The organism is Allobosea caraganae (assembly GCF_003351345.1).
Lineage (GTDB): Bacteria > Pseudomonadota > Alphaproteobacteria > Rhizobiales > Beijerinckiaceae > Allobosea > Allobosea caraganae.
Map to the genome: position 1 here is coordinate 56838 of NZ_QQTO01000037.1, position 56805 is coordinate 113642.

The 56805-nt window shown below is 68.3% G+C and carries 47 protein-coding genes (1 of these 47 cut by a window edge); 27 read left to right on the plus strand and 20 right to left on the minus strand.

Annotated features, from left to right (window positions below; genetic code table 11):
• Positions 1 to 775 carry the 3' portion of a transporter substrate-binding domain-containing protein gene (locus DWF00_RS24840; RefSeq protein WP_114831609.1) on the plus strand. The gene continues 62 nt to the left of window position 1, outside the view, so the window shows 775 of its 837 coding nt (coding positions 63–837); its start codon lies off the left edge, out of view; it ends in the stop codon at positions 773 to 775.
• Positions 776 to 1015: 240 nt separating this feature from the next.
• Complete coding sequence (gene oxlT / locus DWF00_RS24845; RefSeq protein WP_114831608.1) at positions 1016 to 2344, plus strand: oxalate/formate MFS antiporter; 1329 nt, start codon at positions 1016 to 1018, stop codon at positions 2342 to 2344.
• Between the two features lie 76 nt (positions 2345 to 2420).
• Here oxlT and DWF00_RS24850 read toward each other — a convergent pair whose 3' ends face one another.
• The 3 genes from DWF00_RS24850 to DWF00_RS24860 form a co-directional block, all read right to left on the minus strand.
• On the minus strand, positions 2421 to 2894 hold the full coding sequence (locus DWF00_RS24850; RefSeq protein ID WP_114831607.1) for a bleomycin resistance protein: 474 nt from the start codon (positions 2892 to 2894) through the stop codon (positions 2421 to 2423).
• A gap of 264 nt (positions 2895 to 3158) precedes the next feature.
• Positions 3159 to 4310, minus strand: coding sequence for a M20 aminoacylase family protein (locus DWF00_RS24855; RefSeq protein WP_114831606.1), 1152 nt, complete (start codon positions 4308 to 4310; stop codon positions 3159 to 3161).
• A complete protein-coding gene (locus DWF00_RS24860) occupies positions 4307 to 5386 on the minus strand; it encodes a pyridoxal-phosphate dependent enzyme (protein ID WP_114831605.1) in 1080 nt (359 codons plus the stop codon). The genes DWF00_RS24855 and DWF00_RS24860 overlap by 4 nt, the downstream gene beginning before the upstream one ends.
• 85 nt (positions 5387 to 5471) lie before the next feature.
• Here DWF00_RS24860 and DWF00_RS24865 point away from each other — a divergent pair, with 85 nt between their 5' ends.
• From DWF00_RS24865 to DWF00_RS24875, 3 genes are all read left to right on the plus strand, one after another.
• Positions 5472 to 5957, plus strand: coding sequence for an Lrp/AsnC family transcriptional regulator (locus DWF00_RS24865; protein WP_114831604.1), 486 nt, complete (start codon positions 5472 to 5474; stop codon positions 5955 to 5957).
• 113 nt (positions 5958 to 6070) lie between these two features.
• Positions 6071 to 7786, plus strand: a complete 1716-nt coding sequence (locus tag DWF00_RS24870; protein ID WP_114831603.1) for a lysine--tRNA ligase — start codon at positions 6071 to 6073, stop codon at positions 7784 to 7786.
• Positions 7783 to 8475: a nitroreductase gene (locus DWF00_RS24875; RefSeq protein WP_114831602.1), complete on the plus strand. Its 693-nt coding sequence runs from the start codon at positions 7783 to 7785 to the stop codon at positions 8473 to 8475. The genes DWF00_RS24870 and DWF00_RS24875 overlap by 4 nt, the downstream gene beginning before the upstream one ends.
• Before the next feature lie 49 nt (positions 8476 to 8524).
• Here the strand turns inward: DWF00_RS24875 and DWF00_RS24880 are convergent, their stop codons facing one another.
• The 4 genes from DWF00_RS24880 to DWF00_RS24895 form a co-directional block, all read right to left on the minus strand.
• A complete protein-coding gene (locus DWF00_RS24880; protein WP_147283795.1) occupies positions 8525 to 8785 on the minus strand; it encodes a hypothetical protein in 261 nt (86 codons plus the stop codon).
• A gap of 150 nt (positions 8786 to 8935) precedes the next feature.
• Positions 8936 to 10054: a DUF808 domain-containing protein gene (locus DWF00_RS24885; RefSeq protein ID WP_114831600.1), complete on the minus strand. Its 1119-nt coding sequence runs from the start codon at positions 10052 to 10054 to the stop codon at positions 8936 to 8938.
• Positions 10055 to 10196: 142 nt separating this feature from the next.
• Positions 10197 to 11384 carry an acetyl-CoA C-acyltransferase gene (locus DWF00_RS24890; RefSeq protein ID WP_114831599.1) on the minus strand — a complete coding sequence of 396 codons (1188 nt, stop codon included), beginning with the start codon at positions 11382 to 11384 and terminating at the stop codon, positions 10197 to 10199.
• An 82-nt stretch (positions 11385 to 11466) separates the two neighbouring features.
• Positions 11467 to 13545, minus strand: coding sequence for a 3-hydroxyacyl-CoA dehydrogenase NAD-binding domain-containing protein (locus DWF00_RS24895; protein ID WP_114831598.1), 2079 nt, complete (start codon positions 13543 to 13545; stop codon positions 11467 to 11469).
• A 244-nt stretch (positions 13546 to 13789) separates the two neighbouring features.
• Between DWF00_RS24895 and DWF00_RS24900 the strand changes: the two genes are divergently transcribed.
• Positions 13790 to 14533 carry an enoyl-CoA hydratase-related protein gene (locus DWF00_RS24900; protein ID WP_114831655.1) on the plus strand — a complete coding sequence of 248 codons (744 nt, stop codon included), beginning with the start codon at positions 13790 to 13792 and terminating at the stop codon, positions 14531 to 14533.
• Between the two features lie 164 nt (positions 14534 to 14697).
• Here DWF00_RS24900 and DWF00_RS24905 read toward each other — a convergent pair whose 3' ends face one another.
• From DWF00_RS24905 to DWF00_RS24920, 4 genes are all read right to left on the minus strand, one after another.
• On the minus strand, positions 14698 to 16200 hold the full coding sequence (locus tag DWF00_RS24905) for a tripartite tricarboxylate transporter permease (RefSeq protein ID WP_114831597.1): 1503 nt from the start codon (positions 16198 to 16200) through the stop codon (positions 14698 to 14700).
• Positions 16201 to 16204: 4 nt separating this feature from the next.
• On the minus strand, positions 16205 to 16699 hold the full coding sequence (locus DWF00_RS24910; RefSeq protein WP_245974289.1) for a tripartite tricarboxylate transporter TctB family protein: 495 nt from the start codon (positions 16697 to 16699) through the stop codon (positions 16205 to 16207).
• Positions 16700 to 16900: 201 nt separating this feature from the next.
• Entirely contained in the window at positions 16901 to 17896 is a 996-nt protein-coding gene (locus DWF00_RS24915) for a tripartite tricarboxylate transporter substrate binding protein (protein WP_114831596.1), read from the minus strand.
• A 128-nt stretch (positions 17897 to 18024) separates the two neighbouring features.
• Entirely contained in the window at positions 18025 to 19488 is a 1464-nt protein-coding gene (locus tag DWF00_RS24920; RefSeq protein WP_114831595.1) for a S1 family peptidase, read from the minus strand.
• A gap of 237 nt (positions 19489 to 19725) precedes the next feature.
• Between DWF00_RS24920 and DWF00_RS24925 the strand changes: the two genes are divergently transcribed.
• Both DWF00_RS24925 and pbpC read left to right on the plus strand, forming a co-directional pair.
• Positions 19726 to 24993, plus strand: a complete 5268-nt coding sequence (locus tag DWF00_RS24925) for an alpha-2-macroglobulin family protein (RefSeq protein WP_114831594.1) — start codon at positions 19726 to 19728, stop codon at positions 24991 to 24993.
• A 236-nt stretch (positions 24994 to 25229) separates the two neighbouring features.
• Positions 25230 to 27290, plus strand: a complete 2061-nt coding sequence (gene pbpC / locus DWF00_RS24930) for a penicillin-binding protein 1C (protein WP_425453186.1) — start codon at positions 25230 to 25232, stop codon at positions 27288 to 27290.
• Between the two features lie 384 nt (positions 27291 to 27674).
• On the opposite strand, the gene DWF00_RS24935 is transcribed toward pbpC, so the two are convergent.
• Positions 27675 to 30776 (minus strand): efflux RND transporter permease subunit, encoded by a 3102-nt coding sequence (locus tag DWF00_RS24935; RefSeq protein ID WP_114831592.1) that lies wholly within the window; start codon positions 30774 to 30776, stop codon positions 27675 to 27677.
• On the minus strand, positions 30773 to 31864 hold the full coding sequence (locus DWF00_RS24940) for an efflux RND transporter periplasmic adaptor subunit (RefSeq protein WP_114831591.1): 1092 nt from the start codon (positions 31862 to 31864) through the stop codon (positions 30773 to 30775). The genes DWF00_RS24935 and DWF00_RS24940 overlap by 4 nt, the downstream gene beginning before the upstream one ends.
• Positions 31865 to 32008: 144 nt before the next feature.
• Between DWF00_RS24940 and DWF00_RS24945 the strand changes: the two genes are divergently transcribed.
• Positions 32009 to 32623, plus strand: a complete 615-nt coding sequence (locus DWF00_RS24945) for a TetR/AcrR family transcriptional regulator (protein WP_181832820.1) — start codon at positions 32009 to 32011, stop codon at positions 32621 to 32623.
• A 48-nt stretch (positions 32624 to 32671) separates the two neighbouring features.
• Here DWF00_RS24945 and DWF00_RS24950 read toward each other — a convergent pair whose 3' ends face one another.
• The 3 genes from DWF00_RS24950 to DWF00_RS29920 are packed head-to-tail and all read right to left on the minus strand — an operon-like array spanning position 32672 to position 38281.
• Positions 32672 to 35977 carry an error-prone DNA polymerase gene (locus tag DWF00_RS24950; protein ID WP_114831589.1) on the minus strand — a complete coding sequence of 1102 codons (3306 nt, stop codon included), beginning with the start codon at positions 35975 to 35977 and terminating at the stop codon, positions 32672 to 32674.
• Positions 35974 to 37449: a DNA polymerase Y family protein gene (locus tag DWF00_RS24955; protein ID WP_245974336.1), complete on the minus strand. Its 1476-nt coding sequence runs from the start codon at positions 37447 to 37449 to the stop codon at positions 35974 to 35976. Before DWF00_RS24955 ends, DWF00_RS24950 begins: the two co-directional genes overlap by 4 nt.
• A gap of 16 nt (positions 37450 to 37465) precedes the next feature.
• The gene (locus DWF00_RS29920; protein WP_245974292.1) at positions 37466 to 38281 is read right to left on the minus strand and encodes an ImuA family protein; all 816 of its coding nucleotides are present in this window, start codon (positions 38279 to 38281) and stop codon (positions 37466 to 37468) included.
• 233 nt (positions 38282 to 38514) lie between these two features.
• On the opposite strand from DWF00_RS29920, the gene phnC reads away from it, so the two are divergent.
• From phnC to phnE (DWF00_RS24975), 4 genes are all read left to right on the plus strand, one after another.
• Positions 38515 to 39339, plus strand: a complete 825-nt coding sequence (gene phnC / locus DWF00_RS24960) for a phosphonate ABC transporter ATP-binding protein (RefSeq protein ID WP_114831587.1) — start codon at positions 38515 to 38517, stop codon at positions 39337 to 39339.
• Positions 39340 to 39412: 73 nt separating this feature from the next.
• Positions 39413 to 40330, plus strand: coding sequence for a phosphonate ABC transporter substrate-binding protein (gene phnD, locus DWF00_RS24965; RefSeq protein ID WP_114831586.1), 918 nt, complete (start codon positions 39413 to 39415; stop codon positions 40328 to 40330).
• Positions 40331 to 40488: 158 nt separating this feature from the next.
• Complete coding sequence (phnE, locus tag DWF00_RS24970; protein WP_114831585.1) at positions 40489 to 41370, plus strand: phosphonate ABC transporter, permease protein PhnE; 882 nt, start codon at positions 40489 to 40491, stop codon at positions 41368 to 41370.
• Positions 41367 to 42221 carry a phosphonate ABC transporter, permease protein PhnE gene (gene phnE, locus DWF00_RS24975; RefSeq protein ID WP_114831584.1) on the plus strand — a complete coding sequence of 285 codons (855 nt, stop codon included), beginning with the start codon at positions 41367 to 41369 and terminating at the stop codon, positions 42219 to 42221. Before phnE (DWF00_RS24970) ends, phnE (DWF00_RS24975) begins: the two co-directional genes overlap by 4 nt.
• Positions 42222 to 42352: 131 nt before the next feature.
• Here the strand turns inward: phnE (DWF00_RS24975) and phnF are convergent, their stop codons facing one another.
• Positions 42353 to 43123 carry a phosphonate metabolism transcriptional regulator PhnF gene (phnF, locus tag DWF00_RS24980; protein WP_114831583.1) on the minus strand — a complete coding sequence of 257 codons (771 nt, stop codon included), beginning with the start codon at positions 43121 to 43123 and terminating at the stop codon, positions 42353 to 42355.
• Positions 43124 to 43207: 84 nt separating this feature from the next.
• On the opposite strand from phnF, the gene phnG reads away from it, so the two are divergent.
• The 8 genes from phnG to DWF00_RS25020 all read left to right on the plus strand — a co-directional run bounded on the left by phnG (position 43208) and on the right by DWF00_RS25020 (position 50097).
• On the plus strand, positions 43208 to 43648 hold the full coding sequence (gene phnG / locus DWF00_RS24985) for a phosphonate C-P lyase system protein PhnG (protein ID WP_114831582.1): 441 nt from the start codon (positions 43208 to 43210) through the stop codon (positions 43646 to 43648).
• Complete coding sequence (phnH, locus tag DWF00_RS24990; protein ID WP_114831581.1) at positions 43648 to 44250, plus strand: phosphonate C-P lyase system protein PhnH; 603 nt, start codon at positions 43648 to 43650, stop codon at positions 44248 to 44250. The genes phnG and phnH overlap by 1 nt, the downstream gene beginning before the upstream one ends.
• Positions 44251 to 44272: 22 nt before the next feature.
• Positions 44273 to 45421 (plus strand): carbon-phosphorus lyase complex subunit, encoded by a 1149-nt coding sequence (locus DWF00_RS24995; RefSeq protein WP_114831580.1) that lies wholly within the window; start codon positions 44273 to 44275, stop codon positions 45419 to 45421.
• A complete protein-coding gene (locus tag DWF00_RS25000; protein ID WP_114831579.1) occupies positions 45418 to 46341 on the plus strand; it encodes an alpha-D-ribose 1-methylphosphonate 5-phosphate C-P-lyase PhnJ in 924 nt (307 codons plus the stop codon). The genes DWF00_RS24995 and DWF00_RS25000 overlap by 4 nt, the downstream gene beginning before the upstream one ends.
• Positions 46342 to 46558: 217 nt before the next feature.
• Entirely contained in the window at positions 46559 to 47365 is an 807-nt protein-coding gene (gene phnK, locus DWF00_RS25005; protein WP_114831578.1) for a phosphonate C-P lyase system protein PhnK, read from the plus strand.
• Positions 47366 to 47567: 202 nt separating this feature from the next.
• A complete protein-coding gene (phnL, locus tag DWF00_RS25010; protein ID WP_114831577.1) occupies positions 47568 to 48266 on the plus strand; it encodes a phosphonate C-P lyase system protein PhnL in 699 nt (232 codons plus the stop codon).
• Positions 48266 to 49405, plus strand: a complete 1140-nt coding sequence (locus DWF00_RS25015; RefSeq protein WP_114831576.1) for an alpha-D-ribose 1-methylphosphonate 5-triphosphate diphosphatase — start codon at positions 48266 to 48268, stop codon at positions 49403 to 49405. Before phnL ends, DWF00_RS25015 begins: the two co-directional genes overlap by 1 nt.
• Positions 49402 to 50097: a DUF1045 domain-containing protein gene (locus DWF00_RS25020; RefSeq protein WP_245974294.1), complete on the plus strand. Its 696-nt coding sequence runs from the start codon at positions 49402 to 49404 to the stop codon at positions 50095 to 50097. Before DWF00_RS25015 ends, DWF00_RS25020 begins: the two co-directional genes overlap by 4 nt.
• A gap of 178 nt (positions 50098 to 50275) precedes the next feature.
• Here DWF00_RS25020 and phnN read toward each other — a convergent pair whose 3' ends face one another.
• A complete protein-coding gene (gene phnN / locus DWF00_RS25025; RefSeq protein WP_114831574.1) occupies positions 50276 to 50890 on the minus strand; it encodes a phosphonate metabolism protein/1,5-bisphosphokinase (PRPP-forming) PhnN in 615 nt (204 codons plus the stop codon).
• Between phnN and DWF00_RS25030 the strand changes: the two genes are divergently transcribed.
• The gene (locus DWF00_RS25030) at positions 50889 to 51512 is read left to right on the plus strand and encodes an LbetaH domain-containing protein (RefSeq protein ID WP_114831573.1); all 624 of its coding nucleotides are present in this window, start codon (positions 50889 to 50891) and stop codon (positions 51510 to 51512) included. The two genes, phnN and DWF00_RS25030, sit on opposite strands and share 2 nt — an antisense overlap.
• Before the next feature lie 151 nt (positions 51513 to 51663).
• The gene (locus DWF00_RS25035) at positions 51664 to 53187 is read left to right on the plus strand and encodes a globin-coupled sensor protein (protein ID WP_114831572.1); all 1524 of its coding nucleotides are present in this window, start codon (positions 51664 to 51666) and stop codon (positions 53185 to 53187) included.
• A gap of 167 nt (positions 53188 to 53354) precedes the next feature.
• On the opposite strand, the gene DWF00_RS25040 is transcribed toward DWF00_RS25035, so the two are convergent.
• Positions 53355 to 54311 (minus strand): homocysteine S-methyltransferase family protein, encoded by a 957-nt coding sequence (locus DWF00_RS25040; RefSeq protein ID WP_114831571.1) that lies wholly within the window; start codon positions 54309 to 54311, stop codon positions 53355 to 53357.
• 226 nt (positions 54312 to 54537) lie between these two features.
• Between DWF00_RS25040 and DWF00_RS29200 the strand changes: the two genes are divergently transcribed.
• Positions 54538 to 54927, plus strand: coding sequence for a hypothetical protein (locus DWF00_RS29200; protein WP_147283794.1), 390 nt, complete (start codon positions 54538 to 54540; stop codon positions 54925 to 54927).
• Positions 54928 to 54977: 50 nt separating this feature from the next.
• Here DWF00_RS29200 and DWF00_RS25050 read toward each other — a convergent pair whose 3' ends face one another.
• Positions 54978 to 55241, minus strand: a complete 264-nt coding sequence (locus DWF00_RS25050; protein WP_114831569.1) for a hypothetical protein — start codon at positions 55239 to 55241, stop codon at positions 54978 to 54980.
• A gap of 120 nt (positions 55242 to 55361) precedes the next feature.
• Between DWF00_RS25050 and DWF00_RS25055 the strand changes: the two genes are divergently transcribed.
• From DWF00_RS25055 to DWF00_RS25065, 3 genes are all read left to right on the plus strand, one after another.
• Positions 55362 to 55751, plus strand: a complete 390-nt coding sequence (locus DWF00_RS25055; RefSeq protein ID WP_114831568.1) for a DUF4280 domain-containing protein — start codon at positions 55362 to 55364, stop codon at positions 55749 to 55751.
• Positions 55752 to 55873: 122 nt separating this feature from the next.
• A complete protein-coding gene (locus DWF00_RS25060; RefSeq protein ID WP_114831567.1) occupies positions 55874 to 56122 on the plus strand; it encodes a hypothetical protein in 249 nt (82 codons plus the stop codon).
• A gap of 221 nt (positions 56123 to 56343) precedes the next feature.
• Positions 56344 to 56604 (plus strand): hypothetical protein, encoded by a 261-nt coding sequence (locus DWF00_RS25065; protein WP_147283793.1) that lies wholly within the window; start codon positions 56344 to 56346, stop codon positions 56602 to 56604.
• Positions 56605 to 56805: the final 201 nt, after the last annotated feature.

Consider the following 56805-nt stretch of genomic DNA (forward strand, 5'->3'; position numbering starts at 1 on the left):
CGCGGCCCAATCCTCCGTCGCCGTCCCGAATTTCTGGGACCCGCGCATCCGGCTCGACAAGCCGGAAGCCGGCCCGCCGCGCGTCGTGCGCTTCCTCACCGATGACGACTACCCGCCGCTGCACTTCGCCGGACCCGACGGCACGCTGACCGGGTTTTCGGTCGAGTTGGCGCGGGCGGTCTGCGAGAAGCTGATGTGGACCTGCACGGTCCAGGCCCGCCGCTTCGACACGCTGCTCGATTCGCTCGCCGAGGCGCGCGGCGACGTGCTGGCGGCCGCGATGAGCGTGTCGCCGCAGATCCGCACCCGCTTCGCCGCCAGCCATCTCTATTTCCGCTCGCCCGCCCGCTTCGTCACCACGCGCGGCAATGCCCGCGCCGATCTGGACGGCGCCGCCCTGCGCGGCAAGCGCGTCGCGGTGGTCGGCAGCAGCGCGCATCAGGCCTTCCTCGAGCGGCTGATGCCCTTCGTGCAGCGCCGCGAAGTGCCGGACCTCAACGCGGCCGTCGCGGCCCTGCGCAGCGGCGACGCGGAATATGTCTTCGGCGACGGCGTCGCGCTGTCGCTGCTGCTCGCCGGCCGCAGCGGCAATGAACTCGCCTTCAGCGGCGGTCCCTATCTCGAAAGCCGCTATTTCGGCGAGGGCGTCAGCTTCCTGATGCGCAAGGACGACGCCGCGCTGGTGCGCTCGATCGACTACGCCCTCCAGACCCTCTGGGACGACGGCACCTATGCGCGGCTCTACCTGCGCTTCTTCCCGGTGAGCCCGTTCTAACGCGCTTCCGGTCCCATGCTGAGAGCGGCGCTTCGACGTCTGCGGCGATGGATCGAAAGTCGTAAGACGCTGCCACACTGGCAACCGCAGGTTGGCGGAACGAACACTATTACGTGATTGTTGCGCTAGAAAACGTGTTGAAATTATTGGCTTTTCTGCGTTGTCAACTGGCATAACATATACCAACATGGACTTAAGCGGGGCGACTAAAAACCGCGATAGAACGTGTAGGGATAGGAAATGACCACAGCGCTCGAGGCCGGGGAACCCGGCCAACGCGTCAGCGATGCCTATCGTTGGACGCAATTGCTCGTCGGCGTCATCTGCATGGTGATGATCGCCAACCTCCAGTACGGCTGGACCTTCTTCGTCCCCGACATCCAGCAGAAGTTCGGCTGGGACCGCGCCGCGATCCAATGGGCCTTCACGCTGTTCGTCCTGTTCGAGACCTGGCTGGTCCCGATCGAGGGCTGGTTCGTCGATCAGTACGGCCCCCGGCTGGTGGTGATCTTCGGCGGCCTGCTCTGCGGCGCCGGCTGGCTGCTCAACGGCTACGCCAGATCGCTCAACATGCTCTATGTCGGCCAGATCATCGCCGGCATCGGCGCCGGCGCGGTCTACGGCACCTGCGTCGCCAACGCGCTGAAATGGTTCCCCGACAAGCGCGGCCTCGCCGCCGGCATCACCGCGGCGGGCTTCGGCGCAGGCTCTGCGCTCACCGTCGCCCCGATCCAGTCGATGATCGCAAACTCGGGCTATCAGGCTGCCTTCATCAATTTCGGCATCGGCCAGGCCGTGATCATCTGCGCCATGGCGGTGTTCCTGCTTGCGCCGAAGCGCGGTCAGGTCCCTCCGCCCGCCAGCAGCACCGCCAACGTGCAGAGCCGGCGCGACTATGCTCCGGGCGAGGTGCTGCGCCAGCCGATCTTCTGGCTGATGTACGCCATGTTCGTCGCCGTCGGCGCCGGCGGCCTGATGATCACCGCCAACCTCAAGCCGATCGCCACCGACCTCCACATCGACACCATCAGCGTCACCATGGTCGGCCTCACGATGACCACCGTGACCTTCGCCGCGACCCTCGACCGCATCCTGAACGGCCTGACCCGCCCCTTCTTCGGCTGGGTCTCCGACAAGATCGGCCGCGAGCACACGATGTTCATCGCCTTCGGCCTCGAAGGCCTCGGCATCTTCCTGCTCTACCTCTGGGGCTCCGATCCGTTCTGGTTCGTGCTGCTCTCGGGCTGCGTCTTCTTCGCCTGGGGCGAGATCTACTCGCTCTTCCCGGCGACCTGCACCGACACCTTCGGCTCCAAGTTCGCCGCGACCAATGCCGGCCTGCTCTACACCGCCAAGGGCACGGCCGCGCTGCTGGTGCCGCTGGCGAACTACCTGCAGGAAGCCGAGCATTCCTGGGACGGCGTCTTCCTGATCGCGGCCGGCGCCAATATCGCCGCCTCGCTCCTCGCCATCCTCGTGCTCAAGCCCTGGCGCCGCAGCGTCGTCGCAAGAGCCCAGCGCGAGACGCAAGTCGTCGCGCCGAGCCACCACGGCGTTCCCGCCGAATAAGGCGCGCCCACGGACAACCCTCTGCCTGCCGCCTACCTCGCGCCTCCGACGCCAACGCGCCGGAGGCGCTTGTCATTCAGGCGCCGACATCGCGCTCGCCAATGTCCTCGGCGAAGCGCAGCAGATAGCCATCCGGGTCCTGCACCAGGAATTCGCGCGAGCCGCCTTCGCGATCCGCCCCGGTCCGGTACCAGGCCTCATAGGGCTCGCGGTAGAGTGGCCAGCCGATCTCGGCCAGCGCCGCGAGGATCGGTTGAAGGCTCGTCGCCTTGAACTGGAAGTTGATGCCGCGCCCGAAGGGTCGCTCCAGCGGCGCGACCTCCCAATGGCCGTTGATCTGGCAGAGCATGACCTGCGCCCGCTCGCGCTGGAGATAGGCGAATTTCGCCGCCGGCCGGTCATAGGCGATCTCGAAGCCGAGCCGCTCGCACCAGAAGGCGACGCTCGCGTCGATATCGGTGACGTCCAGCTCTGGCACCAGCGCATTGAAGCCGCCTTCCGGCAGCGAGCCGCGGCTGGAGGAGCTGTTTCTCTCGGCGGAGGTCGACATGGCATGGCTCCCGACATTGGACCTGCCTGATAGGGGCTCACGCGCCGACCGCCTAGGGCGGCGCAGCCACAGCTAACCCAAACTCCCGGCGAAACGGAGGGCTGGGTTCCGTCTAAGAGCACCGCCCCACTCCGTCATGCTCGCCCTTGTGGCGAGCATCCACATCTTGAACGGCTGTCATCAGCGAAGACGTGGATGGGTCGGGACAAGCCCGACCATGACGGGAGAGGCCAGACTTGGCGGGACGACGCGACCGGGGCGTCGCTAACCGGCCGGCAGCCGCTCGCGCACGATCGCTGCATGGAAGCCCATGCCATGCGGCAGGGCCGCGTCGTTGAAGTCGAAGCTGGAATTGTGCAGCGGCATCGAATGCTCGCCATTGCCGATATAGACGAAGCAGCCCGGCACATGGTCGAGGAAGCGAGCGAAGTCCTCCGACGCCGTCACCGGCTCACGCTCGGCCCGGATCGCCTCGGGCGGAAACACCTTGGCCGCGGCCGCGAGCGCATGGCGCGTCAGCTCGGCATCGTTCACCAGCGGCACGAATTCGCGCGTGTAGGTCACCTCGGCCGCGCACTGATAGCTCAGCGCCACGCCCTCGGCGATGAGCCGCATCTGCCGCTCGATCTCGGCGCTGACCTCGGCCTTGAAGCTGCGGCAATCGCCCAGCACCCGCGCCATGCCCGGCAGGGCGTTGCGCGTGCCGTCGGTGAGCAGCTCCGTCACCGAGACCACGGCGATGTCTGTCGGGCTGATCCGCCGGGCCACGATGGTCTGCAGGTCCATCACCAGCGCGCAGGCCGCGACCAGCACCTCGCGCGTCGCCTGCGGTCGTGCGGCATGGCCGCCGAGGCCCTGCAGCGCGATCTCGAAATTATCCTCCGCCGACATGAACTGGCCCGGCGCGGTCTCGAAATGCCCGACCGGCACGCCCGGCATGTTGTGCAGGCCATAGATCTCGTCGAAGGGAAAGCGCTGCATCAGCCCATCATCCAACATCGCGAGCGCGCCCCGGCCCCATTCCTCGGCCGGCTGGAACAGGAAGCGCACGGTGCCGTCGAAGCCACCCTCCTCAGCGAGCAGTCTGGCCGCGCCGAGCAGCATCGCGGTATGGCCGTCATGACCGCAGGCATGCATCACGCCGGGGTTGCGCGAGCGATAGGGCAGCTCGCCCTGCTCGGCGATGCGCAGCGCATCCATGTCGGCCCGCAGCGCGATGGCGCGGTTGCTGCTGCCGCGCTTCAACGTGCCGACAACGCCGGTGCTGCCAACGCCCTCCGCCACCTCCAGCCCGAATTCGCGCAGCTTCGCCGCGACGAAGGCTGCGGTCTCTTTCTCCTCGAAGCCGAATTCGGGGTTGGCGTGGAGATGCCGGCGCCACTGGCGCATTTCTTCGTGCAGGGCGTCGAGATTCATTGGCTTCCTCCAGTCTCCAGCGCCGTCTCGCTCACGATGATCAGGACGCGGCTCTCAGATGTCAGCCCGAGCCGCTGCCGAAGCTCGGGCGAACAGGCGGCAATCATCAGCCCTGCAAGGCCGGTTGCACCGGACGTCGTTGTCGCCGGGCCTCCGGCCATGGCGAGTTGCGCGACGGCTTCGGCAAGCGCAACCTCCGAAACATCGATCGCCTCTGCCCCAACCGCCTGAAGCTGCCGCAGGGCCGGCGCACTCGCCTCGCCGCAAGCCAGCATCCCGGCCGAGGTATCGAGCTTTCCGGCAATCCTGACGACAGCGCCTTCCGCAAACGCCGCCGCGACGCAGGGCGCTTCGGTAGGCTCGACCACCACGATTTTCGCCGGCGCCGCCAGCCAGTCCGAGAGCCCGGCAGCCATCGCCGCGGCAAGGCCGCCCACACCCGCCTGAATGAACAGATGCGTCGGCCGCAGGGAGCCACCAGCCTCGACCTGCCGCCGGATTTCGGCAGCCATCACGCCATAGCCCGCCACGATATCGGCAACCGGCTGGTCATCGGGATCGGCGGAGGTATCCGCGACCAGAATGCCCTCGCCGGCCCTCGCCGCGGCGGCAGCTTGGTCAACCGCATCGTCATAGGTACCCTCGACCCAGACGATCTCGGCACCCTCAGCCTCGATGCGCCGGACCCTCGCCTTCGGCACGCCGGGATAGAGATAGATCCGCGCCGGCCCACCGGCGAATTTCGCCGCCGCAGCGACCGCAAGGCCGTGATTGCCGGCGCTGGCGGTGATCAGCGCCGACAGCGCCCGGCCCCGCTGTGTCGGATCGAGCAAGTCGTCGACGCTCACGCCGGTCGCGCGCGCCAGCGCCATCAAACCGGCATAGGTGCCGCCGAGCGACTTGAAGCTGCCGAGCGCCCGCTGCGCCTCGTTCTTGACCAGCACCTGCGCAACGCCGAACTCGCTCGCGAGCTTAGGCAATTCGAGCAGCGGCGTCTGCGCGTAGAGCGGCGACAGCCGCAGCAGCAGCGCGGCGATCCGCTCGGGAGAATCATTGGGTTGGGAGACCATCGACATGAGGCAAAGCGTGCCTCAGATCGCCTGCCGGTTGACGCCTATTTCGATCGCCTGCCCGCTTGTTTCCGTCATATGATCGCAAACGATGACGAAAACCGCCGCACTCGATCGCTTCGACCACGCCCTGCTCGCGCTGGTCCAGCAGGACAACCAGACGCCGGCCCGGCTGCTGGCCGAGCAGGTCGGCCTCTCCGAGAGCGCCGTGCTGCGGCGCCTGCGCCGGCTGCGCGCTGAGGGCGTGATTATCGCCGACAAGGCGGTGGTGCGCCCCGCCGCGCTCGGCCTGCCGCTGACCTTGCACGTGCTGGTCTCGCTGGAGCGCGAAAGCGCCGCCGAGCTCGACGCCTTCATCCGCAAGACCCGCTCGCGTCCCGAGGTCCGGCAGGCCTGGTACGTCACCGGAGAAACCGATTTCGTCCTGCTGCTGCAGCTGCCGGACATGGAGGCCTATGACCGCTTCGCCCGCGAGGTTTTTCACGACGATCCTAACGTGAAGGCCTTTCGCACCATCGTGGCGATGCGCGAGATCGTCGGCCCGGCCGATGCCAGGCCGCTGGCGGCGATGGCGTGATGCTGCTCCCAACGCAATCCTGCCTCATCCCTCGCCAAGATTGACGCAGGTAGTGCCGATCTGCGAAAGCCGATCCTCCAATTCTTGCGTAACCCCCGAGGACCTGTAGTCAAATGCCCGCTTTCGATCCCGCGCTCGTGGACGCCGCCCAGCGTTCGGCCGCCTGGCCGTTCGAGGAAGCACGCAAGCTCGTGGCCCGGATCGAGAAATCGGGAAAGAAGGAGGTCCTGTTCGAGACCGGCTACGGCCCCTCCGGCTTGCCGCATATCGGCACCTTCGGCGAGGTCGCGCGCACCTCGATGGTCCGCCACGCGTTTCGCGTGCTGACCGGCGACGCCATCCCGACCCGGCTGATCGCCTTCTCGGACGATCTCGACGGGCTGCGCAAGGTGCCCGACAACGTCCCGAACAAGGCGCTGCTGCAAAAGCACCTTGGCCAGCCGCTGACCGAGGTGCCGGACCCGTTCGGCACGCATGACTCGTTCGGCCGGCATAATAACGCCCGCCTGCGCGCCTTCCTCGACCAGTTCGGCTTCGACTACGAGTTCAAGTCCTCGACCGACAGCTACCGCGCCGGCGAGTTCGACGCGACCCTGCTCAAGGTCCTCGCCCGCTACGATGCGGTGATGAAGATCATGCTGCCGACGCTGCGCGAGGAGCGGGCCGCGACCTATTCGCCCTTCCTGCCGATCCACCCCAGAACGCGCATCGTCATGCAGGTGCCGCTCGAGGGGCGCGACGTCGAGAAGGGCACGATCACCTGGAGCGATCCCGACACTGGCGAGCGCTTCGAGACGCCGGTCACCGGCGGCAACGTCAAGCTGCAATGGAAGCCCGACTGGGCGATGCGCTGGGTCGCGCTCGGCATCGACTACGAGATGGCCGGCAAGGACCTGATCGACTCCGTCAAGGTCTCCTCGGCGATCGCGCGCGCGCTCGATGCCCAGCCGCCGGAGGGCTTCAACTACGAGCTCTTCCTCGACGAGCAGGGCCAGAAGATCTCGAAGTCGAAGGGCAACGGCCTGACCATCGAGGACTGGCTGTCCTACGGCCCGCCGGAGAGCCTGGCGCTCTACATGTTCTCGCGGCCGCGCGAGGCCAAGAAGCTGCATTTCGACGTCATCCCGCGCGCCATCGACGAGTACCTGCAATTCCTCGGCGGCTACGAGCGCCAGGACTGGAAGAACCGCCTCGGCAACCCGGTCTGGCACATTCATGACGGCGAGCCGCCGCAGCCGGAGGTGATCGCCACCGGCGAGGGCGACAACGCCGCCAGGACACAAGTTACCTTCGGCCTGCTGATGAACCTCGTCGCCGTGGCGAATTCCGAGGACAAGTCCGTGCTCTGGGGCTTCCTGCAGCGCTACGCGCCCGGCATCTCGCCGGCGACCCATCCGCGCCTCGACGCGCTGGTCGGCTACGCCATCGCCTATTTCCGCGACTTCGTGAAGCCGGCCAAGACCTACCGCGCGCCCGACGAGGTCGAGCGCGCCGCCTTCGCCGCCCTCGACGCTGCGCTTGCCGCGTTGCCGGCCGGCGCGACGCCCGAGATGGTTCAGGACACGGCGCTCGACGTCGCCCGTGCCATTCCGCGCTACCAGAACCTGACGGCGAAGAACGCGACGCCCGAGCGTCCCGGCGTCACCGGCGAGTGGTGGAAGGCGATCTACCAGGTCCTGTTCGGCGAGGACCAAGGCCCGCGCTTCGGCTCCTTCGCCGCGATCTACGGCATCGCCAACACCCGCAAGCTGATCGCCAAGGCGCTGGACGGCGAGCTGATCAGCGAGCACGAGGCCTTCCTCGCCGCCCGCGAGCCGGTCGACGCATGAGCGATCAGGCGCCGGCGGCGGAGGCGGTCGAACAGGCCATCCGCAGCCGCCGCGCCGTGCGCGCCTTCCTGCCCGATCCGGTCGATCCGGCGCTGGTCCGGCGCCTGCTGGAGCTTGCCGCCCAGGCGCCAAGCGGCACCAACATGCAGCCCTGGAAGGTGCGCGTGCTGGGACCGCAGAGCCGCGAGCGGCTGGAGAGCGCGCTGATCGAGGCACTCGACGATCCGGAGTTCAAGCCGGAGGAAGAGTACCGCTACTATCCAAAGACCTTCGCCGAGCCTTATCTCTCGCGCCGTCGCAAGGTCGGCTGGGACCTTTACGGCCTGCTCGGCGTCGTGAAGGGCGATCGCGAAGGCGCCAGGCGCCATGTCGCCTATAACCTGCGTTTCTTCGGCGCGCCGGTCGCGCTGATGGTGACGATCGACCGCTCGCTCGAGATCGGCTCCTGGCTCGATCTCGGCATGTTCCTGCAGAACCTGCTGATCGCGGCGCAGGGCCACGGGCTCGACAGCTGCCCGCAGGCGATCTTCGCCCAGTTCCACCCGGTGGTGCGCGAGGTTCTGGCGATTCCGGAGGAAGAGATCGTCGTCTGCGGCATCGCGCTCGGCCATGCCGATTGGAGCGCGCCGGCCAACCGGCTCGTGCCGGAGCGCGAGCCGGTCGAGAGCTTCACGACCTGGCTGGACTAGGTTCTAAACCAACGAATCGATGGGTCGCCAACGGGTCGAAAGCGAACGCTTACTCGCCGTTCTCGAACTCGTCCGATCTTCTTGTGCCACCCAGGAAGTCCGGCCTCAAATCAGGGTGAGCGCGGTAGATCAATTCCAGCACGCCACTATCGAGCTCTGCGCATGCGCGTCCCAGCGCTCGGTCTAATGCTTTGGATTGTTCGCGCTCGATGTGGCCTCTCACTTCGTTCCCTGCGAGAAATAGGTATCGCAGCGCGAGATTAATCCTCTTGTCGAATTCGACGGCCGTTTCTCTGTCGATCGCTGACAAGCTCGCCCCCTTTGCACGCTCATGGGTCAAGATAACTAGATAAGCAGCTTTCGCTACGGAGCGGCAGTAGACAATGCGCTGCCCGGACAATCCACGTCGGGCGCGGAATCCGGGATGACGACGCGTTGTTCTCTCAAGCTGCGGAATACTTCAGAGCAGCAGGCGGACCTGCTGCTCCAATTCGTGCCCGTGCAGCACAGCGCCAATCCCCAGCGCCGCCGGCGCGCTCTTCCTGAACAGCTTCAGCACCGGCGAGACGCCGTAATGCAGCACCAGGATCGTCGCCGCGCCGACCGCGAGCCCAACCACCGCCGAGAGCGCCGCCGTCACCAGCCACTCGACCAGCCCGCTCAGTAGCGACACCGCATGGCCGACCGCGACCGCCCAGTCATGGATCAGGTGGCCGAGCCAGCCGAAGCCATAGCCCTCGAAACCGTGGATGATGATGCCGCCGCCGACCCAGAGCATCGCGGCAGTGCCAACTCCGCTCAGGATGGTGAGGAAGGGCGGCATGCCGGCCACGAGCCCGCGCCCGAACAGCTTGGTCAGCGGGCTGAGCATCCGGTCCAGGCTGCGCGGATCGGCGCCGAGCGCGGCCAGCGCCTTGCTGCGGCCAAGATAGAAGAAGGTCGTCATCGGCCGCTCGTTATTGGCGAGCGCGACGCCGGCATCGTCGGCCTTCACGATCAGCGCGACGATGCCATAGACGAAGGCGGTCATGCCGATGCCGACGATGGCGAGCACCAGGGCCTGCGTCCAGAACGACGAGGCCGAGACGCTGGCGAGCGTGATCGCCATGATCTCGGCCGAGAGGATGAAGTCGGTCTTCACGGCGCCCGAGATCTTCTCCTCCTCCAGCGCCTTCGGATCGTCGGCGAGGCCAGGCGCGTCCTCGTCATGGTGCTCGTGATGCGGCAGGAAGCGCTCCAGCACCTTCTCGGCGCCCTCGTAGCAGAGGTAGACGCCGCCGATCATCAGGAGCGGCGTGATCGCCCAGGGCGCGATCAGGGTCAGGGCGAGCGAGCCCGGCAGCAGGAAGAGCAGCTTGTTCTTGAGCGAGCCGAGCGCGATCCGGCCGATGATCGGCAGTTCCCGCTCCGCCGCGAAGCCGACGGCATAGCGCGGCGTCACCGCGGCATCGTCGATGACGATGCCGGCCGCCTTGGCCCCGGCCTTCGTGGCTTGCGCAGCGGCATCGTCGAGCGAAGCCGCCGCCACCTTGGCGAGGGCCGCAATGTCGTCAAGCAGAGCAAACAGACCGGAACTCACGAACGCACCTCCTGGCTGGGATCGAACCGCCTCAGCAAAGCGGGCGCAGGTTGCCAGCAGATGACAGGCAAAGCCAGCCGGCACCACGCCGCATGATTGCGGCGCGGCAACGGCACGACGTCAGCCGTCGCGAGGCCGGAAACTATCCCTGATTGATCTCGAACAGCCCGGCGCAGCCCATGCCGCCGGCGACGCACATGGTGACGACCGCATAGCGCGCCTTGCGGCGGCGGCCCTCCAGCAGCGCATGGCCGACGAGCCGCGCCCCGCTCATGCCGAACGGATGGCCGATCGCGATCGCGCCGCCATTGACGTTGACCTTCTCGGGGTCGATGCCGAGCGTGTCGCGGCAATAGAGCGACTGCGAGGCAAAGGCCTCGTTCAGCTCCCAGAGGTCGATGTCTGCGACCGTGAGGCCGTTGCGCTGAAGCAGCCGCGGCACGGCGAAGACCGGGCCAATGCCCATCTCGTCCGGCTCGCAGCCCGCCGCCGCGAAGCCGCGGAAGGTGCCGAGCGGCGAAAGGCCGCGCCTGGCCGCCTCGTCCGCCGCCATCACCACGCAGGCCGCAGCGCCGTCCGAGAGCTGGCTGGCATTGCCGGCGGTGATGAACTTGTCCTCGCCGCGTACCGGCTTGAGCTTGAGCAGCGCCTCCAGCGTGGTGTCGGGCCGATTGCCTTCGTCCCTGGCGAGTGTGACCTGCTCCTGCCGCGTCTCGCCGGTCACCTTGTCGGTGACGGCCATGACCGCGCTCATCGGCACGATCTCGTCGTCGAACAGCCGGCGCTGCTGCGCCGAGGCCGTGCGCCGCTGGCTCTCCAGCGAGAATTCGTCCTGCGCCTCGCGCGAGATGCCGTAGCGCTCGGCGACGTTGTCGGCGGTCTCGATCATGCTCGTGTAGATCGACGGCTTGTGCTGCATCAGCCAGTCGTTCTGGGTCAGGTCGCGCCGCACCACCGGCTGCACCAGGCTGATCGACTCGACGCCGCCGCCGACCGCGACCGGCACGCCGTCCATCGCCACGCGCCGCGCCGCGTGCGCGATCGCCTCCAGGCCCGAGGCGCAGAAGCGGCTGACCGTGACGCCGGCGGACCCGACCGGCAGCCCCGCCACCAGCGCCGAATGGCGCGCGACATTGCCGCCCGTCGCCGCCTCCGGATAGCCGCAGCCGAGCACGACCTCCTCGATCTCGGCCGGGTCGAGCTTGATCCGCTCATAGGCCGCCCTGATCGCATGGGCGGCGAGATCGGCGCCGCGCGTCTGGTTGAAGGCGCCGCGATGAGCTTTGCCGATCGGCGTGCGGGCGGTGGAGACGATGACGGCTTCGGTCATGAGCGCTTGTCCCTGCGGCAGCTTATTGAATGTCAGATATCATATATAAACCGGCCCGCCCCGAAGGAACAGGCGATGCCGCTTATGCGGCCCTGGCTTTGAGGTCGGCGAAGCCTTTGCCTTCGGCCGCGAGCCGGCGCAAGAGCGGCGCGGGTTGGAGCGTGGCATCGCCACTCTCGGCCGCCTGCGCCTCCAGCCGTTTCACGATGACGTCGAGCCCGACCGTATCGGCCCAATGCATCGGCCCGCCGCGCCAGGCCGGCCAATTGTAGCCGTTGAGCCAGACCGTATCGATATCGCCCGGCCTGGCCGCGATGCCCTCTTCGAGGATACCAGCACCCTCGTTGACCATCGGGTCCATCAGCCGCGCCACGATCTCGTCCGAGGTGAACGAGCGTCGCGTCACGCCTTTTTCGGCTGAGATGCGCTCGATCAGCGCCTCGACCTCGGGGTCGCGTTGCCCGGTCCGCGCACCTTCGGGATAGAGGTAGTAGCCCTTGCCGGTCTTCTGGCCGAAGCGCCCGGCCTCGCAAAGCGCATCGGCCACGGCGGCCTTGGTGCCGAGCGACTTGCGCGTGCGCCAGCCGATATCGCCGCCGGCGAGGTCGGACATGGCGAAGGGGCCCATCTTGAAGCCGAAGCCGGTCACGGCGGCATCGACCTCATGCGGCAGGGCGCCGGCGATCAGGAGACGCTCGGCGGCGCGGGTGCGCTGCGCCAGCATGCGGTTGCCGACGAAGCCGAAGCAGTTGCCGACCACGACCGGCACCTTGCCGAGCTTGCGCCCGAGCGCGAGCGCGGTCGCGACGACATCACCTGCCGTCCCAGTCGGCCGCACGATCTCCAGCAGCTTCATCACGTTGGCCGGGCTGAAGAAATGCAGGCCGACGACGTCCTGAGGCCGCGCGGTCGCGGCCGCGATCGTTGCGACATCGAGATAGGAGGTGTTGGTCGCCAGGATCGCGCCCGGCTTCATCACCTTGTCGAGCTCGCCAAAGATCTGCCGCTTGACGCCCATCTCCTCGAACGCCGCCTCGACCACGATATCGGCATTGCCCGCCGCCGCGAGCCCCACCGCGGGCGTGATCAGCGCCATGCGCTCGTCGCGCGCAGCCTCGCTCATCGAGCCGCGCTTGACCGAGAAGCCATAGGTGTCGCGGACGCGGGCATGGCCCTTGTCGATCAGCTCCTGCGTCGTCTCGATCAGCGTCACCGGGATCCCGGCATTGGCGAAGCACATGGCAATGCCGCCGCCCATCGTGCCGGCGCCGATCACTGCCGCCTGCGCCAGCGGGCGCGGCTTCACGCCCGCATCGATGCCGGGCACATGCGTCGCCTCGCGCTCCGCGAAGAAGGCATAGCGCAGCGCCTTGGAGCGCTCGTCGGCGAGCAGCCTGACGAACAGCGCCCGTTCCGCCGCGAGGCCCTCGGGAAAGGGCAAGGTGAAGGCGCCGCGCACCGCCTCGATCAGCGCCATCGCATTGGGCATATCGCCGGACTTGGCCGTAGCATCCTTGGCCAGCGCCTCGAACGCCTCGCGATCAGCGTCCGTGAGCTTGTCCGTCCACTCGCTCGTCCGCGCCGGCACGCCCTGGGCCGCAAGCTCCTGCGCCTTGGCGACAGCCGCCTCGATCAGGTCGCCGCTGACGAGCTCGACCAGCCCAAGTGCCGCGCCCTTCTCGGCCGAGATCGGCTCGCCTGTAAGCATCATCGGAAAGGCCTTCGCCGCACCGATCAGCCGCGGCAGGCGCTGCGTGCCGCCGGCGCCGGGAATGATGCCGAGCTTGATTTCGGGCAGGCCGAGCTTGGCCGCAGGCGCAGCCAGCCGAGCATGGCAGGCAAGCGCGACTTCGAGCCCGCCACCCAGCGCCACGCCCTGGATCGCCGCGACGACCGGCTTCGGGCAGGCCTCGATCAGGTTCAGCACCTCCGGCAGCAGCGGCTCGACCGGCGGCTTGCCGAACTCGCTGATATCGGCGCCGGCGATGAAGGCGCGGCCAGCGGCGGCGATGACCAGCGCTTCGACCTTCGGATCAGCCGCGATCGCCTGGACCGTCTCCACCAGCGCGGCGCGGAGCGCGGCGCTCAGCGCGTTCACCGGCGGGTTGTCGATCGTCGCGATCGCGACGGCGCCGCGCTGCGACAGCCGAACGGTCTCCATGGGCATCGTCCTCGATATCAACCAGTGACCGGCTAGGAAGGCCGCAGCCTCCATCCTGTCAAGGCGCTCAGCCGCGAGGGCGTTGCACCCCGCAACCAGAAGCCTTGCCGCGACGGCACAGATGCCGGGCGCGACGCGGCGGGCGCATCCGCGCGAGATGGCAAGCGCGAAGTTCGATCTTGCCTCGGGCCGGTTTCATGATGCTTCTGGCATCAAGAATAGTTCAGCCAAGGACAATCACAGCATGACCACCGTTCTGACCGAGACTGCCGCGCCCGGCGTCACCCAGATCACGATCAACCGGCCGGACCGCCGCAACGCGCTCGATGCCGCGACCTATGCCGGGCTGATCGAGGCGCTGAAGGCTGCCGATGCCGATCCGTCGGTCAAGGCCATCGTGCTGACCGGCGCGGCCGGCTGCTTCTCCAGCGGCGCCGACATCAAGAGCTTCCAGGCCTCGTCCGGCGACGGGCCGAGCATCGCCATCACCTTCCTGAACACGATCTCGACCACGGCCAAGCCGATCGTCGCCGCGGTAGAGGGCTATGCCGTCGGCATCGGCACGACGATGCTGCTGCATTGCGACCTCGCCTATGCCGGGCGCGGCGCGACCTTCCGCGTGCCCTTCGTCGCGCTCGGGCTCTGCCCGGAGGGCGCGTCGAGCTACCTGCTGCCGCTGATCGCCGGCACCAAGCGCGCCGCCGAGTTGCTGATGCTGGGCGAGCCCTTCGGCCCCGAGCAGGCGCTGGAGGCCGGCATCGTCAACGCCGTCACCGAGGAGGGCGGCGCACTCGTCAAGGCGCTGGAGCGGGCGAGCGCGCTGGCCGCCCTGCCGCCGCAGTCGGTGGCGCTGACCAAGATGCTGCTCAAGCGCGGCAATGCCGCGACCGTGGCGGAGACGATCGCAGTCGAGGCCAAGCACTTCGCCGAGCGCCGCCTCTCGGACGAGGCGCAGGCCATCTTCGCCGCCTTCCTCAACAAACGCTGAGATAAGAGCCGCCCCCTTCGCGGAAGATGGAGAGACACGGCGCTCGCCAGCGCTTCCACCGTCATTGCGAGCGTAGCGAAGCAATCCAGGGGGCTCGCTCTACGTCCCCCTGGATTGCTTCGTCGCTGCGCTCCTCGCAATGACGGCCTTGCCGGGAAACTGCCCTACGCCGCCGCCACCCGCTGCCCGCGCAGCTTCTGCATCGTCCAGCTGAACACCGGCCAGAGCAGCGCGGCAAAGGTCATCGCCGCCAGCACCGAGGAGACCGGCCGGCTGAAGAACGGCAGGACCGAGCCGTCCGACTTGATCAGCGAGGTCACGAAGCTCTGCTCCACCATCGTGCCCATGACGATGCCGAGCACCAGCGCCGCGACCGGATAGCCGTTCTTCTCCATCACGAAGCCGAACAGGCCGAACAGCGCGACGCACCAGACCGCGAACAGGTTGTTGCCCGCCGTGGCGAAGGCACCGACCGCGCAGAAGATCATGATCACCGGCATCACCGCCGAGCGCGGCGCGCCGACGACGCGGCTCGCCAGCCGGATCATGACGATGCCGAGCGGGATCATGATGATGTTGCCGAGGATGAAGATGATGTAGAGCGCGTACATGCTCGATGCCTGTTCGCTGAACAGGGTCGGGCCGGGGTTGAGCCCCTTCATGTAGAGCACGCCGATCGCGATCGCAGTGATCGTGTCGCCGGGGATGCCGAAGAGCAGCGCCGGCACCCAGCCCGAGGCGAGCGAGGCATTGTTCGAGGCGCCAGCCTCGATCAGCCCTTCCGGATGGCCGGTGCCGAACTTCTCCGGCGTCTTCGAGAAGCGCTTCGACATCGCGTAGCTGACCCAGGCCGCCATGTCGGCGCCGGCGCCCGGCAGCACGCCGATGATGATGCCGACGATGTTCCCGCGCACCTGCTGCTTCGGATATTGCTTGGTGAGCTCGATCTGGCCCTTGAGGATGCTGCCGAGCCTGCGGTGCTCCAGCTTCGGCGGCTCGCGCTCGGTCAGGGCCCGCATCACCTCGGCCAGCGCGAACACGCCGACGAGAGCCGGGATCGGCTCGATGCCGCCGAGAAGATCGGTCGTGCCGAAGGTGAAGCGTGCCACGCCGCCGGGATTGTCGATGCCGATGCAGGTGATCAGCAGCCCGAGCAGCATCGAGGCGATCGCCTTGATCGGCGAGGAGCGCGCCACCAGCGTCGCGCACATCAGGCCGAGCATGGCCAGCCAGAAGTTCTCATAGGTCGAGAACGAGAGCGCGAACTCGGCCAGGACCGGCGCCAGGATCATCAGCGACAAGGTGCCGGCGATGCCGCCGAGCGCCGAGAACCAGAGGCAGATGCCGAGCGCCGTCTCGGCCTGGCCCTTGCGGGTCATCGCATAGGCTTCGTCGGTATAGGCGGCCGAGGCCGGCGTGCCGGGAATGCGCAGCAGGCAGCCCGGGATGTCGCCGGAGAAGATCGCCATCGCCGACGCCGTGATGATCGTCGCCACAGCCGCGATCGGCGAGAGGTAGAAGGTGACGGGCACGAGCAGCGCGGTGGCCATCGTGGCGGAGAGGCCGGGCAGCGAGCCGACGACGAGGCCGTAGATCGCCGAGGCGAAGATGGCGATGAGGACGTCCGGGGCGAAGACGAGGCCGAAGGCCTGGATGATCGTGTTCATCGGCTCACCACGGGAACGGCAGCAGGCCGTCGGGCAAAGGCACCCGCAGCAGCTTCAGGAAGATCAGGTTGATGACGAAGGGCGCGATGAGCGCGAGCGGCACCGAGAGCTTGGGCTTGGCGCCGAAGGCGGTCGAGGCGACCAGCACCATGATCGCCGCCGTCGGCAGGAAGCCGAGCGGTTCCGAGGCGAGAGCGTAGAACATCAGCAGGGCCGGCGGCAGCAAAGCGAGCCAGGAGCGCCAGGCCGGCAGCGGCGCGAACTCCTCAGGCGCCGAGTGGCTGACCACGTCGGCCTCGGCGACCTCCTCGAAATGGCGGCCGATGCCGAGCACGATCAGCGCGCCGCAAACCAGCAGCCCGGTGCCGACGACCATCGGGAAAGCGGAAGGACCGACCTGCTGGCCAGGCACCGGCGGCAGTTTCGACCCGTAGAAAAATGCTGCGGCCCCGAGCATCGCAATGGCGGAACCGGAGATGCGATCGGCGAGTGGCGTCACGGCAAGCTCTCTTAGTGCATAGAAAACGAAGATGACCCGCTTCCCGTCATCCCGGGCGACCGCAGGTCGGCCCGGGATCCATCGTAGAGCTCCGGAGCTTTATGATGGATCCCGGAGCGGCGCCGCTTCGCGGCTTGTCCGGGATGACCGGGGGCGGGGTGGACAAGGCGGGGTACCTCGCCTTGTCATGGGCGAACCGGATCAGGCCTTGGCGAGGCCGGCGGCCTTCATCGCGGAGGCCATGGCCTTGTCGCCCTCGTCCATGAACTTTCCGAAATCAGCCCGGTCGGCGTATTTCATGCCGAAGCCGCGCGAATTCATGAAGTCCTGGTAGTCTTTCGACTCGAAGGCCTTCTTCAGCGAGCCCGCGAGCTTGGCCTGGATATCGGCCGGCAGGCCCTTCGGGCCGGCGATGCCGCGCCAGGCGCCGACCGAGTAGTGGATGCCGAGCGACTCGTTCAGCGTCGGCACCTCCTTGAACTGCGGGTTGCGCTCCGTCGCCATGATGGCGAGCGACTTCGCCTTGCCCGCGTCGATCATGGCGCGCGCCTCGGGCACCGAGCAGGTGACGATGTCGATGCCGCCGGCCGCGAGGTCCTGCATGCCGGGAGCAGCGCCGTTCGACGGCACCCAGGCGACATGGTCCGGCTTCAGGCCCATGGCGACGAGCCAGCCGACCAGCGCGAGGTGCCAGATGCCGCCCTGGCCGGTGCCGGACGCCTTGAGCTTGCCGGGAGGCGCGGCCTTGATCGCAGCGGCCAGCGCCTTGATGTCCTTGTGCGGGCTCGAAGACGAGACCTGCACGCCCGGCGGGTCCTCGTTCATCAGCGCCAGCGGCACGTAGCTCGCCGGCGTCAGGTCGGTGAGGCCCTGATGATGCATCATCGAGATCTCGACCGTCAGCATGCCGATATTGTAGCCGTCCGGCGCCGCGGTCGCGATGGCCGAGTGGCCGACCACGCCCGAGCCGCCGGTGCGGTTGACGACGTTGACCGGCTGGCCAAGGTCCTTCTCGAGCAGCTGCGCGACGATGCGCGCCGTCGCGTCAGTGCCGCCGCCCGCGCCCCAGGGGCAAACCATGGTCAGGGGGCGGGACGGATATTGCGCCTGGCCGAGGGCCGGCTTGGCGATGAGTCCGGCAGCGCCGGCCGCAGCCGCGCCCTTCAGGACGTTACGTCGGGTGATGATTCCAGACATTCTTGCATACCTCCCGGATAAATCGATTTAGGTACGGGAGCTTCTCCGCTTCTGGCGGGGCGCCCTTGTGGTCCGGCGCTATCTGAACCGATTGTCGTTGCAGAGACAACTGCGCTTTTGGGCTTAGCTCACAGCGTGCATACAATTTGCAGCACGGCCTTGCCGGCCTTGTCGACGACTGCGCCGGTGCTGAGCTCGACGGCAGCCGCGGCCGTCGGCAGCGTCACGCCGGCCTTGCTCAGGAAGGGCCCGATCGCCGCGCCATCGGCGACGGCATAGGCGCGCTGCGGCGCGACGCCCGCGACCAGGAACTTGTCCGAAGGGTCGGCGGTCACCAGCCCGGCGAGCCTGCCCTGCCGGTCGAAGGCCGGGCTGCCGACCTGACCCGGCTGCAGCGGCGCGAACACGGCCGCGCCCGAGCCGACCTTCACGCCCTGCCCCGGCAGCGCCATTGCCGCGCGCTGGCCGCCAGTATTGCCGTAGGCGACGAGCACGAGCCCGGCCTGCTCGCCCAGCGCCTCGCCGCGCAGGCCCGGCGCAGCTCCGGAGATGCCGTCCACATCCAGCAGCGCCAGCCCGCTCGCATCGTCCTTGGCGCGCAGCTTCGCGGCGCGCCCGCCGACCCTGAGCGCCTTGCATGGGTCGATCGCGGCCGTCGCGGTCAGCACCAGCCTGTCGCCGACGATCAGCCCGGCGCCGTAACGCTCGGTCGCACGGGCCACGGGCGGTGGAACAGCGGGTTGAGAACCCGGCGCGGGCGTCGCTCCGGAAGCGCTGGCGACAGCCGGGGCAGCCGCCGGCATCGGGCCGGTCGGGAAGGGCTCGAAGCTCGCGGCGATGGCGATGACCATCGGATCGACCACCGGCGTCAGCGCCTTGTCGTAGCCGATCGAGAAGCCGCGCAGCCCGGCCGGGCCGGAGGAAAGCCGGCGATAGAACTTGCCGGTCGCGGTCTCGCCGGTGATGACGAAGAAATCCGGCCGCAGCAGCTTGTAGGTGATCTTGCGGCCCTGCACCACGGCGCTGGTCGCCCGCTCGAACAGGATGTCGAGGGTGTCGCCACCGGGCGGCGTCGTGCTGGTGTCGAGCGTGACGCGGCCATCCTCGCTCTGCCAGCGCCCGCCATTAGGCGAGACGTCGCGCTTCGGCAAGAGCTTGCTGGGGATGCCGATTCGCGCGCCGGTGCGCTCGTCGGCGATCAGCCGGAAGCCGGCGGCATCGCGCGCCGCCGCGGCGCGCTGCGCCAGGGCCCGGCGCTCGACCGGATTGAGGATGCCGTCCGGCGCACCGCGCGTCGCCGCCTTGATCGTGTTGATGCCGCGGAAGGTGAGCGGCCCGAACGAGCCGCTCACCGCGCCATTGAAGGCCCCGGCCCAGATCAGGTCGGTCTGGATCGCCCGGCGCTCGGCCTCGGGCAGCGCATCGAACGCCGACTGTGCCGCGACCATCTGCGGGTTCGGCGCGGGTGCGGCCGGAGCCGGAGCCTGCGCGGCGGCAGAGAGCAGGCTCGCGACAAGCAGCGGCATGGCCAGTCCAAAGCCGGCAAACCACATCGGCCCGCGGCGCGAACGGAAACTGAGCGCATTCGCCATTTGTCTTCTCCGGCCCGGCAAAAGATCGTCCTAAAACGGGTCGCCGCATTGAGCGTCAACTGCGCCGCCTCTGCAACTGCGCAGACGTAAACAACTGTGATGACGCGCACACAACGTCCGATACCGACCTTTCACCTTGCAGCGGGACACGATAGCCTGCCGGCGAACTCGGGGCGTCATGCAGGCGACGCGCGGCGCTCCGAGAATAGGCTACCTGACTGACCGAAGGGGACCACTATGACCTTTCTCACCCGGATCGCGCTGCTCTTCGGTCTCGCCCTCTCTGCAACGACGCCTGCGCTCGCACAGCCCGCCCTCTCCCAGAAGGCCTATGTCCGCACCGACCTCGCCGCCGACGGCCAGAGGCTGGAAGAGCGGCTGAAGCGCGACGTCTCCACCGGCGCCCGGCCGGCCGCGCTCTCGCTCCGCGACGGCGAGGCAGCCATGGCCCGCGGCGACGCCCGCGCCGCCCTGCCTCAGGCCAACGCCGCCGTCGTCGCCGACCCGAACAATTCAGCCGGCTGGCGCCTGATGGCCCGCGCCGCCAACGCGATCGAGCCCCGCGACTATCGCGAGCGCTGGGACCTGCGCGAGCGCGCCACCACGGCGGCCTACCTCGCCTATCAGCGCTCGGCCAACCGCAACGACGAGGCTGCCTCGCTGGCCGTGCTCGCCCGCACCTTCGAGAAGAACGAGCTCTGGCGCCCGGCGCTCACCACCTATCGCCTCAGCCTCGACCTGCAGGACAACGCCCAGCTCCGCGCCTCCTATGAGAGCCTGCGCGAGAAGCGCGGCTTCCGCCTGCTCTCCAACAAGGTCGATGCCGACGCCGCCTCGCCCCGCGCCTGCTTCGTCTTCTCCGAGCCGCTCGCCCGCGGCCGCGTCGACTTTGCTCCCTACGTCGCCATCTCCGGTGGCAAGGGCGATTTCGCCGTCAGCGCCGAGGAGCGCCAGATCTGCGTCGACGGCCTCAGGCATGGCGAGCGCTACGCTTTCGTCATTCGCCAGGGCGTGCCCTCGGCGATCCCCGACGAGATCCTGCTGAAATCAGCCGATTACGAGGTCTATGTCCGCGACCGCACCCCGTCCGTGCGCTTCACCGGCAAGAACTACGTGCTGCCGCGCACCGGCCAGCAGGGCATCCCGGTCGTCTCGGTCAATTCCGGCAGGCTCGACCTCGAGGTCATGCGCATCGGCGACCGCAACCTGATCAACTCGGTCCATTCCGACGACTTCCTGACCCAGCTCGGCGGCTACAGCGCGGGCCAGATCGCCTCCGACAAGGGTCAGAGCGTCTGGAAAGGCTCGATGGAGGTGAAGTCCGAGCTGAACAAGGACGTCATCACCGCCTTCCCGGTGCTGGAGGCCGTCGGCCAGCTCCAGCCCGGCGTCTACGTGATGTTCGCCAAGCCCTCGGGCGGCCAGGCGACGCAGGCCTCGGACGATGGCGACAGCGACTACGACGGCACCACCCGCGCGACGCAATGGTTCGTCGTCTCCGATCTCGGCCTGACCAGCTTCTCCGGTCCCGACGGCGTGCACGTCCTCGTCCGCTCGCTCGCCAATGCGTCTCCCGTCGCCAATGTCGAGCTGCGCCTCGTCGCCCGCAACAACGAGATTCTCGCCACCGCCCGCTCCGACGCCAACGGCTATGCCCGCTTCGATGCCGGCCTCGCCAAGGGCCAGGGCGGCAATGCGCCCGGCCTCGTCACCGCGCTCGCCGGCGATGATTATGGCTTCCTCGACCTGAAGCAGACGGCCTTCGACCTCTCCGACCGCGGCGTCAAGGGCCGCGTCGCCCCGGACGGCCTCGACGCCTATCTCTATACCGAGCGCGGCGTCTACCGCTCCGGCGAGACCGTCTACCTCACCAGCCTGCTGCGCGACGCCAGGAGCGCCGCCGTGACCGGCCTGCCGCTGACCCTGGTGGTCAAGCGCCCCGACGGCGTCGAATACCGCCGCCGCCAGGTCGAGGACCAGGGCGCCGGCGGCCGCGCCTATTCCATCCCGCTGCTCTCGGGCGCCCAGACCGGCACCTGGCGCGTCCAGGCCTATGCCGATCCGAAGGGCTCGGTCATCGGCGAGACCTCCTTCCTCGTCGAGGATTACGTCCCCGAGCGGCTGGAGCTGACGCTCGCGCCGAAGACGCCGCTGCTCCAGGCCGGCGAGCCGGCCGAGATCGACCTGACCGCGCGCTATCTCTATGGCGCGCCGGGCTCCGAGCTCGACGTCAACGGCTCGACCACGATCCGCGCCGCCGCCCAATCGGCCATTCCCGGCTTCGACGGCTACCAGGTCGGCCTCACCGACGAGGATTTCGAGTCGGTCCAGGCCGATCTGGAGGAGAGCTCGACCACCGACGCCCAGGGCAAGGCGCTGGTCTCAGCCGCCGTCCAGCAGCCCGACGTCAACCGCCCGCTCGAGGTCGAGATCACCTTGCGCGTCGGCGAGCCCGGCGGGCGCGCCATCGCCCGCTCCGTCACCTTGCCGATCGTGCCCAAGGGCGCCGCCATCGGCGTCAAGAAGCTCTTCGACGACGGCATGCTCGGCAATGGCCAGAATGCCAGTTTCGACGTGATCATGGCCAATGGCGACGGCCGCCGCCTCAGTCGCCAGGGCGTCAAGTGGACGCTCTCCAAGGTCACGCGCAACTACCAGTGGTTCTTCAAGGACGGCCGCTGGAACTATGAGGGCGTCAAGACGACCCGCCGCGTCGCCGATGGCGAGATCGCCACCAGCGAGACCGCGGCTGCGAACATCAGCGCGCCCGTGCAATGGGGCAATTACCGGCTCGACGTCGTCTCGACCGGCTCGGACGCGACCGAGACCAGCGTCTCCTTCAGCGTCGGCTATGAGAGCGACAAGACCGCCGAGACGCCCGACGTGCTCGACGTCGCGCTCGACAAGGCCTCCTACGGCATCGGCGAGACCATGCAGGTCCGGCTCTCGCCGCGCTTCGCCGGCAAGGCGACGCTCGCCGTGATCAGCGACCGCGTCGCCGAGATCCGCACCATCGACATCGCCGCCGACGGCACCACGGCTTCGATCCCGGTCAAGGCCGAATGGGGCGCCAGCGCCTATCTCGTCGCGCTCGCCCACCGGCCGATGGACGCTGCCGCCAACCGCCTGCCCGGCCGCGCCATCGGCCTGTCCTGGTTCTCGATCGGCAAGGAGCAGCGCACGCTCGCGATCGACCTCGGCGCGCCCCAGCTCGTGCGACCACTCACGACGCTGTCGCTGCCGGTCAAGGTCACCGGCGCGCGCTCCGGCGAGGAGGCTTTCGTCACCGTCGCCGCCGTCGATATCGGCATCCTCAACCTGACCCGCTACGAGAGCCCGGATCCGAGCAAGTACTTCTTCGGCCAGCGCCAGCTCGGCCACGAGCTGCGCGACCTCTATGGCTACCTGATCGACGGCATGCAGGGCGTCCGCGGCGCCATCCGCTCCGGCGGCGACGGCGCGGCGGCGGTCAAGGGCGAGGCGCCGACGCAGGAGCCGCTGGCGCGCTATTCCGGCGTGGTCAAGGTCGGGCCGGACGGCATGGCCAAGGTCGATTTCGAGCTGCCCGCCTTCAATGGCGCAGTCCGCGTCATGGCCGTCGCCTGGTCGGCCGGCCGCACCGGCCAGGCCAGCGCCGACGTCGTCATCCGCGACCAGATCGTCGCGCAGGCGACGCTGCCGCGCTTCCTCGCCATTGGCGACCAGTCGCGCTTCCACCTCCAGATCGACAATGTCGAAGGGCCTCCCGGCACCTACACCGTCGATCTCGACGTCAAGGGCCCGGTCCTCGTCGCCGCCGACGCGACGCGGCGCTCGTTCAACCTGACGACCGGCGCGAAGACGCAGCTCACCATCCCCGTCACGGCCGCAGGCCTTGGCCGCGCCGAGTTCGACGTCCGCGTCACCGGCCCGAACGGCATCGGCACCGTGCAGAACCTCGCCGTGCGCGTGCAGCCCTCCTCCAACACGATCGCGCGCCGCGTCGTCCGGCCGATCCCCGGCAATGGCGGTGGTCTCACGGTCTCGGCCGACCTGATGGCCGATCTCGTGCCGCGCTCCGGTCAGGTCTCGGTCTCGATCTCGCCCTTCGCCTCGCTCGACGTTCCCGCGATCCTGAAGGCGCTCGACCGCTATCCCTATGGCTGCACCGAGCAAACCGTGAGCCGCGCCCTGCCGCTGCTCCACGTCAACCGGCTGGCGTCGCTGGAGAGCCTGGCGCTGGACGCCAATGCCGACGAGCGCGTCAACGGCGCGATCGAGCGCGTGCTCGCCCGCCAGGGTGGCAACGGCTCCTTCGGCCTCTGGGGCGTCGGCGGCGACGACCTCTGGCTCGACTCCTTCGTCGTCGACTTCCTGACCCGGGCCCGCGAGCGCCAGTTCAACGTCCCCACGGTGGCGTTCAACATGGCGCTCGACCGGCTGCGCAACCAGGTCGTCAACACCTCCGACATCAACAAGGAGGAGGCCTCCGGCATCGCCTATGCGCTCTACGTGCTCGCCCGCAACGGCCGGCCGGTGATGGGCGATTTGCGCTACCTCGCCGACAACAAGCTCTCCGATTTCGCCTCGCCGCTGGCCCGCGCCCAGATCGGCGCGGCGCTCTCGCTGCTGGGTGATCGTGGCCGCGGCCGCGCCGCCTTCACCAGCGCGCTCGCGACCTTGCAGGACACCCGCGACGACGGCCTGTCGCGCGCCGATTACGGCTCGCGCCTGCGCGACAGCACCGGCACGCTGGCGCTGATCGCCGAGGCCAATGGCGAGCGCGCCGACATCACCCGCGCCGCCAGCATCGTCGAGGGCGCCCGCAACGCCTCGCGCTACACCTCGACGCAGGAGAACATGTGGATGGTGCTGGCCGCCCAGGCCATGACCAAGGAGGCCGAGGGCATGACGCTCACGGTCGATGGCGCCGAGCGCAAGGGCGCGCTCTACCGCACGCTCTCGCAGGAGGCGCTGGAGGCCAAGCCGCTCGTCATCGCCAATCCCGGCCCCGCCGCGGCCCAGGCCGTGATCACCGTCTCCGGCATCCCGGCGACGCCGGAGCCGGCGCTGAACCAGGGCTTCGGCCTGGAGCGCACGATCTACTCGATGAAGGGCGAGAAGGTCGATCCCGCCAGCCTGCGCCAGAACGAGCGCTATGTCGTGGCGCTGACCGTGACCGAGATCCCGGCCCGCTACGGCCGCCTGCTGCTGGTCGACCCGCTGCCGGCCGGGCTCGAGATCGAGAACGCCAACCTGACCGAGGGCGCCTCGACTGAAGGGCTGTCCTGGCTGGAGCAGAAGGTCTCGCCGGTCCATACCGAGGCGCGCGACGACCGTTATGTCGCCGCCTTCGAGCGCAGCGGCTCCTCGAACCAGCCGGGCGTCTTCACGATCGGCTACATCGTGCGGGCCGTCTCGCCCGGCCGCTATGTCGCCCCGGCCGCCGCGATCGAGGACATGTACCGGCCCGATCGCTTCGGCCGGACCGCGTTCGGCACGGTCGACATCGCTTCGGCGAGGTAAGGGGATAAGGCACCTCGGACGTGAGCACGCAACCCGACGAGACAGGCGCCGCCGAGCCCCCTCTCCCCCTGCGGGAGAGGGTTGGGGTGAGGGGTCGCGCCGTGCTTGCTCGTTTGCGTCTTGTCTCGCGCTCAGTGCTCGGAAGCGTCGCGCGACCCCTCATCCGTCTCCGCTCCGCGGAGCCACCTTCTCCCGCAAGGGGAGAAGGAAGGCGCGCGCCCTTCCGCAAATGGGCTCTGCGAAGCTTGGGCATCGCGACACTTGGGATCGCAACCACGGCCGGCGCCCTCACCTACTACGCCTCCACCCTCCCGCCGCTCGACATTACCGCCGCGCGCGACCGCTCGACCGTGGTGCTCGACCGCGACGGCAAGCTGCTGCGCCCCTTCCTCACCGCCGACGGGCGCTGGAAGCTCCCGGTCGGCGAGGCGGATGTCGATCCGCGCTATCTCGCCATGCTCAAGGCCTTCGAGGACAAGCGCTTCGACCGCCACTGGGGCATCGACCCCACCGCCATGCTGCGCGCCGCCGGGCAGATGCTGCTGAGCGGCCGCGTCGTCTCCGGCGGCTCGACGCTGACCATGCAGGTCGCCCGCCTGCTCGAACCGCGTGAGGAGCGCTCGCTCGCCGCCAAGCTGCGCCAGGCCGTGCGCGCCGTCGAGATCGAGCGCCGCTTCAGCAAGAGCGAGATCCTCGACCTCTACCTGACGCTCGCGCCCTTCGGCGGCAATCTCGAGGGCGTGCGCGCCGCGAGCTTCGCCTATTTCGGCAAGGAGCCGAAGCGGCTCTCGACTGCCGAGGCGGCCCTGCTCGTCGCGCTGCCGCAGGCGCCGGAGCAGCGTCGCCCCGACCGCTTCACCGAGACCGCGAGCAGGGCGCGCGACCGCGTGCTCGCCCGCGTCGAGGCAGCCGGCCTCGCCACCAGGGGCGAGGTCGCCGCCGCCCGCGAGGAGCCGGTCCCGACCGCGCGCAAGCCCTTCCCATCGCTCGCCCCGCACGTCGCCGAGCAGGTCGTGGCCGAGTCTCCCGCCGCCCGCAGCCATCGCCTCACGCTCGACGCCCGCCTTCAGGCCAATCTCGAACAGCTCGCCCGCGAGCGCAGCCTCGGCCTGGCGCCGCAGGTCTCGATCGCCATCCTCGCCGTCGACAACGACACCGGCGAGATCCGCGCCTCGGTCGGCGGCGTCGATTATTTCGCCGCCGAGCGCGCCGGCGCGCTCGACCTGACGCGGGCGCTACGCTCGCCCGGCTCGGCGCTGAAGCCCTTCATCTACGCGCTCGCCTTCGATAACGGCATCGCCCATCCCGAGACGATGCTGGAGGACCGGCCGGCCCGCTACGGCCTTTACGTTCCCGAGAATTTCGACCTCGGCTTCCAGGGCATGGTCTCGGCCCGCAAGGCGCTGCAGCTCTCGCTCAACGTGCCGACGGTCGAGCTGCTCTCGGCGCTCGGCCCGCAGCGCTTCCTGTCGCGGCTGCGCGATGCCGGCGCCACCATCGCCATGCCGAAGGAGGGCGGCGCGCCCGGCCTCGCGGTCGGCCTCGGCGGCCTGGGCATCACCTTGCAGGACCTGACCCGGCTCTATGTCGGCCTTGCCCGCGGCGGCGAGATGCTGCCGCTGCGGGTCAAGCCCGGCACGAACCCGGCCGGCGAAGCCCCGCGCCTCGTCGATCCCGTCGCCGCCTGGTATGTCGCCGACACCTTGCTCGGCGCGCCGCCGCCGCTCAACGCCATGCCCGGCCGCATCGCCTACAAGACCGGCACCTCCTACGGCTATCGCGATGCCTGGGCGGTGGGCTTCGACCGCAAGCACACGATCGGCGTCTGGGTCGGCCGGGCCGATAATGGCGCGGTGCCGGGGCTGGTCGGCCGCACCGTCGCGGCGCCGATCCTGTTCGACGCCTTCGCCCGGCTCGGCCTCGATCCGCGCCCCTTCCCGCAGCCGCCGAACGCCATCGTCGCCACGACCTCGAACCTGCCGCCGCCGTTGCGCCATCTCCGGCAGGACGTGCCGAAGACGCTCGCCGCGCTGGCGACGCCCGGCCTGAAGCTCGCCTTCCCACCGGAAGGCGCCCGCATCGACCTTGCCGCCTCCGCGCTGGACGGCAAGGCCGAGCTCAACCTCAAGGTCGATGGCGGCGCCCCGCCCTATACCTGGCTGGTCGACGGCACGCCGGTGACCCCGCCGCTGCGCCGGCGCGAGGCCGCCTGGCAGCCCGGCGGCAAGGGCTTTGTGCGGATTTCGGTGATCGACGGCACCGGCGCGAGCGAGAGCGTCTCGGTGCGGCTGCAGTAGAAGAGCGGTAAAGAGCAGTCTCGACTGGGACTGGGCTCCGCCGCCGTCATGCTCGGGCTTGTCCCGAGCACCCACGTCTTTGCGACGTCAAAGCGTGGCAAACGTTTTCCAAAGGGGCACGCACTCCAGAGCGGTTCCCGATCGGATCGCTTCGGCGCTCCCCGTCGTTGCGAGCGTAGCGAAGCAATCCAGAGGGACCGGGTGAGCGAGCCCCCCTTGAGTTGCTTCGCTACGCTCGCAAAGACGGTTCAAGTTGATCGGAAACCGCTCTGGGCAGCCGAGTGATTGACGGCACCGTCGCAAGGCGTGGATGGTCGGCACAAGGCCGACCATGACGGCGAGGGATCAATCGAAGGACGACGCGCTCCGCTTACCGCCGTTGCCTCACTCCGCCGGCGCCGGATGCGATGCAGGCGGGTGGCCATGCCCGTGCGCCTCGTCCTCGCCGTGCACCGGCCTCTCCTTGCGGGCGAGGTAGGTGTAGACCACCGGCACCACGTAGAGCGTCAGCAAGGTGCCGAAGGTCATGCCGCCGACGATGACCCAGCCGATCTGCGAGCGGCTCTCCGCGCCGGCGCCATGCGCCAGCGCCAGCGGCACGGCGCCGAGCACCATCGCGCCGGTCGTCATCAGGATCGGCCGCAGGCGCAGCTCGGCCGCGTTGACCAGCGCGTCGCGCAGCTCCTGGCCCTCTTCACGCAACTGGTTGGTGAATTCGAGGATCAGGATGCCGTGCTTGGTGATCAGGCCGACCAGCGTGATCAGGCCGATCTGGCTGTACACGTTGAGCGTGCCGCCGCTGTAGTAGAGCGCCGCCAGCGCGCCGGTGAGCGAAAGCGGCACCGAGACCATGATCACGATCGGGTCGACGAAGCTCTCGAACTGCGCCGCCAGCACCAGGTAGATGAAGCCGAGCGCCAGCAGGAACACCATGAAGATCGAGGCGCCGGACTGCTTGAACTCGCGGCTCTGGCCGGAATAGTCGATCTGCACCGTCTTCGGCAGCACCTTGGCGGCGGCCTGCTCCAGCACGGTGAGGCAGTCGCCGAGCGAATAGCCGGGCGCCGGCACGGCGGTGATCGTGGCCGAGCGCAGCTGGTTGAAGCGGATCAGCTCCTTCGGCGCCACGTTCTCCTCGACCGAGACGAGGCTGGAGAGCTGCACCACGGCGCCGTTGCGGCCGCGCAGGTAGATCGATTGCAGCGCCTGCGGCGTCGCGCGGTCGGAGCCCGCGACCTGCAGCACGACGTCGTATTGCTCGCCGTTCATGTTGAAGCGGGTGACCTGCCGGCCGCCGAGCAGGGTCTCCATGGTGCGGCCGATGATGTCGACGCCGACGCCGAGGTCGGAGGCGCGCTGCCGGTCGATCGAGACCTTGATCTGCGGCTTGTCGAGGATGAGGTTGGATTCGAGGTTGGTCATCGCCGGCGACTTCGAGGCCTCGGCGATGACCTGGTCGACGTAATCCTTGATCTGCGCGTAGGGCTCCGAGGAGCGCAGCACGAACTCGACCGGCTTGGTGTTGGCGCCGCCGCTTGCGCCCAGCGAAGGCGGATTGGTGGCGAAGAGCCGGATGCCGGGGATCTGCGACAGGCCCTTGTTGATCTCGGCGACGAGGTCCTGCTGCTTGCGGTGGCGCTGCTCCCACGGCTTCAAGCGCGCGAAGGCGATGGCGCGCGTCACGTCGGGAAAGCCGACGATGACGAGGTAGTTCTCCACCTCGGGGATGTTCTTGAAGTAGTTCTCGACCTGCCGCGCATAATCGGCGGTGAAGCTGAGCGTGGCGCCCTCCGGCGAGACGCCGATGCCGTTGATCGTGCCGCGATCCTCTACCGGGGCGAGCTCCGAACGCAGGTTGGTGAACAGGAAATAGCTGGAGCCGGCGACGCAAAGAGCGATCAGGACGATCAGCGGCCGCACCGCCAGCGCGCCGCGCAGCGAGGCGCGATAGCCGCGCGCCAAGCCCTCGAAGCCGCTCTCAAGCAGGTTGTAGACCCAGCTGTGCTTGTCGCTGTGGCGCAGCAGCTTGGCGCACATCATCGGCGTCAGCGTCAGCGCGACGAAGCCGGAGACCAGCACCGCGCCGGCCAGCGTCAGCGCGAACTCGATGAAGAGCTTGCCGGTGCGGCCGGTGGAGAAGGCCATCGGCGCGTAGACCGCGACCAGCGTCAGCGTCATCGCCACGACGGCGAAGGCGATCTCGTTGATGCCCTTGATCGCCGCCTTGTTCGGCTCCATGCCCTCTTCGACATGGCGGTGCACGTTTTCGAGCACGACGATGGCGTCGTCGACGACGAGGCCGATCGCCAGCACCATCGAGAGCAGCGTCAGCGTGTTGACGGTGAAGCCGAGCATGTACATCAGCGCGAAGGCGCCGATCAGCGAGACCGGGATCGTGACCAGCGGGATCAGCGTCGCGCGCACCGAGCGCAGAAAGATGAAGATGATCAGCACGACGAGCACGACCGCCTCGCCGATCGTCGAATAGACCGCCGCGATCGAGCGGTCGATGAAGATCGAGGTGTCGTAGGAGGTCGCGATCGCCATGCCGTCCGGCAGGTCCTCGGTGATCTCCGGCAGGGCGGTGATGATGCCCGCGGAGACGTCGAGCGGATTGGCGGTGGCCTGCTTGACGATGCCGATCGTCACCGAGGGATTGCCCGAGAACCAGGCGGCGTTGCGCTCCTCGCGGGCGCCGAGCTCGACCTTGGCGACGTCGCGCAGCTTCACCGGGAAGTTGTTGACGTCCTTGATGACGATCTGCTGGAACTGCTCCGGCGTGACCAGGCTGGTCTGCGAGAGCACCGTGAACTCGCGGCTGTTGCTCTCGATCCGGCCCGACGGGATCTCGACGTTCTGCGCCTCCAGCGCCGCCTCGATCTCCTGCGTCGTGACGTTGTAGGCGGCCATGCGGGCGCGATCGAGCCAGATGCGCATCGCATATTGGCGCTGGCCGATGATGCGGACCTCCGCCACGCCGGTGACGTTCTGCACGCGGTCGGCGATGAAGCGGTCGGCGAAGTCGGTCAGCTCGAGCGGGCTGTGGCGCGTGCTGGTCAGCGAGAGGTACATCACCGGCTGGGCGTCGGCCTCGACCTTGGCGATGATCGGCTCGTCGATCTCGTCCGGCAGGCGGCCGCGCACGCGGCTGACGCGGTCGCGCACGTCGGAGGCCGCGACGTCCGGGTTGACCGAGGGCCGGAAGCGCACGGAGATGTTGCTGCGCTCCTGGCGGCTGGTCGAGGAGATGATCTCGATGCCTTCGATGCCGGCGATCGAGTTCTCCAGGATCTGCGTCACCTGGGTCTCGATGATCTCGGCGCTGGCGCCGCGATAGGTCGTCTGCACCGAGACGATCGGCTCGTCGATGTTCGGATATTCGCGCACCGTCAGGCGCGTGTACGAGACGAAGCCGATCAGCACGACGAGCAGGCTCAGCACGGTCGAGAGGACCGGCCGGCGGACGAAGAGCGCGAAGAGGCTCATTCCGTGGCGCTCGTCTGCACCGGCGCAGGCCCGTTCTTGACCGCGACCGCGACGCCGTCGCGCAGGCGCATCTGGCCGGTGGTGACGATCTGCATGGCCGGGCTCAGGCCCTTCACGATCTCGACCTTGCCCTGCATCCGCTTGCCGAGTTCGACCGGCATGCGCTTGGCCTTGCCGCCCTCGACCACGTAGATCATCTTGCTCATGCCGTCGGGCACGACGGCGGTCTCGGGCACGATCAGCGCCTTCTCGCGCTGGTCGACGATGATGTTGATGCGGGCGAACAGGCCGGGCTTCAGCACCAGGTTCGCGTTCGGGACGGTGGCGCGCAGCCGGATGGCGCGGCCGTTGATGTCGACGACCGGGTCGATCGCGAAGATCTGGCCGATGAAGCTGCGGTCCGGCACGGCATCGACCTTGACCTCGATCGTCTGACCGACCTTGACGCTGCTCAGGAACAGCTCGGGCACGCGGAAGTCGACCTTGATCGGGTCGATCGCGGTCAGCGTGATCAGCTCCTTGCCAGCCGGGACATAATCGCCGACGCCGACCGAGCGCAGGCCGACCACGCCGGTGAAGGGCGCGGAGATGGCGGTCAGCGCCAGGCGCGACTGCGAGAGCTGCAAGCGGGCCTCGGCGACCGCAAGCTGCGCCGTCGTCTGTTCGAGCGCCACCTGCGTGCCGGAGCCGCGCTGCACCAGCGAGCGGCTGCGCTCATGAGCGTCGCGCGCCAGCCTGAGATCGGCCTCGGCCTGCTTCAGGTCGGCTTCGAGAATGGCCTTGTCGAGCTTGACCAGCTCCTGGCCCTTCTCGACGCGGTCGCCTTCCTTGAAGCCCAGCGCGACGACGCGGCCGGCGATCTCCGGCGCGATCACGACCGATTCATCGGCTGCGAGCGTGCCCAGCGCCTGGACCTCTTCGTTGACGGTCGCAATCTCGATCTTGCCGACCTCGACCGGTATCGCGGGCACCTGCGGATTGGTCGCGGCGCGTGCCGGGGCCGGCTGACCCGCCTTGAAGTTGCGGTAGCCGTAATACCCTCCGCCTGCCAGTCCGGCGATCACGAGAAGAAGGACGAGACGCTTCATAAGACTGGACGCTCCGGTAAGGCGAGACTACCTATATGAACAAGACTGGACGGTCTAGTTTTAATAGATCGCTTCAAAGGCGGAAGCATGACGGAAACGGCCTCGGATCCGCACTCTGAAACGGCCTCTGCCAAGGCAAGATGCATGCCGGCCGAGAAGTCGCGCCCGGACAAGCATCACGCCATCACCCAGGCCGCCTCCGAGATGTTCCTGGCCGAGGGTTTCGAGCGCGCCAGCCTCGACCAGATCGCCCATCGCGCCGGCGTCTCCAAGCAGACGATCTACAGCCACTTTGCCGACAAGGAAGCGTTGTTCAAGGCGATTTGCGTCGAATTGACCGAGAAGCTGACGATTCCGCTGCGTCAGCCGCGCGAGAAGAGCGCCGATCTGCGCAGCGTCCTGATCAAGCTCGGCGACGATGCGCTGGCCATGATGCTGCACCCCGCCTCGCTCGATCTGCACCGCCTGGTCATGAACGCCGCCGCGCGCTTTCCCGAACTGGGACGCGCCGCCTATGAGGCGGGCGCGGCGCGGATGATCGATGATTTGGCAACGTTGCTGACGCAACGATCACAATCGGGTGAGGAATTGCCCAGGCCGCTCTCCGAAGCCGAGGCCCGGGTGCTGGCGGAGCAGTTCATCGGCATGCTGCGCGGCTTCCACCAGATCCGCGGCCTGCTCGGCGTCGCCGCGATCCCGGTCGCCGAGCGCCGGGACTACGTGCACTCATGCGTGGAGTTGCTGCTGCGCGGCGTGTGAGTACCGAGAAGCCGCCAACCCAACGAGGCGGAGCCTGCATTCTCGACTTCAATGAAAGTCGCGGGACCGCGGCAGCACCCTCACGTTACGCGGATGCGTGTGCTGGCGTGGCGGCACGCGCTGGTCTTCCCCCGGCTTGCGCACCTCGTCCGCCCGCGCCAGCGTCCGCTGCAGCAGCCCATCGCTGAGCCGCGTCAGTTCGTGCGTCCGGTCCTCGACCTTTTCTGCGACCATGTGGACGATGCCCTCCGGGCTGCGCTGGAGCCGGCCCTCCAGCAGCACCAGCCGCGCGCCCATCGCCTGCCGGCGGTAGCGCTCGAAGGTTTTTGGCCAGAGCACGGCATTGGCGATGCCGGTCTCGTCCTCCAGCGTCATGAACATCACGCCTTTGGCGCTGCCCGGCCGTTGGCGGACGGTGATGATGCCGGCGAGCCGGCAGCGCTGGCCATCGCGCCCCGTCGCCAACTGCCCGCAGCTCAGCGCCCGCTCGCCAGTGAAGAGCCCGCGCAGGAACTGCATCGGGTGGCCCTTCAGCGACAGGCGCAGATGCTGGTAATCGGCCACGACCTGCTCTGAATCCCGCATCAGCGGCAGCAGGGTCTGCGGCTCCTCACCGAGTTCGTCGCTGTCGCTCTCCGCGAAGAGCGGCAGCGGCTTGTCGTCCGGCAGCCGCCGCACCTGCCAGAGCGCCTCGCGCCGCGACAGCCCGAGCGAGCCGAAAGCATCGGCATCGGCCAGCGCCACCAGCGCCCGCACCGGCAGCTTGGAGCGTCGCGCCAAGGCCTCGACACTGTCATAGCCCTGCCCGCGCGCCGTCATCAGCGCCAGGCCCTGAGCTTTCGAAATGCCCTCGATTTGCCGGAAGCCCAGCCGGATCGCGAGCTCACCGTCCTCGCGCCGCTCCAGCGTATTGTCGCAATCGCTGAGGTTGACGTCAGCCGGGCGAATCTCGACGCCCGCCTCCTGTGCCGAGCGGATGATCTGGGCCGGCGCATAGAAGCCCATCGGCTGCGAATTCAGCAGCGCGGCGTTGAAGGCGGCGGGGTGGAACCATTTCAGCCAGGCCGAGGCATAGACCAGCAGCGCGAAAGAGGCTGCATGGCTTTCCGGAAAGCCATAATCCCCGAAGCCCTTGATCTGGTTGAAACATGCTTTGGCAAAGTCTGGGTCATAGCCGCGCGCGATCATACGCCCGACCATCTTCTCCTCGAACATATGGATCGTGCCGACACTGCGAAAGGTCGCCATGGCGCGCCGCAGGCCATTCGCCTCGTCATCGGTGAACTTCGCCGCCACCATGGCGATGCTCATTGCCTGCTCCTGGAAGAGCGGGACGCCTAGTGTCTTCTCAAGCACCTTTTTGAGTTCGTTCTCGTCACCATGCGTAGGCGAGGGGTAATGGACTGGCTCCCCATTCCGCCGCCGCAAATAGGGATGAACCATGTTGCCCTGGATCGGGCCGGGCCGAACGATCGCCACCTCGATGACGAGATCGTAGAACTTCCTCGGCTTCAGTCGCGGCAGCATGTTCATCTGTGCCCGGCTCTCGACCTGGAAGACGCCGATCGCCTCGGCCCGGCAGAGCATGTCGTAGACAGGCTTTTCACCCTGCGGGATCGTCGCCAGCTCCCAGCTTTTGCCTCCGTGCTTCTCGATCAGATCGAAGGCCTTGCGGATGCAGGTCAGCATGCCCAGCGCCAGCACGTCGACCTTCATCATGCCGAGCGCGTCGATGTCGTCCTTGTCCCATTCGATGAAGCTGCGATCCTTCATCCCGCCCCAGCCGATCGGCACGCACTCGTCGAGCCGGCCGCGCGTCAGCACGAAGCCGCCGACATGCTGCGAGAGATGGCGTGGAAAGCCGATCAGCTCCGTCGCCAGCGCGACGGCGCGTGCGATCATCGGATTGCTCGGGTCGAGCCCGGCCTGCCGGACATGATTTGCCGGCAATCCATCGCCCCAGCTGCCCCAGACCGTATTGGCGAGCGCGGCGGTGACATCCTCGCTGAGACCCAGCGCCTTGCCGACCTCGCGAATGGCGCTGCGTGGTCGGTAGCTGATCACGGTCGCGCAAATGCCGGCGCGCAGCCTTCCATAGCGCTCGAAGACATATTGCATCACCTCCTCGCGCCGCTCGTGCTCGAAATCGACGTCGATATCGGGCGGCTCCTTGCGCTCCTCGGAGAGAAAGCGGGCGAAGAGCAGATCGCTCTCCAAGGGATCGACTGAGGTGACCCAAAGGCAATAGCAGACCGCGGAATTGGCGGCCGAGCCGCGACCCTGGCACAGGATCGGCGGTTCCTGTGCGCGGGCAAAACGCACGATGTCGTGGACGGTGAGGAAATAGCGCGCATAGCCCAGCCGCGCGATCATCGCGAGCTCCTTGCGGATCAAGTCCTGCACCTTGCGGGGAATGCCGCCGGGATAGCGCCGCCAGGCCCCTTCCCAGGTCAGGTAGCCAAGATGCCCCTGCGGCGTGCTGCCCTCCGGCACCGGCTCGTCGGGATACTCGTATCGGAACTCGTCCAGGGAGAAGCGGCAGCGTTCAAAGAAGCGCAGCGTCTCCACCACCATCTCCGGCGCGTGCCGGAACAGCCTGGCCATCTCCGCAGCCGGCTTGAGGTGGCGCTCGGCATGGGCCTCCAGCATGCGCCCGGCCCGCTCGATCGGGACATGCTCGCGGATGCAGCTCACCACATCCTGCAGGGGACGCCGCTCCGGCGCATGGTAGAGCACGTCGTTGACTGCGAGGCAGGGCACGCGCGCCTTGGCGGCGAGCACGGCGAGCCGGTCGGAGCGACGCCGATCGTCACCGTGATGCGGCATGTCGATGCCGAGCCAGAGCCGGCCGCGTGCAAACTCTGCGAGGCAGACAAGCGCCGCCGCGATCTCCGCATCCGGCCTTCGCTCCGGCATCAGGATCAGCAGCAGCCCCTCGGCGAACTCGCGCAGGTCCTCCAGGGTGAGGACGCACTCGCCCTTCTTCTCGACCTTCATCTTGCCCTTGGTGAGCAGCCGGCAGAGCCGGCCATAGGCCGGCTTGTCCTGAGGGTAGGCGAGCAGATCCGGCGTGCCGTCGGCGAAGACCAGCCGGGCGCCGACGGCGAATGTCAGCCCCGTCGCGGCGATGCCGGCCTCGCGCATCTCCGCATGCGCTCGCACCACGCCGGCCAGCGAATTGCGATCGGCGATGCCGATCCCGGCCAGCCCGAGTTCCGCCGCCCGCCTGACCAGTTCCTCGGGATGCGAGGCGCCGCGCAGGAAGGAGAAGTTCGAGGTTACGGCGAGTTCGGCATAGCGCGGCGGCGGCTCCAGCGCGAACCTCACCCGCCCATTGTCGTTGACCGCGCTCATGCGAACAACCCGTGCATGAACCAGGGCGGGTGCTTCACTCCCGGTCCGTAGAGCCCGTCGCGATAGAGCCAGAAGCGCCGCCCGTCCGGCTGCTCGATGCGATAATAGTCGCGCGTCGGCGCCAGGCTCTCGGTCGCCAGCCACCATTCGGCGGCGATCCGCTCCGGCCCCTCCGCCTTGGCGACGTCATGCACGGCGCGGCGCCAGCGGAAGCGCGTCGGCGGGCCGTCCGGAATCTCGGCCAGGACCTCGATCGGCTCCGGCCGCGCCAGCAGGCGCAGAGGCCGCTCCGGCACGGCGCCCGGCTCGGGCCAGGGTGGCGGAGCCCCCAATCGCGCGGTCTCATTATAGTGCAAGGCCGGCACGGCGAGCGCGGCGCGCACCGGATCATGCGTGTCCTGCGCCAGGAAGCGCCTGACACGCTGCGGCCCGAGCCGGGCCGAGAGCGCGTCGGCCACCTCCGCCAGGGCCCGCTCGGCCGCAGCCTCGTCCGGAACATCATCGTCATAGCCGGTCGCAAGCGCAGCCTGATCGACCGCCAGCCGCTCGGTCGCCCCGGCCGAGAGGCGGATCAGGTCGAAGCCGAAGCCGGGATCGAGCGGGTCGGCCAGCGCCTCGAGCTTCAGCGCAAACAGCCGGTCGATCACCTTTGCGTCGCGCAGCGGCAGGCCGGTCTCGATGCCGAGCCGGCGCACCGCGCCGTCGCTGCGGAAGAAGCTCGCCTCGAACAGTTTTGCCCCCTCGCCGCGCGCCTCCAGCATCTCCGACAGGCTCTGCTCCAGCCCGGCCAGTGCCAGCCGGATGCCGGCCTCATGCGCCAGCGGCTCGGCGAAGCGCCGCTCCGCCATGCAGTCGGGCAGCGGCCGGCGCGGCGTCACCGCCTCCGGCAGCCGACCGAAGGCCTGATCGAGCCGATCGAGCAGATCGCTGCCGAAGCGGGCGGCCAGCGGCGCGCGCGGCCGTGTCTCGATATCGGCAATGTAAATCAGGCCCATGCGCGCGAGCCCATGCTGGCGCGCGCCGTCGAGCCCCAGCGCCGCGGCCGGCAGCGGCAGCAGCGCCGCCCCCTCCCCGCCCGGCTCGATGATGCCGCCGCTTCCATAGCGCGCCACCGCCCGGGCCGCGCGCGGCGTGCCGGCAATGGCCGCCCGCACCGTAAAGCCCTGCCGCTTCAGCCTTGTCAGGCAATCGCGCCCGAGCACCGCCTCGCCGCCGAAGAGATGGGCGCAGCCGGAGATATCGAGCAGCAAGCCATCCGTCTCGTCGAGCGCGACCAGCGGGGTATAGCGGTCGCACCAGTCGGCGATGGCGCCGAGCAGGGCAGCGTCCGCGGCGAGGTCCTCCTCGACCACGTCGAGGCGCGGGATCATCGCCCGCGCATCGGCCAGCGCCATGTCGGAGGCGAGCCCGAGCCGCTCGGCCAAGGCATCGAGGCAAGTCAGGCGGAAGGCGCCCTTCGCCTTGCCCACCACAACAACAGGGCAAGGATCATCCGGCCGCCCGCCGGCCTGCGGGCCAGAGGCCGGTGATGACGCGCCCCGGCTGCGCCCGATCCGGTCGATCGGCAGGCGCGGAAACCAGAGCGACAGGAAGCGGCTCAGTGAAGCTGTACGCATGACTATCCCACTCCATCAGCCAGCGCCCCGTCGCCCCATGGCGGTTGCGCGAGACCGTGACCGCAAAGCTCGGCCGGCCCGGCCCATGCGCCCTGACCCGTCCGGCCGAGGGTGCCGCCGCAATCTCCCAGCGCATCATCGCCGCGCTCGGCGCGACGCCGCCGCCCAGCCGCAGCAGCAGTGCCGTCACCCCGGCCTCGCGCGCCGCCAGCGCCAGGCGCCGGCTGGCTGTGAGGTCGAGGCAGGCAGGCGCGCCGTTCAGCTCGATCACCACCGCGCCGATGCCCGAGCGCCGGTCATTGCCGCGCGGAAAGGCATCCTGAGCCGCCTTCAGCACGGCGAGCGCATCGCGCCCCCTCACCGAGAGCACCCGGCCCGGGTCGAGCCCGAAGCTCGCCAGCCCCGGCGCGTGCAATTCCCCGCCCTCCATCCCGGCGGCATCCTGACGCAGCCAGACGATCGGCCGCCGCCCCAGCCGCGCCAGCAGGCCGGCGATGAAGCCCGACGCCGCCGGCGCCTGCGATGTGGTCGCCACGACCTCATGCAGCGCATGGCGCCGAAGCGCGCCTAGAGCCGCGTCGGCCGCGTCATGGCCGAGGCTGAAGCCCGCTTCGCCGCCAAGCGACGCAGCCGCGCTCTGCAGCCCGGCTATGCTCCGCCGCAGCGTGGTGACGGCTTGTTCGCTCACCTCGCCAGCTCCTGATGTTCCTATTTTGTTCTTTATGACTCCGCTCCGCCGGGAGAGTCAACACGGGAGCGGCCGCCTCGCCGGGAGCCTGATGGTTAAGCGGAGGTTGCTGCTGTCACTGCCCTGTCATCTCGCCTCGATACCGATTTTCGCACTGCAAGAGCGTCAAACCTCGGACAGCGACAAGTCATGTCCGCAGGTTGGCCTAGTCACATCGGGACGAGAGACCGTTCATGCTGCGTATCGAAGGCCTGACCAAGCGCTTCGGCGACAAGGCCGCCGTGGACAGCATCTCGCTGACGATCCCCAAGGGCGAGATGGTCGGCGTCATCGGTCGTTCCGGTGCCGGCAAATCAACCTTGCTCCGGATGCTGAACCGCTTGGCCGAGCCGAGCGACGGCCGCATCATCTGCGAGGAGCGCGACGTCACCTCGCTCAAGGGCGCGGCCCTGCGGGCCTGGCGCCGCGACACCGCGATGATCTTCCAGCAGTTCAACCTGGTCGGCCGCCTGGACGTGCTGACCAACGTCCTGCTCGGCCGGCTCAACCACCGCTCGGCGCTGCTGACGATGGTCAAGAACTTCTCCGAGGACGACAAGATCCGCGCCATCGCGGCGCTCGAGCGGCTCGACATGGGCCATCTCCTCGCCCAGCGCGCCGAGACGCTCTCCGGCGGCCAGCAGCAGCGCGTCGCCATCGCCCGCGCCCTGGTGCAGGAGCCCAAGATCATCCTCGCCGACGAGCCGATCGCCTCGCTCGACCCGCGCAACACCCAGGTCGTGATGGACGCCCTCTTCCGCATCAATCGCGAGGACGGCATCACCGTCATGTGCAACCTGCACGACCTCGACATCGCCGCGAAGTACTGCGACCGGCTGATCGGCATGGCCGGCGGCAAGGTCGTGTTCGACGACGTGCCGCAGGCGCTCACCCGCGAGGTCGCGGCCGAGCTCTACGGCATCGAGGCCAAGGATGCCGGCGCCGAGGCGCTCGATGCGCTCGACGCCATCGCGCTGAGCGAGGCCAAGCGCGCCAACGCCAAGCAGAACGTCACCTGAGCGGATCCTCCGCCGGGAACGCCCAAGTCTGAACAGCAGACCCTGAACCAGCAGACCTCAAAGGAGCAACTCCATGCTGACCCGTCGCCATACCCTCAAGCTGGCTGCTGCCGGCCTCGCCGCGGGCGCCGCCCCGGCCTTCGCCCAGGAAGATTGGAAGGCCAAGTATCCCGAGCTGATCTTCGCGATCATCCCGGCCGAGAACGCCTCCGGCGTCGTCGAGCGCTACACCCCCTTCATCAACTACCTCTCGAAGGAGCTCGGCACCAAGGTCACGCTGCGCATCGCCAATGACTATGCGGCGATCATCGAAGGCCAGCGCGCCGGCAACATCCATATCGGCATGTACGGCCCCGCTTCCTTCGCCCGCGCCCTGATGACCGGCGCCAAGATCGACGCCTTCGCCATCGAGACCAACATCGACGGCACCAAGGGCTACTACTCGGTCTTCTACGTGAAGAAGGACTCGCCCTACCAGAAGATCGAAGACCTGAAGGGCAAGAACCTCGGCCTCGTCGACCCGAACTCGACCTCGGGCAACAACGTGCCGCGCTTCGCGCTGAACAGCATGAAGATCGATCCCGAGTCCTTCTTCTCGAAGGTCGTCTATACCGGCAGCCACGAGAACGCGATCATCGCGCTCAGCCAGGGCACCGTCGACATCGCCGCCAACTGGTGGAACGACGAGCAGGAATCGAACCTGCTGCGCATGGCCCGCAAGAACATGGCCAAGGCCGAGGACTACCGCATCATCTACAAGTCCGAGCAGATCGTGAACTCGCCGATGGCGTACCTCACGACCCTCCCGGAGGCGCTGCGCGCCAAGATCCGCGACGCCGTCCTCAACATCGCGACCAAGGACAAGGTTGCCTTCGACAAGATCTATGAAGGCAAGCAGGGCCCGCTCGTCGCCGTCGACAACAAGGCCTACGACCCGATCATCGAGCTGAACAAGTTCGTCGACGAACTGCGCAAGAAGAAGTCCTCGTAAGGCTTCGTACCTCTGCCCGTCATGGTCGGCCTTGTGCCGACCATCCACGCCTTCGCTCATCGAAATCGGTGTCCAAGACGTGGATGCTCGCCACAAGGGCGAGCATGACGGGGAGCGGCATTCTCGCCGCTATAGATTTCCCCGGCGACGGACCCTCCATGACCCTCGCGATCGACCGCAACGATCCCGCCATTCGCGCCCATGCCGACCTCTATCGTCGCGAGATGATGGTAAAGCGCTGGCACACGCTGATCGGCGCCGCGATCTTCATCGTCTGCATCGTCCTCTCCGCGATCGGCGCCGAGGTCGATCCGGGCAAGTTCGCCGAGAACGCCTGGCGCTTCCCGAAATACATCGTCGAGATCATGCCGACGCTGCGGCCGGCGACCTTCCTGGCCGATCTCAAGGAATGGTACTGGGGCCTCAACGGCTGGCTCAAGCTGCTCTGGCAGACCCTGTTGATCGCCTATGTCGGCACCATCCTCGGCGCCATCGGCGGCTTCCTGCTCTGCTTCACCGCCGCCGCCAATCTCGGCGGCACCGGCTGGCTGCGCTGGGGCACGCGCCGCTTCCTCGAATTCTGCCGCACCGTCCCCGACATCGTCTTCGCTCTGATCTTCGTCATCGCCTTCGGGCTCGGCCCGCTGCCCGGCGTGCTCGCCATCGCCATCCACACCATGGGCGCGATGGGCAAGCTCTTCTCCGAGGTGGTCGAAAACATCGACATGAAGCCGGTCGACGGCATGACCGCGACGGGCGCCGGCTGGTGGCAAATGGTGCGCTTCGCCGTGGTGCCGCAGGTGCTGTCGAACTTCGCCAGCTACGCGCTGCTGCGCTTCGAGATCAACGTGCGGGGCGCCTCGATCATGGGCTTCGTCGGCGCCGGCGGCATCGGCCAGGACCTGATCGAGGCCATCCGCAAGTTCTACTTCACCGATGTCAGCGCCATCCTGTTCCTGATCATCCTCACCGTGATGCTGATCGACTACGGCACCGAACGCCTGCGCCACGCCCTGCTCAGCCTGGAGCACCGCCGATGAGCCTCGCCCTCTCCGCCAGCGAGCGCGCCGAACTCGTCGCCCGCCACCAGGCCGCCATCGACGGCTCGCTGAAGACGCGCCTGATCACGACCGGCATCGTCGCCGCAATGATCGCCCTGTTCATCTACGCGCTGACCACCTTCGAGCTCGACCTCTGGCGCATCATTCACGGCTTCAGCAATCTCGGCACCTTCGTCGTGCTGATGCTGCCGCCGGACCCGGGCTCGTTCGCCCGCGCCATCGTCTTCGTCAAGGCGCTGTTCGAGACCATCGCCATCGCCTTCCTCGGCACCATCCTGGCAGCGATCTTCGCCTTCCCGCTCGGCTTCCTCGCCGCCAAGAACGTCGTCGCCAACCGCGTCGTGCATTTCCTGGCGCGGCGCTCGATGGACACGGTGCGCGGCGTCGACGCGCTGATCTGGGCGCTGATCTGGGTCAACGTCGTCGGCCTCGGCCCCTTCGCCGGCATGCTCGCGATCATGACCAGCGATGTCGGCGCCTTCGGCAAGCTCTATTCCGAGGCGATCGAGGCCGCCGACAGGAAACCGGTCGAGGGCGTCACCTCCGTCGGCGGCAGCAAGCTGCACGAGATCCGCTTCGGCCTGATCCCGCAGGTCCTGCCGGTCATCGCCAGCCAGGTGCTCTACTTCATCGAGTCGAACACCCGGTCCTCGACCATCATCGGCATCGTCGGCGCCGGCGGCATCGGGCTCTATCTGGCCGAAACCATCCGCACGCTGGAATGGCAGCAGGCCTCCTTCGTCATCCTGCTGGTGCTGGCGGCGGTGAGCGTCATCGACCTGCTCTCGAACAAGCTGCGCTTCGCCATCATCGGCAAGCGGGCGGTGTGAGTTCTTTCCCTTCTCCCCCTGCGGGAGCAGGTGGCCGCGAAGCGGACGGATGAGGGGTCGCACTGCCCTATCCGAAGGTCGCGGATATCAGGCGCTGCATTCTGAAACGTTGCGCGCCCCCTCATCCGGCGCTACGCGCCACTTTCTCCCGCAGGGGGAGAAGGAAGCTCCCCGAACGGCTCCACCACCATCTCCATCCGCTCACCCGCAAAGATGCCGTCGATCAGGTGGATCGGCGTCAGGTCCGGCAGCGCATCGACCGCCTTCGACACCATCACGGCAGCGCCGGGCTCGATCTTCAGCAGCAGCGCCTCGCGCTCGCTGGCGATCCGCGCCGAAAGCCGCGTCGAGAGCCGCACGTAATCGGGGATGCCGCAGGCCTTGAAGGCGGCGGTGATCGACGAGCCGGACTCGACGAAGACCCGGTCGAACTCCGGAAACCGCGCCACCGGCAGCAGGTGCACGCCGGTGCTGACCGGGATGCCGCCGGCGAGGCTGAGCGCCTCGACCTGCCAGAGCGGCGCGCCCTCCTCCAGCCGCAGCGCGGCGCAGGCCTCCGCCTCGCCAGCCACGATCTCCGCCCCCAGCATCGAGCCCGCCACGGAGATGCCGGCTGCGCCGAAATTGGTGCGCATGCTGACGCGCCGGCCGATGCGATAAGGGAAGCGCGGCGCCGTCACCTGTGTGCCGCGCCCGCGCGATACGGTGACGAGCCCACGATCGGCCAGATGCCGGAAGGCCTGCCGGACGGTGTGCCGGTGCACGCCATAGCGCTCGGCCAGCGCCAGCGAGGACGGCAAGGTCGCGCCCTCTTGGTAGTCGCCGCGGCCGATCGCGGCCTCGAGCTCGTCGGCGATGCGCCGCCAGGCCGTGCCCGCCTCGCTGCCTGTCGCATCCGTCATCAAAATTTCATCCAAAATGTATAGACCTTTCCCGACAGTCACCCTATTATAGTCTAGACATTTAGGCCTGACCAGAGAGCGTCTATGAGCGATACATCCAACAGGCAGCGATGGCTGGCAATATTGGCCCGCGCCTCGCGCGGCGAGATCGAGGCGCTTGCCGGCAAGATCGACCAACTGCCCTCCCACGAGATCCTCAAGGCGCCGGAGACCGGCACCGTCATGGTCGAGGGCCGCGCCGGCGGCGCCGGCCGCCGCTTCAACCTCGGCGAGGCGACGGTGACGCGCTGCGTCGTGCGACTCGATGACGGCGCCATGGGCTTTTCCTACGCTCTTGGCCGCGACGGCCGCAAGGCGCGCCTCGCCGCCGTGATCGACGGGTTGCTGCAGACTGAGGCCGAAGCCGGCCCGCTGCATGGCGGCGTCGCCGAGCTCGCGGCGCAGCAGCAGGCGGCACGCGAGCTCGCCTCGCGCAAATCGGCCGCCACCAAGGTCGACTTCTTCACGATGGTCCGGGGCGAGTGATGCAGAGCGAAAACCTCATCAGCCCCGGCTTCGCCGATCCGGTCTTCCAGTCGCAGGCCGCCTTCCGCGCCTTGCTGACCGCGCTGTCCGAACCCGGCCTCATCCAGCAGGTCGCGCCCGGCTTCGCCGCGCCGGAGGGCCTTGAGCCCGCCACCGCCATCGCCCTGCTGACGCTGGCCGACTATGAGACGCCGATCTGGCTGCCCGCCGCCCTGCGCGACGGCCCGGCCGGCGCCTGGCTGCGCTTCCATTGCGGCGCGGCTCTGGTCGAGGAGCCGGCGCAGGCCAGCTTCGCCGTGATCGATGGCGCGGCCGAGGCTCCCCTGCTCGCGGACTTCAACCCCGGCACCGACCAGTTTCCCGACCGCTCGACCACCGTGCTGGTGCAATGCGCCGGCCTCGCCGGCGGCGATATCGTCACCCTCTCCGGCCCCGGCATCGCCGGCAGCCGCGACATCGCGCCAATCGGCTTGCGCCCCGGCTTCTGGGCCGAGTTTTCAGCCAATGCCGAGCTCTATCCGCTCGGCGTCGACCTGATCCTGAGCCAGGGCGAGGCCGTCCTCGGCCTGCCGCGCTCGACCCAAATCGTGGAGGTCCGCTGATGCCCCGCCGGGAGCTTTACTAATGTATGTCGCGGTCAAGGGCGGCGAGGCCGCTATCCTCGCCACGCATGATCTCGTTGCGGAAGCCCGCCGCGGCGACGCGGCGGTGCCGGAACTCGCGGTGGCGCAGATCCGCGAGCAGATGGGCCTGGCCTGCGCCCGCGTCATGAACGAGGGCTCGCTCTACGATCCCGACCTCGCGGCGCTCGCGCTGAAGCAGGCGCAGGGCGACGCGATCGAGGCCGCCTTCCTGATGCGCGCCTATCGCACGACGCTGCCGCGCTTCGGCTCGACCGAGCCGGTCGACACCGCGAAGATGGCGATCCGCCGCCGGGTGTCGGCGACCTACAAGGATCTGCCCGGCGGCCAGGTGCTCGGCCCGACCTACGATTACACCCACCGGCTCTTCGACTTCGCGCTGATGGATGACGAGCCGCAGCGCGACCCCTCATCCGCCCCTACGGGGCACCTTCTCCCGCAGGGGGAGAAGGACAGGGCGCCCCTCGACGCCTTCATGCCGCGCGTGCCCGACATCCTCGGCGCCGAAGGCCTGATGGAGGCGGAGGTTCCGCCCGAGGGCGATCCGCGCCCCTTCGACCTCACCCGCGAGCCGATCGCTTTCCCGGCGGACCGCGACGTCCGGCTCCAGGCGATGGCGCGCGGCGACGAGGGCTTCATGCTCGGCCTCGGCTATTCCGTGCAGCGCGGCTTCGGCAACACCCACCCCTTCGTCGGCGAGATCCGCGTCGGCGAGGTCTCTGTCGAGTTCGTGCCGGAGGAGCTCGGCTTCGCCGTCGACCTCGGCGAGATCACGCTGACCGAATGCCAGATGGTCAACCAGTTCGCCGGATCGAAAGAGGTGCCGCCGCAATTCACCCGCGGCTACGGCCTCAGCTTCGGCCATTCCGAGCGCAAGGCGATGTCGATGTCGCTGGTCGACCGGGCGCTCAAGAGCCGCGAGTTCGGCGAGGCGACGGAGTACCCGGCGCAGCAGGACGAGTTCGTGCTCTACCACTCCGACAATGTCGAGGCGGCCGGCTTCGTCGAGCATCTCAAGCTGCCGCATTACGTCGATTTCCAGGGCGAGCTCGAACTGATCCGCCGCATCCGCCGCGAGCGTGAACAGCGCCTCGCCCGCGAGAACGAGCCCTTGCCGGAGGCCGCAGAATGACCATCCACCAGAGCATCCCCGGCGAGGATACCAAGCCGGCCTATAACTACGCCTATCTCGACGAGCAGACGAAGCGGATGATCCGCCGCGCCCTGCTCAAGGCGGTCGCGGTGCCCGGCTACCAGGTGCCGTTCGGCTCGCGCGAGATGCCGCTCGCCCGCGGCTGGGGCACCGGCGGCATCCAGATCACCGCCGCGATCATCGGCCCCGACGACAAGCTCAAGGTCATCGACCAGGGCGCCGACGACACCACCAACGCGGTCTCGATCCGCCGCTTCTTCGAACGCACCGCCGACGCCACCACCACCGAGATGACGGAAGATGCCACGATCATCCAGACCCGCCACCGCATCCCCGAGGCGCCGCTGACATCGGGCCAGATCATGGTCTACCAGGTGCCGCAGCCCGAGCCGCTGCGGAAGCTGGAACCGCGCGAGCTCGAGACCCGCAAGATGCACGCCTGGGCCGAATACGGCCTGATGCAGGTCAAGCTCTACGAGAACATCGCCCGCTTCGGCGAGGTGACGACGACCTATGACTATCCGGTCAGCGTCAACGGCCGCTACGTCATGGCGCCCTCGCCGATCCCGAAATTCGACAATCCGAAGATGCACATGTCGCCCTCGCTCCAGCTCTTCGGAGCCGGCCGCGAGAAGCGCATCTACGCCGTGCCGCCGCATACCAGCGTGCGCAGCCTCGATTTCGAGGACCATCCCTTCCGCATCCAGAGCTGGGCCGAGCCCTGCGGCCTCTGCGGCGCCAAGGACAGCTATCTCGACGAGGTCGTCACCGACGACCAGGGCGGGCGCATGTTCGTCTGCTCCGACAGCCACTATTGCGAGACCCGGCGCGAGCAGGGCCATCGCGGCACCATGCTGGCCGACGCCTCGGCAAGCGGGCTGGTGGAGGCGAAGTCGTGAAGCGCCGTGAACCTCAACGTGCCCCCTCTCCCCCTGCGGGAGAGGGCTGGGGTGAGGGGTTGCGCGACGCTGCCGGTCCTCCGCCCGTCAAGGCCGCCTACGATTCCGACCTGCGCGACCCCTCATCCGGCGCTTCGCGCCACCTTCTCCCGCAGGGGGAGAAGGGAAGCGCGTCGAAGCCGTCCGCCTCAACGACTGCCCTAATCGGTGCATGCCAATGACCGTCCACGTCCCCCCTCCCGACGCCACGCTCGATCCCGATCCGCTGCTCTCGGTCGCCGGCATCAGCCGCTTCTATGGCGAGCGCATCGGCTGCGCCGATGTCTCTTTCGAGCTCTGGCCCGGCGAGGTGCTCGGCATCGTCGGCGAATCCGGCTCGGGCAAGTCGACCCTGCTGCGCTGCCTCGCCGGCATCGACAAGCCCGACGCGGGCGAGGTGTTGTTCCGCGGCTCGGGCGAGCCGCTCGACATCTACTCGGTCTCCGAGCAGGAGCGCCGCCGCCTGATGCGCACCGCCTGGGGCATCGTCCACCAGAACCCGCGCGACGGGTTGCGCATGGACGTCTCGGCCGGCGGCAATGTCGGCGAGCGCCTGATGGACCGCGGCGACCGCCATTACGGCAAGATCCGCGACACCGCGCTCGACTGGCTGACCCGCGTCGAGATCGCCGAGAACCGCATCGACGACCGCCCGCGCCAGTTCTCCGGCGGCATGCAGCAGCGCCTGCAGATCGCCCGCGTGCTGGTCTCCGAGCCCAAGCTCGTCTTCATGGACGAGCCGACCGGCGGCCTCGACGTCTCCGTCCAGGCCCGCCTGCTCGACCTGCTGCGCGTGCTGGTGCGGGACCTCGGCCTCGCCGCCATCATCGTCACGCATGACCTCGCGGTCGCCCGCCTGCTCACCGACCGGCTGATGGTGATGAAGGACGGCCATGTCGTCGAGCAAGGTCTGACCGACCAGGTGCTGGACGACCCCCACCATGCCTATACGCAGCTGCTCACCTCGGCGGTGCTCAGCGTATGATCCGGTCTTTCACATCCTCCGCCGTCATCCCGGACAAGCCGCGAAGCGGCGCCGCTCCGGGATCCATCGTAGAGCTCCGGCGCTCTACGATGGATCCCGGCGCTCCGCTGCGCTGCGGCCGGGATGACGGCGCGGGTGTGGTGTCCGGCTCATCCCCCATCGTCACAACTGCGTCACCCGAACCACGCAAGGCATTGCGATCATGACCACGATGATTCTCGTCGAAAACGTCGCCAAGACCTTCACCCTGCACAACCAGGGCGGAGTGCGCTTGCCCGTCTTCGACAACGTCAATTTCTCGGTCGAAGCCGGCGAAGCGCTGGTGCTGGCGGGCGCCTCCGGCGCCGGCAAGTCGAGCCTGCTGCGCATCCTCTACGGCAATTACCGCCCGACCTCCGGCGAGATCCGCATCACCCATGCCGGCCGCGCCATCGACATCGTTTCGGCCGTGCCGCGCACCGTGCTCGACATCCGCCGCCGCACGCTCGGCTTCGTCTCGCAGTTCCTGCGCGTCATCCCGCGCGTCTCGGCGCTGGACATCGTCCGCGACCCGCTGCTCGCCCGCGGTGCCTCGGCTGACGAAGCCAGCGAACGCGCCAAGGCGATGCTGGCAAGGCTCAACCTGCCGGAACGCCTCTGGCATCTCGCACCCGCGACCTTCTCCGGCGGCGAGCAGCAGCGCGTCAACATCGCCCGCTCCTTCGTCGATCCCTCGCCGATCATGCTGATCGACGAGCCGACCGCCTCGCTCGACGCCGCCAACCGCGACGTCGTCGTCGAGCTGATCTCCGAAGCACGGGCAGCCGGCTCAGCAATCGTTGGCATTTTCCACGACGAGGCCGTACGGGAGCGCGTCGCCACCCGCTATCTCGACATCACCGATTTCAGGAAGGCCGCCTGATGCAGACCGTTCTCACCAACGCCAAGCTGATTCTCGAGAACGAGGTCGTCACCGGCACCATCGCCTTCGACGAGAACGGCATCACATCCATCCACCAGGGCAACACCGCGCTGCCGGGAGCGATCGACGCGCAGGGCGACTATGTCGCGCCAGGCCTCGTCGAGATGCACACCGACAACATGGAAAAGCACTTCATGCCTCGGCCCAAGGTCTTCTGGCCGAACGGGCTCGCGGCGGCTTTGGTCCATGACGCGCAGATGGCCGCGGCCGGCGTCACCACCGTCTACGACGCGATCTGCGCCGGCACGCCCTTCTCGGCCAAGGACTACCGCAAGGACATCTTCGCCGACGTGATGAACTCGCTGCGGCTCGGCATCGCCGAGAACGTCTTCCGCATCGACCACCGCATCCACATGCGCTGCGAGCTGACCAGCCCGGACCTGCTGCGCGACATCGAGCCCTATCAGGATGACAGCCTCGTCCAGCTGGTATCGCTGATGGACCACACGCCCGGCCAGCGCCAATGGCGCAACATCGAGCACCTGCGCACCTATGCGGTCGGCAACGGCAAGACCGAGGCCGAGTTCGAGGAGGACGTCGTCGTGCGCCAGCGCGAGGGCGCCGACAATGTCGGGCGCAACTGGGGTGCGGTCGTCGAGATGTTCTCGGCCCGCGGCATCCCGATCGCGACCCATGACGACACCACGATCGACCATGTCGAGGCCGGCATCGCGTCCGGCGCCGTGATCTCGGAATTCCCGACCACGGTCGAGGCTGCAGAGGCCGCCAAGCAGCGTGGCCTCGCCACCATTGCCGGCGCGCCGAACGTCGTGCGCGGCGGCTCGCATTCCGGCGGCGTCTCGGTCGTCGAGCTGGCCGAGAAGGGCCTGCTCGACGGGCTCTCCTCCGACTATGTCCCGGCCAGCCTGCTCCAGGCCGTGCTGAAGCTGCACGACAAGCATGGCGTCAGCCTGCCGGAGGCGATGGGCATGGTGACCTGGAAGGTCGCCGACATCCTCGGCCTCAAGGACCGCGGCCATCTCAAGCCCGGCCTGCGCGCCGACATCGTGCGCTTCAAGGCGCTCGGCGCCACACCGGTACTCGCCGGCGTCTGGTCGAAGGGTGAGCGCGCATTTTGACCAGCCCGCGCTACGCCCTCTACTACGCTCCCGCAGCCGACAGCGCCCTCTGGCGCTTCGGCAGCGCAGTGCTGGGCTATGACGCGATCACCGGCGAGGACATCCCCGCTCTCGTCCCGCCAGGCTGCGATGCCGAAGCTTGGCCGGAGCTGACCGAGGAGCCGCGCCGCTACGGCTTCCACGCCACGCTGAAGGCGCCCTTCGAGATCGCCAACGGCCGCAGCGAGGGCCAGTTGCGCGCCTTCGCCCATAACTACGCCGCCGGCCTCGAACGGGTGAACCTCGAGGGCCTCAGCGTCGCCGCGCTCGGCTCCTTCGTCGCCCTGACGCCCTCGGCCGAGAGCACGGTGCTGCAGCGCTTCGCCTTCGCGCTGGTCCAGGCCTTCGAGCCTTTCCGCGCCCCGCTGAGCGAAGCCGATCGCCAGCGCCGCCTGAAGAGCCCGCTGACCCCCGCGCAAAGCGCCTATCTCGAAGCCTATGGCTACCCTTACGTGGGCGATGCCTTCCGCTTCCACATGACGCTGACCGGCTCGCTGCCGCATGAGAAGGTCGCGCCGGTGAAGCAGGCCCTGGCCCGGACCTATGCCGAAGCGATCCAGGCCAGGCCGTTCGCGCTCGACCGCATCGCGCTCTTCAAGCAGGACAGCCGCAGCAGCCGCTTCCGCCTGCTCGACAGCTTCATGCTGGCCTAAGGGCTGGATGCGACCCGATAAGGCTTGTTCCTTGAGCCTCAGCCCTCACCCGTCATGGCCGTCCTCGGGCTTGACCCGAGGATCATCCCGACCATCAACGTCTTCGCTTATCGCGGACACGTCGCAAGACGTGGACGCTCGGCACAAGGCCGAGCATGACGGCGGTAGGAATGGGATTTTAGCGGCCTCCGAGCGGGCTCAAGCCAGTCAGCAGCGCCACGAACTCGTTAGCCGCCTCCGCAACGCTGCGATCGTTCTGGATCGAGACCAGCTCGGCGCTCGCGGTCGCCAGCGGCGCCTCGCGCGCCAGCCGGGCGGCGATGTCGGCCTCGCTCTCGCGCCCGCGCGCCGCCAGCCGCCTGGCCAGCACCGCGTTCGGCGCGGTGATGTTGACCACCGTGACGCGCCCGGCCAGCCGCTCGGCCGCCTGTATCTCTCCGCGCGAGATGTTGACGATCACGACCTGGCCCCGCGCGATGCCGCCCAGCGCCATAGCCGGAATGCCGTAGCAGAGCCCATGCGCGCGCCAGCTCAGCGCCAGTTCGCCGCGCGCCTCGGCGGCTGCGAATTCGGTCTCGGCGCAGCTATCGTGATCCTCCGCGCCGGCCATGGCCGGCCGCGTGATCAGGCGGCGCGCGAAAGAAAAGCGCTCGTCACCCGCAAGCGCGGCGCGGGCCGCATCCATCAGCGTGTCCTTGCCGGCGCCGGACGGCCCGACGACCAGGACGAGCGCCCCTTCCCCTTCAGCCGGCTGAGCCGCCGGCGAGACCAGACCTTGAGAGGATGACGACATGGCGGGCAAGAAACTCGGATTGGACCCTGTGATCGACCCGACCGCCAAGGTGCGGCAGGCGACGCTCGGACGCTACACCGAAATCGGCGCGCGCACCTCTTTCGCCGAGTCGACGCTCGGCGACTACTCCTATGTCGTGAATGACGCCGATGTCATTTACACGACGATCGGCAAGTTCTGCTCGATCGCCGCCCATACCCGGATCAACCCCGGCAACCACCCGATGCTGCGGGCGAGCCAGTCGCATTTCAGCTACCGGGCCTCGGCCTATTTCGACGATGCCGAGGACGATGCCGAGTTCTTCGCCTGGCGCCGCTCGACGCCGGTGACCATCGGCCATGACGTCTGGATCGGCCATGGCGCCATCATCCTGCCCGGCCGCTCGATCGGCATCGGTGCGGTCGTCGCCGGCGGCGCCGTCGTCACCAAGCACGTGCCGGACTACACCATCGTCGCCGGCAATCCGGCGCGGGCGGTTCGCCGCCGCTTTCCCGAAGACATCGCCGAACGGTTGAAACGACTGGCCTGGTGGGACTGGGATCACACGCAATTGCGTGCCGCACTGACGGATTTCCGGACCCTCAGCGTCGAGGCGTTCCTGGAGCGCTACCAGGCGCAGTAAAACCTCCGGATTCCCCTGCGGCATAGAGGCGCAAAATACCAAATTCCTCTCCGTAATATTTCAGGAATTGGCTGGTTGTTAACCATCTTTGTCCGATGGTCCCGCCACGCGCTGAGGGTCTCAGCGGATTGGGGTTCGGGGGAACCAGGCTATGACTAAAACCGATGATCTCGCTCGCCGTCTCGACTTCATGAAGCTCGGCCCGGATGCCCTGCAAAGCATCCGAGCAGTCGAGCCCACCATTCTCGCGGCGCTGCCCGGCGCGCTCGATGCCTTATACGCCCAGATTCGCGCCTTCCCCGAGACCAAGGCCTTCTTCAGCAGCGAGGCCCATATCGACGGCGCCAAGAGCCGCCAGCTCAACCATTGGAGCGCGCTGGCCAAGGGCAAGCTCGACCAGGACTTCGTCGCCTCCGTCACCGGCATCGGCCAGGTCCATGCCAGGATCGGCCTGGAGCCGCGCTGGTATATCGGCGGCTACGCCCTGCTGCTCGAGCAGCTCATCGGCAAGGTGCTCGAAGCGCGCTGGCCGAAGACTCGCTTCGGCGGCAAGGCCTCGGGTGCCCAGGAGCGCGCTGCCGAGATCGGCGCCCTCGTCAAGGCGACCCTGCTCGACATGGACTACGCCATCTCGGTCTATCTCGAAGCCTCCGAGACCGCCCGCCGCGAGAGCGAGGCCAAGGCCCGCGCCATCGAGCTGACCAAGACGCAGGAGCGCGACAAGGCGGTCAAGTCCGTCAGCGCCGGCATGGCCGCGCTTGCGAACGGCGACCTGACCTATCGCATGGCCGACGACATCCCGGCCGAATACGGCGAGATCCGCGAGCATTTCAACCATGCCATGGAGCGGCTCGGCGAGATGGTCGCGACCATCAAGGCGACCTCGTCGTCCATCGCCGCCTCCTCGCAGGAGATCAATTCCGGCGCCGAGAACCTCTCGTCCCGCACCGAGCAGCAGGCCGCAGCGCTGGAGGAGACCGCCGCCACGACCGAGCAGCTCGCCGCCTCGGTCAAGACCTCCGCCCAGTCCTCGCGCCAGTCGGTCGCGCTCGCCGATGACGCGGCCGCCGTCGCCCGCACCGGCGGCACCATCGTCAAGGACGCGATCGAGGCGATGGTCCGCATCGAGCAGGCCTCGCAGAAAATCTCCGAGATCACCAGCGTCATCGACGGCATCGCCTTCCAGACCAACCTGCTGGCGCTCAACGCCGCGGTCGAGGCCGCTCGCGCCGGCGATGCCGGCAAGGGCTTCGCGGTGGTCGCGGCCGAGGTGCGTGCGCTGGCCCAGCGCTCCGCCGGCGCCGCCAAGGACATCACCGCGCTGATCGGCTCCTCCGACGCCGAAGTCGCCGAGGGCGTCAAGCTCGTGCGGCTCGCCGGCGACACGCTGGAGAAGATCGTCGACGCCTCGATGCGCGTCTCCGGCACCGTCGCCGAGATCGCCACCGCCTCGGGCGAGCAGGCTGGCGGCATCGACGAGATGAGCCAGACCGTCAGCCACATGGACGAGATCACCCAGCAGAACGCCGCCCTGGCCGAGCAGAGCGCCGCCTCGGCCCGCACCCTGCTCGGCCAGATCGACCGGCTGAACCAACTCGTCGCCGCCTTCCGCATCCAGGAAGCCGGCCGCGCGGCCACGGCGCCACGCGCGAGCGAACGCCGCCGCGCGGCTTAAACCTGCTGTGATTTGCCAGAATCAAGCGCCGTCATCCCGGACGCAGCGAAGCGGAGCTCCGGGATCCATCATAGAGCGCTGAGCCTTACGATGGATCCCGGAGCTGCGCCGCAAACGCGGCTTGTCCGGGATGACGCCGAGAGGTTTACGCGTCATCGCAGCACGCCCTAAGCCGACAATGCCACCGGCGGCAGGCAGGCTTCGCAGACCGCCGCGACATGGCGATGGTCGGTGCCGCAGCAGCCGCCGAGGATGCGCATGGTCGGGAACGATCGGCGCAAGCTGGCATAGCGCCGGCCGAGATCGGCCGGATCGCCCTCGTCCAGCACCTCCGACTCGTCGAGCTCGGCATGGCTGCGTGTCGAGGCATTGGCGCGGATGCCATGCACGCGCCTGGTCCAGCTCTCGCCCGCCTCCAGCGCCTGCTCGAAATGCGTCGGGTGGGCGCAGTTGATCATGTAGTAGAGCGGCGCGCCGCCGGTCTCGTCGTCGACGATCTCGACCGCCTCGCGCAGCGTCCGCCCGCTCACCAGCCGCCCATCGGTCTCGACCGTGAACGAGATGGCGCAGGGCATGCCATGCGCCTTCGCGGCCCGGGCGATGCCGATCGCCTCCTCGACGCTGCTCAGCGTATAGGCCGCGACCATGTCGGCGGCGCTGTCGGCGAAGGCCGAAATCTGCGCGCCGTGATAATCCTCCGCCTCGCTCGCGCCCATGCGGCCTTCCTTGTAGCCGTCGCCGCGCGGGCCGATCGCCCCCGAGATCACGCAAGGGCTCGCCTTGCTTTCCCAGCGCGCCCGCAAGGTCTCGAGCAGCCGGATCGAGGCCTGGTTCGCCGCCTTCAGCGCGTCGCGCCCATAGCCGAGCTTCGCGCCCCAGTCGGGATTGGCGCGCCAGGTCGCGCTGTCGAGCACGAAGCCGACGCCGCGGGCCTGCGCGATGGCGAGATAGGTCTCGTAATAGGCGCTCAGATGCCACCTGCCCGTCGCGGTCGCGAGCAGGACGAAGGAGGCGAAATGCGGCAGGTCGAGGCCGTCATGGAAGATCAGGCTGGTTTCCATGCCGCCATCGCTGAGAAAGACGCCGCCCTGCATCTGCGGCAAGGCGTGACGATACTTGGCCATGAAACTCTCCCTGAAATCGGTTTGGGTTCCCGCCGCCGCACCCATGCCGTGCCGCAGCGGGAATGATCCGGCTATCTCCAGAGCAATCGTCCTAAACGAGAGAGCGCGGGCTACCGTGCGGCAGATCACGGAAAGCCGGGCGCCGTCGACCGCGTTCAAGCGGCAGCCTCTGTGACGCGGATCACACGGCCCGCTGCATCCGGCGGCTACGCTGGCGCGTAACGCCATGGCCGGCCTGCCCGTCCATGGAACCTGCACCCTTTTCCGCAGTTCTTCCGGGTCGACCGGCAGGTTTGCGCCGGTCGTTTCGGCCGGCGGCGGCGATCCGGAAGAACAGTGCAGGACAAACCGGGGCTTAAACCTTGCGCCGGGACGCGCGGGGCACAAAGGGGACAAGACGATGCCGTATACGAAGGGCCTGGCCGAGCGCGCACTCAGCGAAAACCTCTACCGCCTGCGGGAAGGCAAACCCGATCCGCTCAACCTCAACGTCCATGTCGCCATGCTGCAGATGGCGGTGATGCTCGAAGAACTGCTCGACCGGCAGCAGCGCCATGACGAACGCCTCGCCGCGATGGAGCGCATGATCGGCAGCATGCGCCGCCGCTCGCTCTAGTTCGGGCCGCGGCCAACGCGGGCTGAGGCCGGCCGCAGCGCGGCCGCGCCTCAATCCGCCGCCTTGGCCACCGCCTGGCGCAGTCGCGCGATCGCCTCGTCCGAGCCGGCCTTCAGCGAGACGTCCTGCTTCTCGGCCTCCTGCGACACGCGCTCGATCAGCGCCGGCACCGTGATCTCGCTTCCGGCAGCCACCAGCCGCAGCACCGCGTTCGCCAGCACGTTCGGCCAATAGGCCGCGCCGCCCTTGGCCAGGCCCTTGGCCTTGCGGCCCTCGAATTCCTTGGCGAGCTGTTCCGGTGTCTTCCTGGCCATGCTGGTCTCCGATCTGTGTTTGTGTGCGTCCTAGCACAGACGAAGCGCGGTTGCGGCTTGTCGGAATGCCGAAACGAGCGCAGATTTTCGAGCATGCGCTGAACCGGGGAGACGCTGCCAATGCCGCTTCACGTCTGCAACGGGGCGACCCTGATGTGCCCGTTCGGCGCGGCGCCGAGCACCCTCGTCGTCCTGCCCGTCAACCGCCTGCTGACCAGCAGCCAACCCGCCGCCAACATCAACGACCACGTCCCGATGGTGAACATCATGCCCTTCGGCGCATGCATGTCGCTCGCCAACCCGACCACCGCCGCCGCAACCTCGGCGGCCCTGGGCGTGCTGACGCCGACGCCCTGCATCCCGGCGACGATGACGCCCTGGGTCACGGGCACGCCGACGGTCGTGCTGGCGAACATCCCCTGCCTCGACAACACGCACACGCTGAACTGCAACTGGGGCGGCGTGATCACCATCACCAACCCCGGCCAGATGACGGAGACGATTCCGTAGGCGTCTCCCGCAATGCCCTGCCCGCAAGCCGGGGCTTCGGCAATCGCCGTTGCGCGCGAAGGCCGGGCAGGGCACGAGCGGCCGGGCCGCATCGCGCGGCCGTATAGTCTGGGACGACCATCATGCCGCTGACCTCCCGCGCGCTCGCCGCGGCCCTCGCCTGCCTCCTCACCGCCTCCACGGCCTCAGCCGAGATCACCGACCCGGAGATGACCTGCGCCGCCTATCTCAAGGGCGCGGCCGGCGCCCGCACGCACAAGGCCGGCCATGCCGCGGGCCGCGGCGATGTCGAGGCCAGGATCAGGGCCTTCTGCGCCGCCAACCCAAAGATGAAGGCGATGGACGCGGAGATGACGATCACGGGGGATTGACGCCCTTCCCCCGTCATGGTCGGGCTCATCCCGGCCATCCACGCCTTGCCACGGGACCGACCGGGCGAACCTTCGCCTCGAACCACGCCCCGCCGGCGTTTACCGACGATCCGACTTTACCTCAGCGCAGCAGCAATTGACGTTGCGCCTGCCTCTACGTCAGCGCATGAGCGGAGGTGCATGGGCTGCATCTCGCAGCCCTGCCCTTCAGGAACATCCTCATGACCATCGCTTCCCGCGCCTTTGGCGCGGCCTTCGCCTGCGTCCTGCTCGCCTCCTCGGCCTCGGCCCAGGTCACCGACCCGGAGATGAGCTGCGCCGACTATCTGAAGACCGCCGCAAGCACCGGCGGCACGCCGAAGACCGGCGACGCCGCCATGGACAAGATGGCCGCCGATGTCGACGCCAAGATGAAGACCTTCTGCACCGCCAACCCGAAGGTCAAGGCGATGGACGCCGCCATGAAGGTCATGGGCGGCTGAGACGAGTGCGCTTTCGACGCATGCCAAAGCCCCGCCCGCGCCAGTGCGTGGGCGTTCTCGCATGAGGGGCAGCGGAGCGCCGCGAGGCGCGTGAGTGTAGGGTCCGCTTCCGTTAAGCCCGGAAGCGGCGCGGAGGATTGAGCCACCTCCGCACGCCCCGTGGCGCTCCGCCAGCCGGCGATTTCTGTCTCCGGGCCGCGC

What these genes read in the sequence shown, in the direction of transcription:
- oxlT (WP_114831608.1), top strand. Translation starts at nt 1,016, where the DNA reads ATGACCACAGCGCTCGAGGCCGGGGAACCCGGCCAACGCGTCAGCGAT.
- DWF00_RS24850 (WP_114831607.1), bottom strand. Translation starts at nt 2,894, where the DNA reads ATGTCGACCTCCGCCGAGAGAAACAGCTCCTCCAGCCGCGGCTCGCTG.
- DWF00_RS24855 (WP_114831606.1), bottom strand. Translation starts at nt 4,310, where the DNA reads ATGAATCTCGACGCCCTGCACGAAGAAATGCGCCAGTGGCGCCGGCAT.
- DWF00_RS24860 (WP_114831605.1), bottom strand. Translation starts at nt 5,386, where the DNA reads ATGTCGATGGTCTCCCAACCCAATGATTCTCCCGAGCGGATCGCCGCG.
- DWF00_RS24865 (WP_114831604.1), top strand. Translation starts at nt 5,472, where the DNA reads ATGACGAAAACCGCCGCACTCGATCGCTTCGACCACGCCCTGCTCGCG.
- DWF00_RS24870 (WP_114831603.1), top strand. Translation starts at nt 6,071, where the DNA reads ATGCCCGCTTTCGATCCCGCGCTCGTGGACGCCGCCCAGCGTTCGGCC.
- DWF00_RS24875 (WP_114831602.1), top strand. Translation starts at nt 7,783, where the DNA reads ATGAGCGATCAGGCGCCGGCGGCGGAGGCGGTCGAACAGGCCATCCGC.
- DWF00_RS24890 (WP_114831599.1), bottom strand. Translation starts at nt 11,384, where the DNA reads ATGACCGAAGCCGTCATCGTCTCCACCGCCCGCACGCCGATCGGCAAA.
- DWF00_RS24895 (WP_114831598.1), bottom strand. Translation starts at nt 13,545, where the DNA reads ATGGAGACCGTTCGGCTGTCGCAGCGCGGCGCCGTCGCGATCGCGACG.
- DWF00_RS24900 (WP_114831655.1), top strand. Translation starts at nt 13,790, where the DNA reads ATGACCACCGTTCTGACCGAGACTGCCGCGCCCGGCGTCACCCAGATC.
- DWF00_RS24905 (WP_114831597.1), bottom strand. Translation starts at nt 16,200, where the DNA reads ATGAACACGATCATCCAGGCCTTCGGCCTCGTCTTCGCCCCGGACGTC.
- DWF00_RS24915 (WP_114831596.1), bottom strand. Translation starts at nt 17,896, where the DNA reads ATGTCTGGAATCATCACCCGACGTAACGTCCTGAAGGGCGCGGCTGCG.
- DWF00_RS24920 (WP_114831595.1), bottom strand. Translation starts at nt 19,488, where the DNA reads ATGGCGAATGCGCTCAGTTTCCGTTCGCGCCGCGGGCCGATGTGGTTT.
- DWF00_RS24925 (WP_114831594.1), top strand. Translation starts at nt 19,726, where the DNA reads ATGACCTTTCTCACCCGGATCGCGCTGCTCTTCGGTCTCGCCCTCTCT.
- DWF00_RS24935 (WP_114831592.1), bottom strand. Translation starts at nt 30,776, where the DNA reads ATGAGCCTCTTCGCGCTCTTCGTCCGCCGGCCGGTCCTCTCGACCGTG.
- DWF00_RS24940 (WP_114831591.1), bottom strand. Translation starts at nt 31,864, where the DNA reads ATGAAGCGTCTCGTCCTTCTTCTCGTGATCGCCGGACTGGCAGGCGGA.
- DWF00_RS24945 (WP_181832820.1), top strand. Translation starts at nt 32,009, where the DNA reads ATGCCGGCCGAGAAGTCGCGCCCGGACAAGCATCACGCCATCACCCAG.
- DWF00_RS24950 (WP_114831589.1), bottom strand. Translation starts at nt 35,977, where the DNA reads ATGAGCGCGGTCAACGACAATGGGCGGGTGAGGTTCGCGCTGGAGCCG.
- phnC (WP_114831587.1), top strand. Translation starts at nt 38,515, where the DNA reads ATGCTGCGTATCGAAGGCCTGACCAAGCGCTTCGGCGACAAGGCCGCC.
- phnD (WP_114831586.1), top strand. Translation starts at nt 39,413, where the DNA reads ATGCTGACCCGTCGCCATACCCTCAAGCTGGCTGCTGCCGGCCTCGCC.
- phnE (WP_114831585.1), top strand. Translation starts at nt 40,489, where the DNA reads ATGACCCTCGCGATCGACCGCAACGATCCCGCCATTCGCGCCCATGCC.
- phnE (WP_114831584.1), top strand. Translation starts at nt 41,367, where the DNA reads ATGAGCCTCGCCCTCTCCGCCAGCGAGCGCGCCGAACTCGTCGCCCGC.
- phnF (WP_114831583.1), bottom strand. Translation starts at nt 43,123, where the DNA reads ATGACGGATGCGACAGGCAGCGAGGCGGGCACGGCCTGGCGGCGCATC.
- phnG (WP_114831582.1), top strand. Translation starts at nt 43,208, where the DNA reads ATGAGCGATACATCCAACAGGCAGCGATGGCTGGCAATATTGGCCCGC.
- phnH (WP_114831581.1), top strand. Translation starts at nt 43,648, where the DNA reads ATGCAGAGCGAAAACCTCATCAGCCCCGGCTTCGCCGATCCGGTCTTC.
- DWF00_RS24995 (WP_114831580.1), top strand. Translation starts at nt 44,273, where the DNA reads ATGTATGTCGCGGTCAAGGGCGGCGAGGCCGCTATCCTCGCCACGCAT.
- DWF00_RS25000 (WP_114831579.1), top strand. Translation starts at nt 45,418, where the DNA reads ATGACCATCCACCAGAGCATCCCCGGCGAGGATACCAAGCCGGCCTAT.
- phnK (WP_114831578.1), top strand. Translation starts at nt 46,559, where the DNA reads ATGACCGTCCACGTCCCCCCTCCCGACGCCACGCTCGATCCCGATCCG.
- phnL (WP_114831577.1), top strand. Translation starts at nt 47,568, where the DNA reads ATGACCACGATGATTCTCGTCGAAAACGTCGCCAAGACCTTCACCCTG.
- DWF00_RS25015 (WP_114831576.1), top strand. Translation starts at nt 48,266, where the DNA reads ATGCAGACCGTTCTCACCAACGCCAAGCTGATTCTCGAGAACGAGGTC.
- DWF00_RS25030 (WP_114831573.1), top strand. Translation starts at nt 50,889, where the DNA reads ATGGCGGGCAAGAAACTCGGATTGGACCCTGTGATCGACCCGACCGCC.
- phnN (WP_114831574.1), bottom strand. Translation starts at nt 50,890, where the DNA reads ATGTCGTCATCCTCTCAAGGTCTGGTCTCGCCGGCGGCTCAGCCGGCT.
- DWF00_RS25035 (WP_114831572.1), top strand. Translation starts at nt 51,664, where the DNA reads ATGACTAAAACCGATGATCTCGCTCGCCGTCTCGACTTCATGAAGCTC.
- DWF00_RS25040 (WP_114831571.1), bottom strand. Translation starts at nt 54,311, where the DNA reads ATGGCCAAGTATCGTCACGCCTTGCCGCAGATGCAGGGCGGCGTCTTT.
- DWF00_RS29200 (WP_147283794.1), top strand. Translation starts at nt 54,538, where the DNA reads ATGGCCGGCCTGCCCGTCCATGGAACCTGCACCCTTTTCCGCAGTTCT.
- DWF00_RS25050 (WP_114831569.1), bottom strand. Translation starts at nt 55,241, where the DNA reads ATGGCCAGGAAGACACCGGAACAGCTCGCCAAGGAATTCGAGGGCCGC.
- DWF00_RS25055 (WP_114831568.1), top strand. Translation starts at nt 55,362, where the DNA reads ATGCCGCTTCACGTCTGCAACGGGGCGACCCTGATGTGCCCGTTCGGC.
- DWF00_RS25060 (WP_114831567.1), top strand. Translation starts at nt 55,874, where the DNA reads ATGCCGCTGACCTCCCGCGCGCTCGCCGCGGCCCTCGCCTGCCTCCTC.
- DWF00_RS25065 (WP_147283793.1), top strand. Translation starts at nt 56,344, where the DNA reads ATGACCATCGCTTCCCGCGCCTTTGGCGCGGCCTTCGCCTGCGTCCTG.